Annotated in this window: 38 protein-coding genes and 3 pseudogenes; 22 read left to right on the forward strand and 19 right to left on the reverse strand. The window is 72.1% G+C overall.

Features of this window, described 5'->3' with window-relative positions:
* Positions 1-131: 131 nt before the first annotated feature.
* The 5 genes from ABZU99_RS29420 to ABZU99_RS29440 all read right to left on the reverse strand — a co-directional run bounded on the left by ABZU99_RS29420 (position 132) and on the right by ABZU99_RS29440 (position 4,453).
* The gene (locus tag ABZU99_RS29420; RefSeq protein ID WP_355949473.1) at positions 132-734 is read right to left on the reverse strand and encodes a TetR/AcrR family transcriptional regulator; all 603 of its coding nucleotides are present in this window, start codon (positions 732-734) and stop codon (positions 132-134) included.
* A gap of 8 nt (positions 735-742) precedes the next feature.
* Positions 743-2,386 carry an AMP-binding protein gene (locus ABZU99_RS29425; RefSeq protein WP_356047652.1) on the reverse strand — a complete coding sequence of 548 codons (1,644 nt, stop codon included), beginning with the start codon at positions 2,384-2,386 and terminating at the stop codon, positions 743-745.
* Positions 2,387-2,437: 51 nt separating this feature from the next.
* Positions 2,438-3,220: an SDR family oxidoreductase gene (locus tag ABZU99_RS29430; RefSeq protein ID WP_356047654.1), complete on the reverse strand. Its 783-nt coding sequence runs from the start codon at positions 3,218-3,220 to the stop codon at positions 2,438-2,440.
* 155 nt (positions 3,221-3,375) lie between these two features.
* Entirely contained in the window at positions 3,376-3,786 is a 411-nt protein-coding gene (locus ABZU99_RS29435; RefSeq protein ID WP_356047656.1) for a hypothetical protein, read from the reverse strand.
* A 34-nt stretch (positions 3,787-3,820) separates the two neighbouring features.
* Positions 3,821-4,453: an MBL fold metallo-hydrolase gene (locus tag ABZU99_RS29440; RefSeq protein ID WP_356047658.1), complete on the reverse strand. Its 633-nt coding sequence runs from the start codon at positions 4,451-4,453 to the stop codon at positions 3,821-3,823.
* Between the two features lie 334 nt (positions 4,454-4,787).
* Here ABZU99_RS29440 and ABZU99_RS29445 point away from each other — a divergent pair.
* A pseudogene (locus ABZU99_RS29445) lies at positions 4,788-5,069 on the forward strand (DUF2267 domain-containing protein); the annotation flags it as partial.
* 164 nt (positions 5,070-5,233) lie between these two features.
* On the opposite strand, the pseudogene ABZU99_RS29450 reads toward ABZU99_RS29445, so the two are convergent.
* A pseudogene (locus tag ABZU99_RS29450) lies at positions 5,234-5,400 on the reverse strand (IS5/IS1182 family transposase); the annotation flags it as partial.
* A gap of 7 nt (positions 5,401-5,407) precedes the next feature.
* Between ABZU99_RS29450 and ABZU99_RS29455 the strand changes: the two are divergent.
* Together ABZU99_RS29455 and ABZU99_RS29460 are read left to right on the forward strand one after the other, a co-directional pair.
* A pseudogene (locus tag ABZU99_RS29455) lies at positions 5,408-5,705 on the forward strand (hypothetical protein); the annotation flags it as partial.
* A gap of 256 nt (positions 5,706-5,961) precedes the next feature.
* Positions 5,962-7,251: a serine-threonine protein kinase gene (locus ABZU99_RS29460; RefSeq protein ID WP_356047660.1), complete on the forward strand. Its 1,290-nt coding sequence runs from the start codon at positions 5,962-5,964 to the stop codon at positions 7,249-7,251.
* Between the two features lie 89 nt (positions 7,252-7,340).
* Here ABZU99_RS29460 and ABZU99_RS29465 read toward each other — a convergent pair whose 3' ends face one another.
* Entirely contained in the window at positions 7,341-10,217 is a 2,877-nt protein-coding gene (locus ABZU99_RS29465) for a penicillin acylase family protein (protein WP_356047662.1), read from the reverse strand.
* A 187-nt stretch (positions 10,218-10,404) separates the two neighbouring features.
* Here ABZU99_RS29465 and ABZU99_RS29470 point away from each other — a divergent pair, with 187 nt between their 5' ends.
* Positions 10,405-11,016 (forward strand): hypothetical protein, encoded by a 612-nt coding sequence (locus ABZU99_RS29470; RefSeq protein WP_355954006.1) that lies wholly within the window; start codon positions 10,405-10,407, stop codon positions 11,014-11,016.
* Between the two features lie 240 nt (positions 11,017-11,256).
* Entirely contained in the window at positions 11,257-11,718 is a 462-nt protein-coding gene (locus ABZU99_RS29475; RefSeq protein ID WP_355954008.1) for a MaoC family dehydratase, read from the forward strand.
* A 29-nt stretch (positions 11,719-11,747) separates the two neighbouring features.
* Here the strand turns inward: ABZU99_RS29475 and ABZU99_RS29480 are convergent, their stop codons facing one another.
* Together ABZU99_RS29480 and ABZU99_RS29485 are read right to left on the reverse strand one after the other, a co-directional pair.
* On the reverse strand, positions 11,748-12,377 hold the full coding sequence (locus ABZU99_RS29480; RefSeq protein ID WP_355954010.1) for a TetR/AcrR family transcriptional regulator: 630 nt from the start codon (positions 12,375-12,377) through the stop codon (positions 11,748-11,750).
* A gap of 69 nt (positions 12,378-12,446) precedes the next feature.
* Positions 12,447-13,598 carry an acyl-CoA dehydrogenase family protein gene (locus tag ABZU99_RS29485; protein WP_356047665.1) on the reverse strand — a complete coding sequence of 384 codons (1,152 nt, stop codon included), beginning with the start codon at positions 13,596-13,598 and terminating at the stop codon, positions 12,447-12,449.
* A gap of 66 nt (positions 13,599-13,664) precedes the next feature.
* Here ABZU99_RS29485 and ABZU99_RS29490 point away from each other — a divergent pair, with 66 nt between their 5' ends.
* Complete coding sequence (locus tag ABZU99_RS29490) at positions 13,665-14,309, forward strand: TetR/AcrR family transcriptional regulator C-terminal domain-containing protein (protein ID WP_356047667.1); 645 nt, start codon at positions 13,665-13,667, stop codon at positions 14,307-14,309.
* Between the two features lie 116 nt (positions 14,310-14,425).
* Here ABZU99_RS29490 and ABZU99_RS29495 read toward each other — a convergent pair whose 3' ends face one another.
* Positions 14,426-14,758 (reverse strand): hypothetical protein, encoded by a 333-nt coding sequence (locus ABZU99_RS29495; RefSeq protein WP_355954019.1) that lies wholly within the window; start codon positions 14,756-14,758, stop codon positions 14,426-14,428.
* 205 nt (positions 14,759-14,963) lie between these two features.
* On the reverse strand, positions 14,964-15,161 hold the full coding sequence (locus ABZU99_RS29500) for a hypothetical protein (protein ID WP_355954022.1): 198 nt from the start codon (positions 15,159-15,161) through the stop codon (positions 14,964-14,966).
* A 168-nt stretch (positions 15,162-15,329) separates the two neighbouring features.
* Between ABZU99_RS29500 and ABZU99_RS29505 the strand changes: the two genes are divergently transcribed.
* Together ABZU99_RS29505 and ABZU99_RS29510 are read left to right on the forward strand one after the other, a co-directional pair.
* Entirely contained in the window at positions 15,330-17,354 is a 2,025-nt protein-coding gene (locus tag ABZU99_RS29505; RefSeq protein WP_356047669.1) for a transposase, read from the forward strand.
* Positions 17,355-17,363: 9 nt separating this feature from the next.
* On the forward strand, positions 17,364-17,888 hold the full coding sequence (locus ABZU99_RS29510; RefSeq protein ID WP_355954026.1) for a DUF402 domain-containing protein: 525 nt from the start codon (positions 17,364-17,366) through the stop codon (positions 17,886-17,888).
* A 6-nt stretch (positions 17,889-17,894) separates the two neighbouring features.
* On the opposite strand, the gene ABZU99_RS29515 is transcribed toward ABZU99_RS29510, so the two are convergent.
* The 6 genes from ABZU99_RS29515 to ABZU99_RS29540 form a co-directional block, all read right to left on the reverse strand.
* Entirely contained in the window at positions 17,895-18,977 is a 1,083-nt protein-coding gene (locus ABZU99_RS29515) for a Zn-dependent alcohol dehydrogenase (RefSeq protein ID WP_355954028.1), read from the reverse strand.
* A gap of 145 nt (positions 18,978-19,122) precedes the next feature.
* The gene (locus tag ABZU99_RS29520) at positions 19,123-20,541 is read right to left on the reverse strand and encodes an aldehyde dehydrogenase family protein (RefSeq protein ID WP_356047777.1); all 1,419 of its coding nucleotides are present in this window, start codon (positions 20,539-20,541) and stop codon (positions 19,123-19,125) included.
* Positions 20,528-21,847, reverse strand: coding sequence for an MFS transporter (locus tag ABZU99_RS29525; RefSeq protein ID WP_355954034.1), 1,320 nt, complete (start codon positions 21,845-21,847; stop codon positions 20,528-20,530). Before ABZU99_RS29525 ends, ABZU99_RS29520 begins: the two co-directional genes overlap by 14 nt.
* Positions 21,848-21,850: 3 nt before the next feature.
* Complete coding sequence (locus tag ABZU99_RS29530) at positions 21,851-23,275, reverse strand: citrate:proton symporter (protein WP_356047672.1); 1,425 nt, start codon at positions 23,273-23,275, stop codon at positions 21,851-21,853.
* 122 nt (positions 23,276-23,397) lie between these two features.
* Positions 23,398-25,665, reverse strand: a complete 2,268-nt coding sequence (locus ABZU99_RS29535) for a molybdopterin oxidoreductase family protein (RefSeq protein WP_356047674.1) — start codon at positions 25,663-25,665, stop codon at positions 23,398-23,400.
* A gap of 125 nt (positions 25,666-25,790) precedes the next feature.
* Positions 25,791-26,432, reverse strand: a complete 642-nt coding sequence (locus ABZU99_RS29540) for a TetR/AcrR family transcriptional regulator (RefSeq protein ID WP_355954043.1) — start codon at positions 26,430-26,432, stop codon at positions 25,791-25,793.
* Between the two features lie 65 nt (positions 26,433-26,497).
* On the opposite strand from ABZU99_RS29540, the gene hmgA reads away from it, so the two are divergent.
* From hmgA to ABZU99_RS29555, 3 genes are all read left to right on the forward strand, one after another.
* Positions 26,498-27,835, forward strand: coding sequence for a homogentisate 1,2-dioxygenase (gene hmgA / locus ABZU99_RS29545; protein ID WP_355954046.1), 1,338 nt, complete (start codon positions 26,498-26,500; stop codon positions 27,833-27,835).
* A 27-nt stretch (positions 27,836-27,862) separates the two neighbouring features.
* Entirely contained in the window at positions 27,863-28,612 is a 750-nt protein-coding gene (locus ABZU99_RS29550; RefSeq protein WP_356047676.1) for a GntR family transcriptional regulator, read from the forward strand.
* A 521-nt stretch (positions 28,613-29,133) separates the two neighbouring features.
* Entirely contained in the window at positions 29,134-30,345 is a 1,212-nt protein-coding gene (locus tag ABZU99_RS29555; protein ID WP_356047779.1) for a type ISP restriction/modification enzyme, read from the forward strand.
* A gap of 112 nt (positions 30,346-30,457) precedes the next feature.
* On the opposite strand, the gene ABZU99_RS29560 is transcribed toward ABZU99_RS29555, so the two are convergent.
* Positions 30,458-30,721 carry a hypothetical protein gene (locus tag ABZU99_RS29560; protein WP_355954056.1) on the reverse strand — a complete coding sequence of 88 codons (264 nt, stop codon included), beginning with the start codon at positions 30,719-30,721 and terminating at the stop codon, positions 30,458-30,460.
* Positions 30,722-30,943: 222 nt separating this feature from the next.
* On the opposite strand from ABZU99_RS29560, the gene ABZU99_RS29565 reads away from it, so the two are divergent.
* From ABZU99_RS29565 to ABZU99_RS29580, 4 genes are all read left to right on the forward strand, one after another.
* The gene (locus tag ABZU99_RS29565) at positions 30,944-32,464 is read left to right on the forward strand and encodes a DUF4331 domain-containing protein (protein WP_356047678.1); all 1,521 of its coding nucleotides are present in this window, start codon (positions 30,944-30,946) and stop codon (positions 32,462-32,464) included.
* A 209-nt stretch (positions 32,465-32,673) separates the two neighbouring features.
* Entirely contained in the window at positions 32,674-34,026 is a 1,353-nt protein-coding gene (locus ABZU99_RS29570) for a hypothetical protein (RefSeq protein WP_355954062.1), read from the forward strand.
* Between the two features lie 41 nt (positions 34,027-34,067).
* Complete coding sequence (locus ABZU99_RS29575) at positions 34,068-35,720, forward strand: sulfite exporter TauE/SafE family protein (RefSeq protein WP_356228058.1); 1,653 nt, start codon at positions 34,068-34,070, stop codon at positions 35,718-35,720.
* 54 nt (positions 35,721-35,774) lie between these two features.
* Complete coding sequence (locus ABZU99_RS29580; protein ID WP_356047682.1) at positions 35,775-35,999, forward strand: hypothetical protein; 225 nt, start codon at positions 35,775-35,777, stop codon at positions 35,997-35,999.
* 136 nt (positions 36,000-36,135) lie between these two features.
* Here the strand turns inward: ABZU99_RS29580 and ABZU99_RS29585 are convergent, their stop codons facing one another.
* Positions 36,136-36,942, reverse strand: a complete 807-nt coding sequence (locus ABZU99_RS29585) for an SGNH/GDSL hydrolase family protein (RefSeq protein WP_355954067.1) — start codon at positions 36,940-36,942, stop codon at positions 36,136-36,138.
* Between the two features lie 366 nt (positions 36,943-37,308).
* On the opposite strand from ABZU99_RS29585, the gene ABZU99_RS29590 reads away from it, so the two are divergent.
* From ABZU99_RS29590 to ABZU99_RS29620, 7 genes are all read left to right on the forward strand, one after another.
* The gene (locus ABZU99_RS29590) at positions 37,309-37,731 is read left to right on the forward strand and encodes a hypothetical protein (protein WP_356047684.1); all 423 of its coding nucleotides are present in this window, start codon (positions 37,309-37,311) and stop codon (positions 37,729-37,731) included.
* A 4-nt stretch (positions 37,732-37,735) separates the two neighbouring features.
* On the forward strand, positions 37,736-38,830 hold the full coding sequence (locus tag ABZU99_RS29595) for a GNAT family N-acetyltransferase (RefSeq protein WP_356047686.1): 1,095 nt from the start codon (positions 37,736-37,738) through the stop codon (positions 38,828-38,830).
* Between the two features lie 361 nt (positions 38,831-39,191).
* Complete coding sequence (locus ABZU99_RS29600; protein WP_356047688.1) at positions 39,192-40,004, forward strand: glycosyltransferase family 2 protein; 813 nt, start codon at positions 39,192-39,194, stop codon at positions 40,002-40,004.
* The gene (locus tag ABZU99_RS29605) at positions 40,001-41,065 is read left to right on the forward strand and encodes a glycosyltransferase family 2 protein (RefSeq protein ID WP_356047690.1); all 1,065 of its coding nucleotides are present in this window, start codon (positions 40,001-40,003) and stop codon (positions 41,063-41,065) included. Before ABZU99_RS29600 ends, ABZU99_RS29605 begins: the two co-directional genes overlap by 4 nt.
* Positions 41,062-41,298, forward strand: coding sequence for a hypothetical protein (locus ABZU99_RS29610; protein ID WP_355954079.1), 237 nt, complete (start codon positions 41,062-41,064; stop codon positions 41,296-41,298). Before ABZU99_RS29605 ends, ABZU99_RS29610 begins: the two co-directional genes overlap by 4 nt.
* The gene (locus tag ABZU99_RS29615) at positions 41,295-42,095 is read left to right on the forward strand and encodes a polysaccharide deacetylase family protein (RefSeq protein WP_356047692.1); all 801 of its coding nucleotides are present in this window, start codon (positions 41,295-41,297) and stop codon (positions 42,093-42,095) included. Before ABZU99_RS29610 ends, ABZU99_RS29615 begins: the two co-directional genes overlap by 4 nt.
* A gap of 112 nt (positions 42,096-42,207) precedes the next feature.
* Positions 42,208-44,485, forward strand: a 2,278-nt coding sequence (locus tag ABZU99_RS29620; protein ID WP_356228060.1) for a polysaccharide biosynthesis C-terminal domain-containing protein, incomplete at its 3' end; no start/stop codon positions are given.

Genomic DNA, 44,485 nt, shown 5'->3' on the forward strand with positions numbered 1-44,485 from the left:
GTGGAGCCGGGGGGGGGTGGGGGCCGAATAAGTACCTGTGCTGAGGGCGGGGGGGGGGGGCTCTTGCCCCCACCCGCCGTCGGCCCGAGACGCCCTCCGCCCGTGTCCTCAATCGCCGGACGGGCTGAAGCTCACGGCCGCAAGGCTCGCAGCAGCAGGTCGGCCAGGTGGTCGGCCACCTGCTGGGGGGTCAGGGGGCCGCCGGGGCGGTACCAGGTGCCCAGGTGGTGGACGGAGCCGAAGTGGTAGTCGACCACCAGGTCGGCCGGGGTGTCCGCCCTGAACACCCCGGCCCGCTGGCCCTCCTCGACGAGCGCGCGGAACCGCTCGTGGTAGCGGCGGCGCTCGGCGCGTACCTGCTTGTGCTTCTCCGGGCTGAGCTGGTGCATGGACCGGAAGAAGATGGTGGCGTCGTCGAGGTTCTCGATCGTGGTGACGACGACATCGGCCGCCGCGTCGCGCAGCCGCCGCTCCACCGGGGCGTCGGCGTCCGCGACGGCGTCGAGCCGCGCCTGCTGGAGCCTCAGCAGGCGGCCGTAGATCTCATGGAGCAGATCGTCCTTGGAGCCGAAGTAGTGGTAGAGCGCGCCCTTGGTGACGCCCGCCGCCTCGACGATCTCCTGCACGGACGTCCGGTCGAATCCACGCTCCGCGAAGAGGCGGGTCGCAGCGGCCAGGAGCCGCTGTGGCACCGGTTGTCCGTCGCCGTCCGTCGCTTTGGCCATGGTCGCCACCGTTCTCTCTATCCTCGCAGTTCCCGTCGGAGGATCTTGCCACTCGTCGTCTTCGGCAGCTCGGGCAGGATCTCCACCTCGCGGGGGTACTTGTACGCGGCGAGCCGCTCCGCGCAGTACGCGGACAGCTCCTCCGACGTGGCCTCCGCCCCCGGTCGCAGGCTGATGTACGCCTTGACCGTCTCGCCGCGGTAGGCGTCGGGTTTGCCGACGACGGCCGCCTCACGAACGGCCGGGTGAGTGTAGAGCACGTCTTCGACCTCACGCGGCCACACCTTGAACCCCGAGGCGTTGATCATGTCCTTCTTGCGGTCGACCACATAGAGCCAGCCGCCCTCGTCCATGAAGCCGATGTCACCGGTGCGCAGTTCTCCGTCGGGGAGGGCGGCGGCGGTGGCCTCGGGGCGCCGCCAGTAACCGGGGACGACCATCGGGCCGCTCACGACGATCTCGCCCGCCTCGCCGAACGGCACCTCCCTGCCCTCCTCGTCCACGATGCGGACGACCGTGTCCGCGCCGGGGACGCCGACGGCGAGAGTGCCGGACGCCGGGTCGACGGGGGCCCGGACGCCGGGCGGGACGCTGGCGCACGGGGCGGTGCACTCGGTGAGTCCATAGCCGTTGTGCAGATACGGGCCCAGCGCCGACTGGAACCGCTCGACCAGCGCGGGCGGCAGCGGGGCGCCGCCGGAGGAGATGATCCGGAAGGACGAGAAGTGGTCGCGGGTCGCCTTGGGGTGGGCCATCAGCGCCATGAAGGCGGTGGAGGGGCCGACGGTGTAGGCGGGGCGGTGCTCGGCGAAGGCGTCCAGGACGACACCGGTCTCGAAGCGGTAGGCGAGGGCCAGGGTCCCGGCGCCCGCGATACACGCGGCCAGTTCGCAGACCATGCCGGTGATGTGGAACAGCGGCGCCAGCGCGAAGATCGTCGTGCCTGCCGGCAGCTCATGGAGCAGGTGCTGCCGCTCGGCGTTGTAGGAGATGTTGCCGTGGGTGTTGGTGGCGCCCTTGGGGGTGCCACTGGTCCCGGACGTGTAGCTGATCAGCGCGATGTCGTCGGCGCCCGGCTCGGGGACGGCGGGCGGGCGGGCTCCGGCGCGGGCGACCGCGACCAGATCGGCGGTGTCCTCGGGTACGGGGACGGGCCCCTCGCGCAGCACCCGCTCATCGTCGCGGGTCTGGAAGTCGCGGGCGTCGGCGGTGAGCGCGATGCGCACGGGGGACGCGGCGGCCGTCTCGCGGACGTACTCCTCCCAGGCGCGGCGGGAGCACACGACGGCTCTCACCTCGGCGTCGCCCAGGATGTGCCCGAGTTCCCCGCCCTTGTACATAGGGTTGACCGGCACGACGGTGCCGCCCGCCTTCCAGGCGCCGATCAGCGCGAGGACGAAGTGCGGGGTGTTCTGCAGCATGATCGCGAGCCGGTCGCCGGGCCGGAAGCCGCGCTCGGCGAGATGGCCGGCTATGCCGTCGGTGAGCTCATCGGCCTCCCGGTAGGTCAGCCGTCCGTCGAAGTAGGCGATCGCCGGGTGGTCCGGGGAGGTCCGCACGGCGTCCCGGAAGGCGTGCAGCACGCTCGTCCGCGGGGTGATCGGCGCGCGCTGTGCCTCGGTGAGCTGAGCGAGCCATGGCTTGTCCTGATACGACGTCATGCGGAGCGGCCCCTGTTCTTCGGTGAGGGTGGAGAGGTGCGGGGGGGCGGGTCAGTCGGTTGCCGTGGAGAGCGCGCCTTGCTCTTCGAGCGTGCGCTGCACCTCGTTCATACCACTGAGCCAGCGGTCGGTGTCCTTGGCCCGGCTGGCGTAGTAGCGGCCGACCTCGGGGTGCGGGAGGATCAGGAAGCGCTCCTCGGCGATGCCCTCGAACAGCGCGTCGGCGACCTGCTCGGGTTCGATCGCGGTGGGGGCGAGGACCACTTCCCCGGTGGCGCCGCTGGCCGTCAGCATGTCGGTGCGCACGCCCTGCGGGCAGATGGCGTGCACGCTGATGCCGCGGTGGCGGTAGGTGGCCGAGAGCCATTCGGCGAAGGCGAGAGCGGCGTGCTTGGAGACGCTGTAGGGGGCCGAGCCCAGCATGGTGAGCAGTCCGGCGGCGGACACGGTGGAGACGAATCGGCCGCTGCCGCGCTCCAGCCACTCGGGCAGCAGCTCACGGGACGCCCGGACGTGGGCCATCACATTGACGTCCCATGCCTCGGCCCACAGCCGCTCGTCGGCCTCGGGCCCGCCGCCGTGGCCGACCCCGGCGTTGGCGCAGAAGACGTCGATGGTGCCGCCGAGCGCCTCGCGGGCCTCGGGCACGATGCCGGAGGCGTCGCCGGGGACGGAGGTCCCGCCGATCTCGTCGGCGACGGACTTCGCCTTGGCGGCGTCGAGGTCGTTCACCACGACCTGCGCGCCCTCGGCGGCGAAGCGGCGGGCCAGGGCTGCGCCGATGCCGCCGCCCGCTCCGGTGACGACGACACGCGCTCCACGCACGGTACCCACGATCGGACGCTCCTCGGGATCGACGGCTCTGCCGCGCACACCGCACCGTGCTGCCCCGCACCGCGCCGTGTCGCAGCGGCAGACTAACCAGTCGGTATGTGGAAACGGAAGAGGGACGCCCGCTGACCAGCCGATGACCGATGCCGACCGATGCCCTACCGCCCCGGCTCGCCCTTGCGCATCACCCGGCGCCATCGGGCGTTCTCCCCCGCCAGCGCGTTCCACACCACATTCAGCGGATGGGCGGCGTCCAGGGCGGCGCGCTCCCCATCCCGTACGAACACCCCGACCAGCACCTCCAGCTCCGGCCCGATGTCATCGGTCAGCTCCAGCGTCCGCAGCCCGGCGCTGGTCTGGAGCCGGCCGTCGGCCACCGCGTCGCCGATGTGCTGGGTGACGAACACGCAGCCGCGCACCACCCCGGAGGAGAGCAGTTCGAGTCCGTACTGCACGGTGTCGATCTCGGCCGCGATATGCAGCTCCTGGCGGAAACGGCTGCCGAACCAGCCGCGCAGAAAGCCCGGTATGAGGCCGTCGGCCTCGGATTGGAAAGGGCTCAGTGGCACCCTGGCCGTCTTCGGCTTTCTGGGCCTCTCGCTCTCACGTGATGCGGCGGAGCCAGTCCTCCACCCGCTCGCCCACCTCGCCGACCGTGGTGACGTCGCCATGCCCCGGGCACACCACCGTCTCGGGGGGCAGGGTGACGAGGCGCTCGCGGATCGAGTGGGTCATCGCCTGGAAGTCGGAGTCCTCCGGCCCGATGGCTCCAGGGCCGCGCGAGAGCAGCATGTCCCCGGTGAAGACGCTGCGCAGCGCCGGATCGTACAGACTTACGGATCCCGGCGTGTGTCCCGGAGTGTGACGCACCGTCAGAACAGTTCCGGCGACATCGATCACCCGGCCGTCGACGAGTTCCTCGTCGGGGACACGGCTGGGAAAGCTGCGGCGCCACAGCTCCAGGTCGTCCGGGTGCAGCATGATCGGAGCCCCGGTGCGGTCGGACAGAGCCACCGCTGCGTCGACGTGTCCGCTGTGTGCGTGGGTGCACGCGATCGCCACCACGCGGCGGTCGCCGAGCGCCGTGGCGATGACGTCCGGCTCGTGTGCGGCGTCGACCACCAGCGCCTGCTCGTCGTCACCGACGATCCACACGTTGTTCTCCATCGGCGTGGTGTCCGCGTCCGGCCCGGCCACGACGCCGGTCGTCACCACGCACTCGACCCGGGCGGTCACGACATCACCGCCGGGAGTGCTCGGCCGCGGGCAGTCACCCGCGTTCTGGGGTCCTTTGTTTGCCGCTGCATGGAACAGCCCCTTTCCGGATGAGGCCCTCTACCCCCCAGTGGACCCCGCCGGGCATGCGGCAGCAACCGGCAGGTCATCCCTCACTGGGGCGTATACGCTGACCTGCAGGAACTCATGGCCACTCCGCGACACGGCGGGATCGATGCCGGCCCTGCCCAGTGGCCGAGGCGACAGGTATGGGTTTGACTGGATCTGTTGGTGATCACGCCGACGGACGGCCTGACGACGACTGGGGCAGGGTCGCATCGAGTACGACGCATTCCTGGCGAAGGCAGCCGAGCGGGCGGGCGTCTCCCTCGACGTTGCGGAGACCCTTACACGCGCCACCTTTGAGGTGCTCGCCGACCGGATCAGCGGCGGAGAGGCCCAGGACCTCGCGGAGCCGCTGCCGGAACCGCTGAAGAGCTGGCTGCGCACGGACGAGGAGATCGCGAAGGGCTACGGGGCCGACTCGTTCGTGCGGCGTGTGGCCGACCGCGCGGACGTGCCCCGCGAACTCGCGGAGGCCGGGATCCGCGCGGTCCTGGCCACCCTGAGGGAAGCGGTCGGCGACCAGGGGTTCCGCACGCGACCGCCCAACTGCCCAGGGAGTACGACGTCCTGCTCTCCAAACCCGCGGGCCCGGCCGGCGCCAGGTAGCGACCGTCTCGCGAGCCGCGTCGTTGCCGCGATCGGTTGTCAGCGACTGTCGACGGCAAGGCTTTTCCATCATCGGCCTGAGCTGGTCAGATGCAGAGTGAGGACGGCCTGGACACGGCAGTGACCCGGGTGGACGAGCACCGGAACTTGCGGAGGAGTCGCCAGGACTTCAGGGTGACCATGGCCTCCTCGACGAGTGCACGGATCTACGCATGGGACCGGTCCACCTGCTGACCGGGCTCTGACCGCGCAGTGGCCGTCGGCGAGGCCGACGGACCGCGCGCCGGGCTGGCGGCGCTCGCGACGCTGAACGACTCACCGCCCCCGCCACACCGCCGTGGCGGCGTACCCGCACGAGCGCGACGGCGACCTGGCGACGGCGGCACGGCTGTACGCCGAGGCGGCCCAAAAGGCGTGCGGAGCTGGTCCATCGTGGTGTCCAGCAGCGCCGTGGGGTACTGCCACCGATCGCTTAAGGGCATGGGGGGCATTGCCTTTCGCTGGGAGTATTCCGCGCCGCGACGACGATTCGGCAGCATAGTGCAGCGTCTTCGGCAGAACTGATCCAGAACCGTCCCGGAACGGTCCCGAAACGCGATCAGGAACTGATCTTCGGAACAGCGGCGATATCCTCGCGATGATTTCCGGGAATTCGTTCCGCCCGGCCGCATTCGGGGTAAGGCGAACGGCTGGCGGATTGATCGACGCCGACCGTACGCGTGTCGTATGGCCGGCGGAGCGGCCGATTGGGACAATGCCCGCACATCGGGCCACCCGAGGGGAACAGCTTGACGGGGATGAGCGTAGGACCGTACTGGGAGTTGGGATTCGACGCCGACGGGGACGTCGACACCCGGCAGCGTGACCGGCTGCTGGAAGGAACCGCCCGGCAGGGCATCACCGATCTGGTGGTGTTCTCGCACGGCTGGAACAACACCCGTGCCATGGCCACCGGCCTCTATGACCGCTTTTTCGCGCCCTTCCCCGGCCTGCTGGGCACGGCGCCGGACAGGCGGCTCGGCTATGTGGGGGTGATCTGGCCCTCGATGCGGTTCGCCGACGAGACCCTCGCGGGCCTTACCCGGGAGCCGGCGCCCGGCGACGGGCCGGGACTCGACGCGGAGACCCGCCGCGCGCTGGACGCCGTCTTCCCCGGGCGCGGGCAGCTGGTGGCACGCCTCACCGAGCTGCTGGCCGAGCGGCCCGAGCGGCCCGCGGCCCTGGACGAGTTCGGTGTGCTGGTGCGCGGTCTGGTACGCGCCCCCGAGGGGCCCGGCGCGGCCCGGTACGCGGCCGACATGGACGGGGACGGCGAGCCCGCGATGCTCGTGGACCACACCGCCGCCGTCTGCGAGCGGTTCGCCGGCGCGCTCGCCGAGGCACGGAAGACGGCCGGCGTACGCTGCGCACTCTTCAACGGCGGGCCCGGCGGGCTGTGGGACGGGGCGCGAGAACTCCTGCGCCACGCCACGTACTACGCCATGAAGCGCAGGGCCGGAACGGTCGGGCGGGACGGCCTCGGACCAGTGCTGGGCGCCCTGGCCGCCACCCGCCCCGCCCCGCGGCTCCACCTGGTCGGCCACAGCTTCGGCGGCCGGCTGGTGTCGTACGCTCTGGGCGGGCTCCCGGGGGAGACCACCGTCGCATCCGTGACGCTGCTTCAGGGCGCCTTCTCGCACTATGCGTTCGCCGAGCGGCTGCCGCACGCCACCGACCGCGGCGGTGCGCTGCGCGGTCACCGCAGCCGGGTCAGCGGGCCGCTGGTGTGCTGCCACTCGCGCCATGACACCGCGCTCGGCGTGTTCTACCCGGTCGCCTCCCAGCTGGCCGGGGACGATGCCTCACTGCTGCCGGGCAGCGACACCCGCTGGGGGGCGATGGGCCACACCGGCATCCAGGCGGTGGAGGGCATGAGGCGGCTGGATCTGGCCACGGCGCTGGGCGATCCGTTCCCGGCCGACGGCTGTGTGAGCGTCGATGTGTCGGACGTCGTGCGGGAGGGCCCTCCGGGCATCGGCGGGCACAGCGACATCTGTCATGAGGAGCTGGCGCGGGTGGTGCTGCGCGCGGGCCGGATCACGAGGTAGGGGCGGGCCCCACCCTCGATCGGGGGCGGGGGCCGCACGCGGCGGGCCCCGCCCCAGCGGTCTCGGCGGTCCCGGCGGTCCCGGCGGCCTCAGCGGTGCGCCGGGAACTCCACGACCTGCTGATAGGTGGGCCGGTTCTGCCAGCTGATCTTGTCGTGGGTCAGCCCGCCGACCGGCCGGTGGACGATGGCGTCCGCACACCACTGGTCGCCCGCCGCGCAGCTGTCGTCGCCGGGGTAGACCTCGGCCGCCGTCTTGACCACGGCCTTCCGCAGGCTCGTCAGCAGGGCCTCACGGCAGGCGGCGAGTTCGCCGCCGCCACAGTACCGCTTGGCGAGCGAGCCCTTGACGTCCTCGCCCAGGACGCTGCGCAGATCCTTGTCGACGTAGGACCACCAGCCGTACTGGAAGGACGATCCGGCGTGCGAGCCGGTGGGCCCGTGCCCGGCCGAGGGCGCCTCGTCGACCCCCAGATTGGCGCGCAGCGCGTCGTAGAGGCCGTCGCCCAGCCCGGGCTTGAACTCGGCCTCCACCAGGAGCGGCCACCAGGCGTCCATGATCCGTACGGCGTCCGGATGCCCATAGGTGTGCGAGCCTGGGCTGGTCTCACGGCGCTGTGCGCCCGCCGACCGCCAGACCTCCAGCTGCCCCACCGCGGTCGCGAGCTTCGGGTCGTCGATGGGCGCCGACCGCACCACCTTCAGCAGCTCGGGCAGGACGTCCTCGCCGCGCAGATCGGTGAGAGCGGCCTCGGCCATGGCCCGGGTGAGCGCGGCACGGGTGACACCGCCCTTGTCGACCAGGGCGCGCACCCGGTCGTCGAGGAGGTTGCCGCGGTGCACCGAGCCGTTGCCGAAGCCGGCCGCGCTGTAGTCCTTGGCCAGCTTGTTGTTCCAGCTGATGTAGTAGTCCTGGTCGATGGACTGGGGGTGTTCGGCGGGCGGCGTGTAGGCGGCGGTGTTGGCCGTCGGGTCGAAGTCCCGCCACTCGTACGCCGCCTCGCCCCTGACCGGCAGGGTGGCGTCCACGTCCGCGGCGCGCGCCGGGTTCAGCCCGCTGTTGTAGTAGGCGGTCTGGCGGGAGTCGGCGTAGAACCAGTTGAAGGTGTAGTTGATGTGCTGCACCGCGCCCTGGAAGGACTTCGCGTCCCGTACGTAGCCCGGGTCGTTGAGCATCTGGAAGCCGATGATCGAGTCGGCCTCATGGCGGTAGGTGGCGCGCAGCGAGGTGTAGGCGACGGGTTTGCCGCCGACGGTCGCGCGGTGTGTCACCAGTCCGTACCTGGTGCGGTAGACCTGCATCCGGTACGAGCCCGCGGCGGTGGAGTCGGCGACGGTGGGCTTCCACGCGTTGCGCCGCTCCAGCTTGTCCATGGCCACGCAGTCGCCGTGGAAGCGGTAGTACGTGGCGTCCTTGCCGGGCGTGCCGCCGTCCGGGGAGCACAACTCGACCGCGTAGGTGTCGGTGATGTCCTGGGCGGAGGTGGTGGCGCTCCACGCGTAGTCCTGGCCGCGCCCGAGCTGGACGTACATCCCCACGCCCGCGAAGGCGGCACCGCGTGCGCTGATCCCGGGGCCCTGGAGCTCCTGGAGCATCAGCAGCTGGGGCGCGAAGTAGCCGGTCTGCGGGCCGAAGACGGCGACCGGGTGGCCGCCGGCGGTGTACTTGCCGGAGACGACGAGCGCGTTGGACATGCCCTTCTTGCGGCTGAACAGATCGCGGGGCAGCACCCCGTGGTCGTAGATGCCGCGCAGCTTCTCGAGGGAGCCGGGCGCCTTGACCGCGGTGCGCGCCTTCGTCGCGGCGCCGCCCCGGCGGTCGTGGACGAGCTGTTCGGGGGTGACCGAGCCGGGGTCGGGCATGGCCACTCCCTTGGGCACAGCGGGCTTGTCCGCGTACGGGAAGCTGCCCTCGCGCACGGTCAGCACCGCCTCCGGGTCGTTGCGCTCCCGGAAGGACTCCCACACCTTGGTGCCCTCGGCGAGGCCGTACTTCTGCTGGGCGGCGAGCAGCGAGAGCGCGCTCTCCACCTCACCGCCTCCGCCGTTGCCGAAGAGGGCTCCGACGACGGAGGCGAGGGCTATCAGATCGGTGAGCTCGAAGGGCTGGATCTCCCCGGCGTTGGTGATGGCGTCGATGTGCCCGGTGAGCACGTACTCGCCGGGGAAGTAGCGGCCGTGCTTCGCCTTCTTCGCATAGGCGTTGATGCCGTCGACATACGCCTGGGCGTCGGCCAGCGCCTGCCGGCCGCGCTCGCCGCCGTGGGAGAGGATGAAGTCGATCTGTCCCTGGTAGTCCTGCTCGGCGTACGGCGCCTGCCGGAAGAAGTCCTGCTCCAGGCCCTGGTTGGCGGCGGCGCCGCCGGCGAAGGGGGTCAGCTCGCCGCGTCCGACGTGGCGGAAGAGGTCCATCAGCCACAGCCGGTCCTGGGCGGCGGCATATCCGGCGCCGAACTCGGTGCCCTCACGGGTGGTGCCCTGGATGTGCGGCACACCGGTCTTCTTGTCGCGGGTGATGGTGACGTCGTCACGCGGCTTGGTCACGGAGGCCACCTGGTCGGTGGGCACTCCGAAGGAGGAGTCGTTGAAGAAGCCGGCGAGCTTGTCGTCGGTGAGGGTCGGATAGCCCCCGGCCAGGTTGCTGTACGGGCCGAGTTGGTCGGTGCTGTGCTCGGGGTGGGTGCCGAACGCCCGGTTGCCGAGGATCTCGACCAGCGTCGCGTTGCCGTTCGCGCCGGGCGGGAGGACGTCGGCGCACTGGCCCCGGCAGTAGTCGGTGGCGGCCGCGGCGGCGGGCTCCGCGCGGGCCGGCTGCGGAAGCGGCGCCACGAGCGCCGCGCCGAGCCCCAGCACGGCGGCCGCGGCGATCACGGTGCCGGTGAGGGTGCGGTTTCTGACGGGCCTGATGGGGTTACGGGATCCGATGGGGTCGCGGGTCCTGGTGGGCTTGGCGATTCGTGGTCGCATATCAGCTCCTGGCGGTAGCCGTCGTGACGGAGGTTACCGACGGTTCAACCACCCCGGAAGATGAGTGGGCGTCACCTTATTTGATTGGCCTATCCGCGAACTTCCTGGGAATCCGATGGATCCGGATCGCAGTGCGTTACGTCCATTTGACAACGAGTCGGGTCCGCACTCGCGGAGGTGGTATGAAGTGGCCGGTTTCAGAGCACTGGCACGAGAGGTACGCAATCCACGCAGACACGTCACCGCCCGGCGCACCTCGCTGCGCAAATGTCTCGAACGGTTCGCGCCGTACGGGCACCGGGCGACCTGGCATCATCTGTGCACCCGGAGCGGGATCATTCCGGAGGACCGTAAACCCGAGCCCCTGCGGCTGATCGCGGCGCTGGAGGAGCTCGAGGAGGCCCGCACCCTGTGGCTCGCGTACGAGGCGGACTTCGCCGCCCGGCGCAGGCAGGAGAAACTCCTCGGGATCCGCCAGCCGAGCGCCGTCGACGACTGGCATCTGCACACCTGGGGCGGGTGCGACATCATGCCCTGCGAGAGCCCCTCGGCTCACCCCGACGGCCGGCTGGCCGATGTACTGCGCCGGCTGATCGTGGCGATGGAGTCGGGGCCGGGGTCGGCCTGCCCCATCTGCGCGCAGGAGCGTCTGGTCTGGCGCGGGGACCTGGACCGCTATCCGGCGGCCGGTCCCGTCTGCGGGGACTGCGGCATCGTGGTACCGGTGCCGCTCCTGACCACCGAAGCCCTGGCAGCGTCCAGGCGCGCCCGGTTCGAGAGGCGGTACGCGGCCGCGTGACCCCGGCCGCCGCGGCCCAGGGCGGCAAGCGCGTCCTGGGCGGCGGCAGCCGCCACGCCCGCGGGTGCCTCGCTCTCTCCGGCGCCCCGCTTGCCCCCGGCCGCGCACGCGCGACGGCCGCGCCGCCAGGGCGGGAAGCCGGGCGGCGGCTCGCCGCGGCCGGCGCCACGCGTTGACAGCGGCGAGCCTTCCCCCGCATGCTGAGCAAGCGCTTAGTGAGTGGTTGCCCAGGAGGCATGCATGGCAGAGCCCAGGATCTTCACCTCGCCCGACGAACTGCGGTCCGCGGTCGGCGAGGAACTCGGCCCCAGCGACTGGCTGGAGATCGACCAGAAGCGGATCGATCTGTTCGCCGACGCCACCGGCGACCATCAGTGGATCCATGTGGACCCCGAGAAGGCGGCCGCCGGCCCCTTCGGCACGACGATCGCCCATGGCTATCTGACGCTGTCCCTGCTGCCCTCGTTCACCCCGCAGCTGCTGCGGGTCGAGGGGGTACGGATGGCCATCAACTACGGCCTGAACAAGGTGCGTTTCCCCTCCCCCGTCCCGGTCGGCTCCCGACTGCGGGCCTCGGGCCGGATCATCGAGGTCGCCGAGGTCAAGGACGGCGTGCAGATGACGCTCGGAGTGACCCTGGAGCGGGAGGACGGCAGCAAGCCGGCGTGCGTGGCGGAGTCCGTCGTGCGCTTCTACCCCTGACGGGCCCGCAGGGCGGGGCGGGGTGCGCGTCAGGGGCGCCCCGCCCCGACCATCCGCAGCACCAGTCCGGCGTAGAGCTCGCCGACCTCGTCGGGGGTGCTGCGGCCCTCGACGTTGAACCAGCGGGCGACGTCGATGCACAGGGACAGCACGGCGACCGTGGCGCCGCGGACGTCCGGGACGTCGAAGTCGCCGGTCTGCACCCCGTCCTCGATGATCGAGCGCACCGCGCCGTCGGTCGCCCTGCGGATGGCGATGACCTCGGCGTGGTGCTCCTCGGCGAGCGCGCCGAGCTCGTACTGGACCACGCGCGCGGTCATATGGTGCTCGGCGTGCCAGCGGACGAAGGAGCGGACGGCGTCGGCGAGCCGCTCGACGGGGGTGCCGCCGCTGTCCCGCGCCCGCTCCAGGATGTCCAGGGCGCGCCGGTGTCCGACGTTGCTGATCTGGTAGAGCAGCTCTTCCTTGGTCTTGTAGTGGATGTAGAGCGCGGCGGGGCTCATCCCGGCGCGGCCCGCGATGTCCCGGGTGGTAGTGGCGTGGTAGCCGCGCTCCGCGAAGGCGTGCACCGCGGCGGTCACCAACCGCCGGGCCGCGTCCGGGGTGATGTCGCGCCACACCTCGGCCTTGCCCTCGGTATTCTTCGGCTCCGCGTCCATGGCGCACACCCTACACGGAGAGTGAGCAAGCGCTTAGCCCCTGTCCGGGTGCCGCGGCCCGGAAGGGGTTCAGAAGGCCGCGACTCCGGTCAGCGCCCGGCCAATGAGCAGCTTCTGGATCTGGCTGGTGCCTTCGTACAGGGTCATCACGCGGGCGTCGCGCAGCAGTTTGCCGACCGGGTACTCATCGATGTAGCCGTATCCACCGAAGACCTGGATCGCGTTGTTGGCGCAGCGCACCGCCGCCTCGCTCGCGTAGAGCTTGGCGACGGAGGACTCGGTGGCGAAGGGCAGGCCGCGGTCGATGTGGTCGGCCACCCGCCAGGTGAGGAGCCGCGCCGCGTCCACGTCCACCGCGATGTCGGATATCAGCTCCTGGACCAGCTGATGGTGGGCGATGGTGCGGCCGAACTGCTCGCGTTCCCCCGCGTACGCGACCGCCGCGTCCAGGGCCGCCTGGGCGATGCCGACGCACCCGGCCGCGACCGACATCCGCCCCTTGGCCAGGGCCGACATGGCGACCGAGAATCCCTTGCCCTCGGGGCCGACCATGGCGGAGGCGGGCACCCGCACCCCGTCCAGGGTCAGCTCGGCGGTGGCCTGGCCGCGCAGCCCGAGCTTGCCGTGGATCTCGCGGCGGGTCAGGCCCGGCTCGTCGGCGGGGACGAGGAAGGCGCTGACGCCCCGGTGGCCCTCGTCCGGGCCGGTGCGGGCGAAGAGCAGCACCACGTCGGCCCAGGTGCCGTTGGTGATGAAGGTCTTGGCGCCGCTGATCACATAGCTGTCGCCGTCCCGTACCGCGCGCGTGGTCAGCCGCGCGGCGTCGGAGCCGGTGCCGGGTTCGGTGAGCCCGAAGCAGCCCACCGCCTCGCCCGAGCACAGTCTCGGCAGCCACTCCCGCTTCTGCTCCTCGCTTCCCCACGCGGCCACCGACTTGGCGACCAGGCCGAGCGAGACGGAGACGATGCCGCGCACCGAGGAGTCGCCGCGGCCCAGCTCCTCGGTGACCAGGACATACGCGAGGTGGTCGCCGCCGCTGCCGCCGTACTCCTCGGGGACGGTCAGCCCCAGGAAGCCGAGCGCGCCGAGCTTGCGGACGATGTCCTGGTCCACTCGCTCCGCGCGGTCCCACTCGGCGGCGTACGGGGTGACCTCGCGGTCGACGAAGTCCCTGGCGAGCCGCCGCACCGCGATCTGCTCCTTGGTGAGCGCGAGATCCATGGGGCACCTTCCCTGTGAGAGTTACCGGCTTAACTACCGCTGCTAGTTTTATAGTGGAGCTCTACTATGTGCTGCATGGCACGCCCCCGCAAGCCCCTGCTCAGCCGCGAGCGCATCGTCACAACCGCCCTCGCGCTGGTGGACGCCGAAGGGCTCGCGGCGCTCTCCACCCGGCGCCTGGCCGCCGAGCTCGGGGTCAGCGGGCCGTCGCTCTACAACCACTTCACGACCAAGGACGAGATCCTGGACGCGGTCGCGGACACGGTCATCGCCCAGGTCGACATCTCGATGTTCGACGACGGCGAGGACTGGCGGACGGCGCTGCTGGAGTGGGGCCGTTCCTACCGCGCGGCGCTCGCCGCCCATCCACACATCGTGCCGTTCCTCGCCCAGGGGCCCGGCCGCCGCCCGGCTGGGCTACGGATGGCCGACGCGGTCTTCGGCGGCATGGTCAAGGCGGGCTGGCCGCCCACCTACGCCACCCGCATCGGCGCCCTGATGCGCTACTTCGTGGCCGGCTCGGCGCTCGGCTCCTTCGCGCGCGGCTTCGTCGACGACCCGGGCGCCTACGACCCCGCCGACTATCCGCATCTGGGCCAGGCGCATCTGCTCGCGGAGCACCAGGAGCGGGTGGACGAGGGCGCCTTCGAGACGGGGCTGCGGGCGCTGGTGGACGGGCTGGCCCTGTGGCACCCGGAAACGGCCAGGTGACGGCGGTGGGCGACAGTTAGGCCCGGTCCGGGCCTAAGAGATATCCCGTAGTGCCAGGTCAGACGTGCTTTCCTGTGGGCAGTTGCGGGTCTGTGGTCAGACGTTGATCTCCAGTTTCAGGTTGTGCAGGGCGGCGATGCCGGCGACGGCGTGGTTGATCCCTTCTCTCTTGCGGCGGCAGTGGCGGAGGACCTGGTGGCTTTGAGGTGCGCGATGGCGTGTTCGGCGACGGCGCGGCGCTTGCGGAACTGCCGGTAGGCCCGGTCCTTGATGATCTTCCGGTCAGGCCCGCGCCGGGGCGAGCGGATCCGCGTGATTCCTTGATAACCACTGTCGCCGGACAGGCGGGGGTGATCGGGCAAGGTCTTGCCGACGGTCTCCCGGAAGACCACCACATCGTTGCGGTTGCCCGGCCAGGTGTCTGCCGACCGCGACGATGCGGCGATCACGGGCCCGGCAGACGTGCACATGCACACTGCGTCGACAGTTCTTCGTCTTCTGCTGGTCGTGCACCGGAATGAGGGTGTCGTCCGCCAGGCACAGCTCCCGCCGGTTGGTGGGCGGCGGGCCGAGCAGGCCGGCGAGGTGCGGCGCGAGGTCGACGGTGACCCGGTGCACGGTGGAGTCCGTGGTGGCGAACAGCCCGGCCAACGGCTACATGGTGAGGTTCGTGCGGTAGCTCAGGACGACCCGCAGCACCCGGTCGCCGAAGGCAAGTGACCAGGGCCAGCCGCACCCGCTGTCCGGGCGGCGTCGCCACAAACGGGTGATCAGGGCGTGCAGCTGCGGCCCGGACAGCCCCGTCCACGCCTTCACATGAGCTGAACGGCAGGTGGCGAGACGAAGTTCCATACAACTGGCCGTGACCCGAACAGACTTCATGACGTTATGCCTGACGCTGGTCGGGAGAGAGGGAAGGGGGAGAGTGTGGTGAGTCGGTCATCGGCTGCGCCTGGGTCGGGGCGGCGGTTTCGGGGGCCGAACCGGGGTGAGGTGTGGCGGCGGGCGAAGGATGCGCCGGTGTCGGTGATCCGGCTGCCGCTGGTTGTTGGCGATGCGGCTGACCGCCGTCGGGTGGAGCAGTTGTTTTCGGCGATGTGGCAGGTCAAACGCGCCCTGCAACGTGATGCGCGGGATGTGGTGGATGCCTACTGGGCCGGTGAGGTGCGGCGTGAGAGGGACGTGAGGGCATGGCGGGCGGAGCTGGGCCTATCCCGCACCGGGCTGGAGCACCGCGCGTATCAGCATGTGGAACACTCACGCTGGCTGAGCGATCACGTCTCCAAGGCGCTGGCGATGCATCAGGCCGATGAGGTGTGGGCCGGGGTGGCCCGGCACCTGCACCCGGACGCGTCGGGGCGGCGGGCCGGACGCCCCAGGACCGGGACTTGGTGGGAGTACACCCGCATCCCGGGCCGGGCCCGTTCGCACACCACCGAGCGTAAGTGGGAGACCTTCCGCCTGCACGGCACCCTCGCCGGACACCTGGACACCTTCCGGCACCCCGCGCTGCCGCCATCGGTCACCACCCCCGCCCAGGCCGCCCGGCTCCCGCCGGGCATGCGGGTGCTGGCCCAGCCGCGCCGCATGCCCACCCTCGCCCGGCCCACGGGAGGCATCCCCACCGGGACCACCGATGCCCGGGGGCGCCCGCGCGGCAGGGCGGCGACCTGGTTCGACCACACCGGGCCGCTGACCGTCGTCTTTGCCGGAGGGCCCACCGGACGCGGGGACATCGTCCTACCGGTACGGCTGCCACAGGGCGCCGGACGCTGGCCCTATCTGCTGCACTACCTGAACGACCCGAGCCGGTGGCACAAGATCGACTTGGTGCGGCGGCGGGATCCGGCCGCCCCCGGCGGCTGGTCCTACGAGGCCCATCTGATGGTCCTGGCCCCCGGTTACGCTTCCACCGCCACCCGTACCCGGCGCCGGCAGGCCGCCGCCTGGCAGCGTATCGGCGGGGTGGACGGCAACGTCTCCAACCTCACCGTCGTCTCCCTCCCCATCACCGGTGACGAAGGTGACGGGCCCATACGATCCTCCCGGATCACCCTGAGCGAGCAGGAGCAGCAGGCCCTGGCCGCAGCGCGCAAGAAGGCTCGGGGGCGCCAGCGCGCCTTTGACCGCTCGCGGCGCGCCACCAACCCCCAGCAGTACCAGCGCTCCCGCCGCCAGCAGGCCCGCGACGAACGCCGGCTAACGGCAGGCCTGCCCCCCAAGACCGTCGCCGTCCCGGCCGGATCCCGGCGCACCACCGCGAGCGGAAAGCCGCAACAGGCCTACCGCCGCGACACCGTCAGCATCAGCTACCGGAATCTGCGGGCCCGCCACAGTGCCTCGGCCGCGAGCGCGGCCGAGGCTTCCCAGCACCGCGCGAAGAAGATCGCCGCCGCTCTGGTCGACGCCCACGGGCCGAACCTGACCATCGAGGACTGTGACATCCGCACCTGGTTCCGCCTGTGGGGCCGTGCCTGCTCAGCCACCACCCCCGGACGGCTGATCACCGCACTCGCCGCCGAGTGCACGGCCACCGGCGGACGACTCCTGCGCGCCTCGACCTTCACCACCGCCCTGTCCCAGCACTGCCTGTGCGGCCGACACGTACCCAAGTCCCTGCGCCAGCGCACCCATCACTGTGATCCGGCCGAAGGCGGCTGCGGGCTGAAAGGCGACCGCGACCTGGTCTCCGCCGCCCTGGCCGCCTTCACCACCCTCACCGACCCCGACGACCCCACAACCGCCCGCCTGGACCACACCCGCTCCCGCACCGCCCAGATCCTCTTCACCCAAGGGCTGCAAGACGCCCTGACCGAGTCAACCGCACCGAAGTCCGCACCCTCGGGCCGGACCCACGCGGCAGCCGAACCCCGCCGGAACACCCTTCCCCAGCAACGGACGGCCTCTGCTCGGCGAAATGCCGGACCCTGCACCGTGGCAACCCCGGATGAGACCCGACCCGCACCCAAGCGGCCCAAGGCCCACGCCGGAACGACACGACCGCACACCGGCCGCCCCCGCACACACGTACGGGATAAGTCTTAGGATCGCCCCATGTCACAGCTCGTATCGGTCAACTACCGCAAGTATGACGGCACTTTGCACTGGAATCAGCGCATGCGCAGGCTCGGCGAGGACGAACACGGCGTCTGGCTGGGCCTGCCCGGCGGCACCGTCATGCGCAAGGGTTACGGCCCCATGGTCCCCATCGCATGCGCGCATGTGCTCCTCTTCCCGCGCGAGGCATGGTGGACCGCGGCCTTCAACGCCCCGCCGCGCGCGACCGAGATCTACTGCGATATCACCACACCGCCCGAGTGGGTCTCGCCGTACGAGGTCACCATGGTGGACCTCGATCTCGACGTCATACGCAGGCGGACGGACGGCTCGACGCGGATGGTCGACCAGGACGAGTTCGCCGAGCACCAGGTGCGGTACGGATACCCGGCGGAGGTCGTCACGGAGGCCGAGGCGGCGGGGCGATGGCTGCTGAAGGCGGTGGGCGACGGGGCCGAGCCGTTCGGGGACGCCTACGGCCGCTGGCTGAGCATGGTGGACGGTAACGGCGAGCGGCCGTAGAGCGCCCTAGAACACCACCAGGGCCCGTCCGCCCTTCCCCTGGAGCATCGCGTCGAACGCCGCCGGGATGCCGTCCAGGCCGATGCGCTCGGTCACCATGGCCGACAGATCGAGCCGCCCCGCCCGGATGTGGTCGGCGAGCACGGGGAGATCGCGGGCCGGGTCGCTGTTGCCGTAGACGCAGCCGGAGAGCGTACGCCCGAAGTAGAACAGCTCCAGCGCCGAGAACGAGACCTGCTGCTCCTTGCCGCCGATCCCTACGACCGTCGTCCGGCCCCCGCGCCGGGTGGCGGACCACGCCGTACGGATGGTGTCGGCACGGCCGACGCACTCGATGGCCACGTCCGCGCCGTGGCCGCCGGTGAGGGCGCGGATCCGCTTGGCCGTCTCCTCGTCGGCCGTCACGAACTCGGTGGCACCGGCCGCACGGGCCAGCTCCTCCTTCGCCGGGGAGACATCCACCGCGACAATCGTCCCCGCACCCGCGATCCGGGCCGCCTGCAGCACGGCCAGCCCCACCCCGCCGACGCCGAACACGGCGACCGACTCGCCCTGCCGGACCCGCGCGCTGTGGTGCACCGCGCCGTACCCCGTGAGCACCGCGCAGCCCAGCAGGGCGGCCTCGGTGAGCGGCACCCCCTCGGGCAGCGGCAGCAGGGCGTGCGCCGGTACGACGGTCTCCTCGGCGAAGGCGGCCGTGCCGAGCCCGGGGTAGAGCTCACTGCCGTCGGAGCGGAGCCGCGCGTAGGGGGCGGTGGCGGCGATTCCGGCGTTGGCACACAGCCAGGGCTCCGCCAGCCCGCAGAAGTGGCAGTCGTCGCAGGAGGGCGCCCAGTTGAGCACGACGGCGTCCCCCGGCGCGACCCCCGTCACCCCCTCGCCCACCGCCGTCACCGTGCCGGACCCCTCGTGCCCGAGGACGGCGGGGGCGGGCTGGCGCAGCGTGCCGTTGGAGAGCGACAGATCCGAATGGCACACCCCGGCGGCCGCGAGGCGCACCCGCACCTGCCCGGGGCCGGGGTCGGGCAGATCGATGTCGGCGAGCCGGAGCGCGGTGCCGATGGCGGGGAGGACGGCGGCGCGGGTCATGGGCGGTGTCTCCTCGGGTTGGCGGATGAAGGCATTGTCGCGGCCGGGGGCGGGCACGGTGCGGCCCGCCCGAGACCCGGGGGCAGGCACGGTGCGGCCCGCCCGAGACCCGGGGGCAGGCACGGTGCGGCCCGGCCGAGGGGCATCAGAACTGGAGCGACTTCGTCTGGAGGTACTCCACCAGACCGTGCGCCCCCAACTCCCGTCCCACTCCCGACTGCTTGTAGCCGCCGAAGGGGGCCAGCGGGTTGAACCGCCCGCCGTTGATGTCGACCTGTCCCGTCTCCATCCGGCGGGCGAAGGCGACGGCCGTCGCGTCGTCCTCGGCCCACACCGCGCCCGCCAGCCCGTAGACGGTGCCGTTGGCGATACGGAGCGCGTCGTCCTCGTCCTGGTAGCGCATGAGGCAGATGACCGGGCCGAAGATCTCCTCCTGGGCGATGGCCATCTCGGGGGTGACGTCGGCGAAGACGGTCGGGGCGATGTAGTAGCCGGTTTCCCGGCCCTCGGGCGCCTGGGGGCCGCCGGCGACGAGGCGGGCGCCTTCCGCCACTCCGCGTTCGATATAGCCGCGCACCCGGTCGCGCTGGGTGGCGTTGACGACGGGCCCCAGGCGGGCGCCCTCGTCGTGGGGGTCGCCCGGGACGTACTTCTTCGCCGCGGCCCCCGCGAGGGCCACGGCCTCCTCGTAGCGGTCGGCGTCGATGAGCATGCGGGTCCAGGCGCTGCACGTCTGGCCGGAGTTGGCGAAGACGTTGGCGACGCCCATCTTGACGGCCTTGGTCAGATCGGCGCCCGGCAGAATGACGTTGGCGGACTTGCCGCCGAGTTCGAGGGCGACCCGCTTGACGGCCGCGCCCGCGACCGCGCCGATCCGCTTGCCGACGGCCGTGGAGCCGGTGAAGGAGACGAGGTCGACGTCCTCGTGTGCGGCCAGGGCCTGGCCGGCGACCGGGCCGAGGCCGGTGACGAGGTTGAACACCCCGGCCGGGAGGCCCGCCGTGTGCACCGCCTCCGCGAAGAGCTGGGCGACCAGCGGGGTGTCCTCGGCGGGCTTGAGGACGACCGTGCAGCCGGCCGCGAGCGCGGGGGCCACCTTGGCGACGAGCTGGTGGAGGGGGTAGTTCCAGGGTGTGATGGCGCCGACGACGCCCACCGGCTCCTGGAACACCGTCGAGGTGCCGACCTTCTCCTCGAAGGCGTACGAGCCCGCGAGCTCGGCGTACGATCCGGCGACCGTGATCGGCACGTCGGCGTGGACGGCGCGGGAGAAGGCGAGCGGCGCGCCGAGTTCGGCGGTGACGGTTTCGGCGATCTCCTCGCGCCGGGTGGCGAGCGCGTCGCGCAGCGCCGCCAGCCGGGCGGCGCGTTCGGCGGGCGGGACGGCGGCCCAGCCGGGGAAGGCGGCGCGGGCGGCGCGTACGGCGGCGTCCACGTCCTCGGCGGTACCGGCCGGTACGGCGCCGATGACCTGTTCGTCGGCCGGGTTCACGACCTCGATGGTGTCGGAGCCGGCGGACGGCCGCCACGCTCCGTCGATGTACATCCCGTCATGGGCCTTCATCGCACCCTCCCGCATCGGCACGTTCCTGGGTCTTCCTGCCGGCCTGGACTTTCCTGTCGGGAAACAAACTAGCGTCGGTAGTTTTCCGGGAACAGAGGGCACCGGGCGTGCCCTCCGTCACCTCACCGCGTACCGCTGTCGCCGCCGAGCCGAGGAGCAGCCCGCCCAGCATGATGAACGGGGCGGCCGTGCCCGCGAGCCCGGCGAGCACACCGGCGGAGGCGGGCGCGGCGACCTGACCGAGCCGGTTGCCGGTCAGCCGCAGCGCCAGGGCGGTACTGCGCGCCCCCTCGGGCGCGGCCTGCACGACCGTGGTCATCGACAAGGGCTGACCGACGCCGAGGCAGAAGCCGAGCCCGGCCAGCAGCGCCCCGAGCGCCCAGGCGGGCACGGGCAGGGCGATGCCCGCGCACAGCAGCGCGGCGCCCAGACAGCTGACGGCCATCAGCACGGTGCGGCCCAGCAGCCGGATCATCGGGGTCATGACGAGCCGGCAGGCGACGGTGGCGGCGGCGCGCAGGCTGAGCAGCAGTCCGACGACCGAGGGCGAGATGCCGCGCTGTTCACCGACGACCGGCAGGTACGCGGTGAGGATGTCGGTGGCGGAGAGCACGGAGAGGCTGATGAAGATGCCGGACGCGACGCCGCGGGTGGTCAGGATTCCGCGCACCGGCACCCGCGGCGAGGGCGTCTTCCCGGCGGGCGCGGCGGCCCGCCCGGCCGTCCGGTGCTCGATGCGCCACAGCGCGGTGAACGAGAAGGCCGCGCCGGCGGCGGAGACGAAGAGCGCGGCGGCGCTGGTGCGCCCCAGCGCGCCATCGTGCCCGGAGACCACCAGACCGGCGGCGATCGGCCCGATGAACTGGCCGAGCGAGGCGCCGATGGTGAAGTGGCCGAAGTTGCGGTCCTGGTCGGCCGGGGCGCTCTGGCGGGCCACGAGGGACTGGGCGCCGATGACGAATGACAGATGGCCGAGCCCCATCACCCCGCTCCACGCGGCCATTTCGGGCAGCGTTCCGGCCGAGCCGCTGAGCGCGCATCCGGTGGCGATGAGCGCGACGCCGATGGGCAGCAGCGGGGCGCACCGTCCATGGTCCGTGCGGCGCCCCAGCGGTACGGCGGCGAACAGCGGCAGCAGGGCGTAGATTCCGGCGATCACCCCTACCGCGCGGGCGTCGGCGCCGAGCGCGAGAGCCCGGTAGGAGACGGCGGGCCGGGCCATGCTCACCGCCCCCTGCGCGAAGGAGAAGGCGATGACCAGGCGCAGCAGCCAGCCCCTACCGGGCTGTGGGCTCGTGGTCTCCACGGGTCAGATGATGCCGAACGCGAGTCCCGCGGCCAGCACCACCAGCGAGGTGAGCGCCGCCCACTTCACCGTGAACCGGGTGTGGTCGCCGAATTCCACCTTCGCCATGCCGACGAGGACGTAGACGGCGGGGACCAGCGGGCTGGACATGTGCAGGGCCTGTCCGACGAGCGAGGCGCGGGCGATCTCCAGCGCGGAGACCTCGTGGGCCGCCCCGGCCTCGGCGAGGATCGGCACGATGCCGAAGTAGAAGCCGTCGTTGGACATGAAGTAGGTGAGCGGGATGGACAGCACACCGGTGACGACGGCCATGTGCGGGCCCATGCCGTCGGGGACACCGTCCACGAGCCAGCGGGCCATGTGCTCGACCATGCCGGTGCCGGTGAGGACGCCGGTGAAGACGGCCGCGGCGAAGACCATGCCGGAGACGTTGACGACGTTCTCGGCATGGGCGGCGACGCGGGCCTTCTGGTCGGCCATGTGCGGGAAGTTGACGGTGAGCGCGATAGCGGCGCCGAGCAGGAAGAGCACCGGGATCGGCAGCGTCTCCATGATCATCAGGGTGAGCAGGACGACGGTCAGGGCCGCGTTGAACCAGTAGAGCCTGGGCCGCAGGGTGGGCCGGTTCGGGTGGAGGCCCTTGAATTCCTCGTCGTCGCCGTCCGGACCGTCGGCGACGTCCGTCGCCGGGCCGCCGGTCACCGCGCCCTTGGAGCCCTTGGCGCCCTTACCGTCCTTGCCGCCCTTGGCCCCGGAACCGGCGCCGACCAGCACCTGCTCGGGCTCGCCCGCGGTGACCTCCTCGAGCGCCAGCACGCCCAGACGCTTGCGCTCGCGCAGCCCGAGGCCGTAGGCGAGGGCGAAGACGAAGACCAGGCCGACCGCGAGGGCCGGGATCATCGGCACGAAGATGTCGCTCGCGTCGACCTTGAGCGCGGCGGCGGCGCGGGCGGTCGGGCCGCCCCAGGGCAGGGTGTTCATCACGCCGTTGGCCATGGCCGCGACGCCGGTCATCACCACGAGGCTCATCTTCAGCCGCCGGTAGAGCGGCACCATCGCCGAGACGGTGATCATGAAGGTGGTGGAGCCGTCGCCGTCGAGCGAGACGACCGCCGCGAGCACGGCGGTGCCGACGACCACCCGCATCGGGTCCGCCTTGCAGAACCTCAGGATGAGCCGGACGATCGGATCGAAGAGGCCGACGTCGATCATCACCCCGAAGTAGATGATGGCGAACATCAGCATGGCGGCCGTGGGCGCGAGGTCGCCGACGCCGTCGAGGACATAGTCCCCGAGGTGGGCGCCCTTCCCGACGAGCACGCAGAACAGCGCCGGGATGAGCACCAGGGCACCCATCGGGGACATCTTCTTCATCATGATCAACACCAGGAATGTCGCGATCATGACGAATCCGAGGATGGTCAGCATGGTTTGGCTACCTCACGTTCGCCTTCGAACTCCCCCAGATATGGCGGTCGAGGTGACGTTAGGTGGCGCGACTTTTGGTTAACAAGGTCTTGACGCGTGAGCAATAAGCGCAAAACCCCAGGTCAATCAGGTTGGGTGACGGTGAGCTCAAGGGCGGCGGGTGCACACGCGCTCACCCGCACCGGGAGCCCGTTGAGCACGGCCGTCCCCGACAGCGGATCGAGCCGCGCGCCGTCGATGAGCTGATTGACGTTGACCCCCGGATCGGCCTCGGCCACGGACAGCCGGATACCGGGACGGCTATGACCCCAGCCGTGTGGAAGGCTCACCACCCCGGTCCGTACCGCGTCCGTGACCTCGACCGGCACCTCCACTTCCCCGCCGTCGCCCGTGACGCGGGCCAGGCCACCGTCGGTCAGGCCCAGCCGGGCGGCGTCCTCGGGGTGCACCTGGAGCGTGCAGCGGTTGCTTCCGCCCATCAGCGCCGGGACGTTGTGCATCCAGCTGTTGTTGGAGCGCAGATGGCGGCGGCCGACGAGCACGAGCCCCGCGGGCCGGTCGGCCAGTGCCCGCCGCAGCCGGCCGACGTCGGCGGCGATGGGCTCCGGGCACAGCTCCACCGTGCCGCTGCGGGTCCTCAGCAGACCGGGGATGCGCGGGCTGAGGGGTCCGAGGTCGATGCCGTGCGGATGGGCGAGCACCTTCTCCAGGCTCAGCCCGTCGGGGTCGGCGCCGAATCCGTCGCCGTACGGGCCGAGCCGCAGCATCATGTCCAGCCGCCGCTCGGCGCCGGTCAGCCCGGTCAGCAGCCCGGCCAGCTCGGCGCCCTTCCGCCCGTACACCGGCGAGCCCGGATCGGCGACCTCCTTGCCGAGGGTCATGTCGATCGCCATCGCGTCCACCACCGACGGATCGGCCGCTCCCTGGCCGCTGACGCACAGCACCAGCCGCGCCAGGATGTCGGCCTCGCTCATCCGGTCGGCGTCGAGCGGGACGGCGGGACGGGTGTAGCGGACCTGGTTGCGGACGGCGAGGCTGTTGAAGGCGTAGTCGAAGTGCGGGCTCTGGCTGGGCGGGGGCGGCGGCAGCACGACATGGGCGTGGCGGGAGGTCTCGTTGAGATACGGATCCACGCTGACCATGAAGTCGAGCCCGGCCAGCGCCGCGTCGAGGCGGTCGCCGTCCGGCGCGGACAGCACGGGGTTGCCCGCGATGGCCAGCACCGCCCGGATCCGCCCCTCCCCCGGCGTCTCGATCTCCTCCGCGAGCGCGACCGCGGGCAGTTCGCCCTTGGCCTCGGGATGCCCGCTGACCCTGGAGTGCCAGCGGCCCAGCGCGAACCCCTTCCCGGGGCGCGCCGGGCTCTCCCGCCGGCCCGTCGCGGGCAGCGGGAACATCGCGCCGCCGGGCCGGTCCAGCTGCCCGATGAGCGCGTTGACCACATCGACCAGCCAGCTGGTGAGGGTGCCGAACTCGACGGTGGTGGAGCCGATCCGGCCGTAGACGACGCCTCGTTCCGCCGCGGCCAGCTCCCGGGCGAGGGTACGGATCTCCTCGGCCGTCACATCGCACGCCCCGGCCACCGCCTCGGGCGGGAAGCCGTCGGCCAGCCGCCGGACCTCCTCCACCCCGCTGAGATGCTCCGCGAGCGGGCCCAGCGCCACCAGGTCCTCCGCGAACAGCACCTGCACCATGGCGAAGAGCAGCAGGGCGTCGGTGCCGGGCCGGATCGCCACATGGCGGTCGGCCAGCTTCGCCGTACGGGTGCGCCGCGGATCGACCACCACCAGCCGGCCGCCGCGCCGCCGCAGCGCCCGCAGCCGGCCCGGGAAGTCGGGGGCGGTGCACAGGCTGCCGTTGGAGTCCAGCGGGTTGGCGCCCAGCATCAGCAGATGGTCCGTACGGTCCAGGTCGGGCACCGGTATCGCGTTCGCGTCGCCGTACAGCAGACCGCTGGAGACATGCTTGGGCATCTGGTCGAGGGTGCTGGCGGTGAAGACATTGCGGGTGCCCAGCGCGCCGAGCAGCAGGGGCGGATAGAGCCCGCCGGCCACGGTGTGCACAGTGGGGTTGCCGAGCACGACCCCCACGGCCTGCGGTCCGTGCTCCCGCAGCAGCGGCCCGAGCCCCGCCTCGACGGCCGCGAACGCCTCGTCCCAGCCGGCCTCCTCAAGCCGCCCGTCACGGCGTACGAGCGGTCGCCGCAGCCGGTCGGGGTCCGCGTCGAGCTCGCCGAACGACGCGCCCTTGGGGCAGATGAAGCCGCGGCTGAAGACGTCCTCACGATCGCCCCGCGCCGCGGTCACCCGGCCCTCCTCGACGGTTAGGGTCAGCCCACACGTGGCCTCGCACAGCGGGCAGATACGCAGGGCGGTACGGGCAGCACTCACGGGTCCCTCCCGGGGACGACGGGGACGACGACGGCGGCAGCGTGACGCGGCGGGGACCCCTCACCATACCGACCGGTAGGCACGTTGGGGAGGTGCCGACGGGAACTCCCGCCGGGCTTCTCGCGTCAGTCCAGCACCCGGGCCAGATACGCCCGCAGCAGCTCCTTCGTCTCCGCCACGATCGCCGGATCGCCCGCCGGGTCCACCCGGAACGCCAGCCGCAGCAGCGCGTCCGCCGCCTCGACCGCGAGCAGGAAGGCGACCCGCAGCCGCTCGTCGGCCTCGGTGCCGCCGTCGATTCCGAGGCGGTCGGCGAGCAGGGCCCGCAGCCGGTCGGCCACCAGGTGGTTGGGCTTGTCGGGCACTCCGGTCGCCGGGACCGGCATGCCGAACTCGATGAGCGCGAACCCGGGGGCCCCGCGCTTCATCGCCAGATATTCGTCGACCACGACGTCCATGGCCTCCCGCCAGCCGGCGTCCGGGCCGGACTCGGCGAGCCGCCGGGTGATGCGTGCGGCGTACTCGTCGAGATTGCGGTGGGCCAGGGCCTCGGCCATCGCTCTCTTGTTGGAGAAGAATCGGTAGACCGAGCCGATGGGGACCTGGGCGCGCTCGGCCACCGCGCGGGTGCTCAGTTGTTCATAGCTGATCTCGTCGAGCAGCTCGGCGCAGGCGTCGAGGATCCGGCCGAGGCGTTCGGCGCTGCGGCGCTGGACCGGATGGCGGCGGAGGGGCGGTATGGGCACGCCACCATCCTGCCCGATCATTGACGCACCCCGTCTTCGATTCCTATCGTCTGACATAGGAATGAAGAAGCGGCAGGAGGCGTGCGATGGGCGACGGCGCGGGGATCGAGCAAGCTCGGAAGACGGCCGAAAGACTGGCCTACGCCTCCGGGTTCGGCAATGAGCACACCAGCGAGGCCGTTCCGGGCGCGCTCCCCATTGGCCGCAACTCCCCGCAGCGCGCCCCGCTCGGGCTGTACGCGGAGCAGCTGAGCGGCACCGCCTTCACCGAGCCGCGCGCCCACAACCGCCGCTCCTGGCTCTACCGCATCCGCCCCTCCGCCGCGCATCCGCCGTTCGTCCGCATCGACAACGGCGCGGTGCGCGGGGCGCCGTTCACCGAGACCGTGCCGGACCCCAACCGGCTGCGCTGGGACCCGCTGCCGGAGCCCGACGCCGGCACCGACTTCCTGTCCGGTCTGTGGACGCTCGGCGGCAACGGGGACGCCACCCAGCGCGCCGGCATGGCCATCCATCTCTACGCCGCCAACGCGCCCATGACCGACCGGGTGTTCAGCGACGCGGACGGTGAGCTGCTGATCGTCCCCGAGCGGGGCGGGCTGCTGCTGCGCACCGAGTTCGGGCTGCTGCGCGCCGAGCCGGGCCATGTGGCGCTCATCCCCCGCGGAGTACGGTTCCGCGTCGAGCTGCTCGACCCCCTCGCACGCGGCTATGTCTGCGAGAACTACGGCCGGCCCTTCGTCCTCCCCGACCTCGGCCCGATCGGCGCCAACGGGCTCGCCAACCCCCGTGACTTCCTCGCGCCCGTCGCCGCGTACGAGGACGTGGAGCGCCCCGTGGAGGTGGTCAACAAGTTCTGCGGCAATCTGTGGTCCGCGACCTATGACCACTCCCCGCTGGACGTCGTCGCCTGGCACGGCAACCACGTCCCGTACGTGTACGACCTGCGCCGTTTCAATGTGCTCGGCACCATCAGCTACGACCACCCCGACCCCTCCATCTTCACGGTGCTCACCTCGCCCTCCGACACCCCGGGGCTCGCGGGCGTCGACTTCGTGGTCTTCGCCCCGCGCTGGCTGGTCGGCGAGGACACCTTCCGGCCGCCGTACTTCCACCGCAATGTGATGAGCGAGTACATGGGGCTCATCGAGGGCGCGTACGACGCGAAGACCGGCGGCAAGGGCGGCTTTGTGCCCGGTGGTGGCTCACTGCACAACATGATGTCCGCGCACGGCCCCGACCAGGAGACGTTCGAGCGAGCCAGCTCCGCCGAGCTGACGCCGCGCAAGGTGGACGACGGGCTGGCCTTCATGTTCGAGACGCGCTGGCCGGTCACTGCCACCCGGCAGGCGCTGGAGGCCGACCACCTCCAGGGGCGGTACGACGACGTATGGCAGGGTCTGCAGCGCCACTTCCGTCCGTAACGCCCGCTGTGACCGGAGACCCGTGTCGTGACGACCTTCGCCCCCGACTCGCTCGCCCTCAACCGCAAGCTGCCGCTGTGGTATCAGGTCTCGCAGTCGCTGCGCGCCTCGATACTCGGCCGAGGCCCGCACGACCCGCTGCGGCTGCCGACCGAGGACCGGCTCGCCGAGCACTACGGCGTCAGCGTCCTCACCATGCGGCAGGCGCTCAAGGAGCTGGAGTCGGAGGGGCTGATCAGCCGCCACCGGCGGCGCGGCACCTTCATCGAGCCGAGCGCGCGGCGCGGCTCCCCGGTACGGCTGCTGGGGTCGGTGGACGCCATCGTGGCCCAGCAGTCCGGGGAGCGGACGACCGTGCTCGACCACGGCCGGGCGCCGGTGCCGACCGAGCTGGCGGAGCACTTTCCCGGGCTCGACGAGGCGGCCGCCTACCGCAGGCTGCGCAGCGACGGCCACAGCGGCGAGCCCACCAACTGGGCGGAGAACCTCGTCCGTCCCGAGCTGGCCGACCGCATCGACGTCGCCGACCTCGCGCGCTGGCCGATGACGAAGGTGCTGCGGGACGCGGTGGGGGTCCGGATCAGCCGGATCACCGACACGGTCGAGGCGCGCCTCGCGGACCCGGAGACGGCCCGCCTCCTCCAGGTCCCGCTGCTCAGCCCGATCCTGCACTACACGGGCGTGACATACGACGAGAGCGGCCGGGTGGTGGACGTGGCCCGCATCAACTACCGGGGCGACCGCTTCTCCTTCACGGTGACCCTCGACGCGGAGTGACTGCCGTCCGGTTCTCGGCGTGGGATACGTGGTTGGCGGGCCGGGGCTTGTTGCCGCCCGCGGCGCCACGGGGGCCGAGCCCGGTGCCCGGATGACGGCCCGCACGGCCGCGGGACCGAGCCCGGCACCCGGATGACAGCCCGCACGGCCGCGGGACCGAGCCCGGCACCCGGATGACAGCCCGCACGGCCACGGGACCGCACCCGGCACCCGGATGACAGCCCGCACGGCCACGGGACCGCACCCGGCACCCGGATGACAGCCCGCACGGCCCCGGGACCGAGCCCGGTGCCCGGATGACGGCCCGCACGGCCGCGGCGCGGGGCCGCACTCGGCGACGCGCCCTGATCCATGACCAGCTGGGCCGTACGGGGACGCCCGTCCCGGGCCGGGGTTTCGTCGCCGGGTGCGGCCCGGTGGCCACTCCGTCACCAGCCGCCACAGCGCCGGCGGCGGCTCGGCGGCGGCCGGGGCCCGGTGGGGGCCGCACTCTCCCGGCGACCGGGGTGGCGATGGATACCATGCCCGGCGTGGGAGAACGCGAGGCACCGCTGCTGGGGGACCTGATGCCGTGGTCCGTGGGGCCGCTGCGGCTCGGGCGGGCGTGGGTCATGGGGCCGGACGCCGCGTCGCTGGCCGCGCGCTGGGAGCGGCTGGTCGGGGCCGAGGACGAGGCCGGGCGCGCGGCGCTGTTCCGGCCGAGCCGCGCCCGTACGCTGCACACCTCCGTACCGCAGCTGCCCGGCCAGGCCACCTCCACCGCGCGGCTTGCGCGTGCGGGCGGGCCGTGCCCCGCGCCGGTGCGGGTGACGCACGGGCCGTTCGACCAGCAGTGGCTGATACCGGACCACCGGTTGATCGACACCGCCCGCCCGGAGCTGTGGCGGGTGGCGGACGACCGGCAGATCCATGTCGTCGAGGCGGCCGGGCCGGACCCCGATCCGGTGCTCACCTTCTCCGCGCTGCTGCCCGACGGCCACTCCCCGGCCGGCCGTCCGGGCCGTATCCGTCCGCTCTACCGCCGCCCCGGCGGGCAGGAGCCCAATCTCGCGCCCGGTCTGCTGGACCACCTCTCCACGCGGCTGGCCCGCCCCGTAACCGCCGGGGACTTTCTCGCCTGGACCGCCGCCGTGGCAGGGACGCACCCCTGCGCCGTGCCCCTCACCACCGACACCGAGGCGTGGGAAACAGGCGTGGCGCTGGGCCGCCGGGTGCTGTGGCTGCATACGCGCGGGGCGCATCGTGGTGAGCGCCCGCGTATGCCGGGCGGCCGGCGCCCCTACGTGCGCGCCTCGCTCCCGGCGCGCGGGCTGCCGGACTCCCCCCTCCGCTATGACCCGGACGAGTCCGCCCTGCTCCTCGGCGAGGGCCGGATCTCCCCCGTACCGCGGGCCGCGTGGGAGTTCCACGCGGGCGGGGCGCGGGTGCTGGAGACATGGTTCGAAGGGCGTACGGCCCGAGGCGAGCCCGGCACGCTTGAGGCGATCGGCCCGGCGGGCTGGCCGTCCGCGTGGACATCGGAGCTGCTGGAGCTGATCACCGTGCTGGCGCTGCTCGCCGAGCTCCGCCCGGAGCGGCGGGCGCTCACCGACCGGCTGGCGGACGGGCCCGGCATCGACGTGGCGGAGCTGCGTGCGGTGGGGGTGCTGCCGGTGCCGGGCGCGGCCCGGCGCCCGGCGTCGGTGCTGGACCATCATGAGGAGGGCCCGGAGGGGCAGTTCGCCCTGCTGTGACGCCTGTTACGTCAGCGGGGCCGCCCACAGCACGGAGACAACCGGCTGGAGCTGGCCGGTTGTGCCCGTGTGCGCCCGGGATGCGGACGGCACCTCGTACGGGCCGGTCGGATCAGCCGTGGTTGCCGAACAGCGAGCGACGCAACCGGCGCAGCGGCGCGAACAGCGACACCCGCGCGCCCCGACTGTTCTTCGCGCGCGTGTGATCCCGCGCGGTCAGCTCCTGCATCAGCACCGTCGCGCCCTCGGCCTCCCGCTGGGGGACGGCAGGGCCGCCCATCACCGCGAGATGGCGCTCGAGACGCGCGCTGGACGCACCGCTCCGGCAGTTGATGGCAGGCACTCGTGGCCTGCTGCGTACTGTTATCTGCTCCATGACACTCCCCACCCGTACGAGGGCACCCGCCCCGGGCAGACTAACCCTACCTCCCCGAGCGGGCACCCACGTATCCCAGGTTACCGATTCACCACCGCGTCAAGGGTGTTGACGGCACCTGTCATCCGCGGACAAATTCCGGAACCGACCAAGCCATCGTCCCGTCGGCCCCGAATAGCTGCTTGAAGGAATGCTCCGACAAGCGTGCGAAGGACCGACAGGATGACCGCAATCACCAGGAGCTTGGCCGCGCTGGTCAGCTGCGCACTGGCCGCGGGCGGGCTCACGGCCGCCGGTGTGGCCGTGTTGCAGCCGCAGACGGCGCAAGCGTCCTCCCACCGCGAGGCGCCGCTGATCTCCGGTCAGCCGCAGTACGACACGACGGACGTCTACGCGTTCGTCAGCCCCGACAAGCCGGACACGACCACCATGGTCGTCAACATGCTGCCGATGGAAGACCCGGCGGGCGGGCCGAACTTCTTCAAGTTCGCCAACGACGCCCGCTACGACCTCCACGTCGACAACGACGGTGACGGCCAAGGCGATCTGCTCTTCCGGTGGACCTTCAAGGACCACCTGAAGAACGGGGACACGTTCCTCTACAACACCGGCCCGGTCACCTCGCTGGATGACCCGGACCTGAACTTCACCCAGACCTATGATCTCGAAGTCATCAAGCTGAAGCACCAGAAGGCCGTCGCCAGGGCCATGCTCGGCCACAACCTCCCGGTCGCCCCGTCGAATGTCGGCAAGGCGTCGATGCCGAAGTACCAGACGCTCCGCGACCAGGCGGTGCAGAAGATTGGGTACAGCGGCGGCTCGACCGCCTTCGCCGGCCAGGCCGACGATCCGTTCTTCCTCGATCTGCGGGTCTTCGACCTGCTCTACGGCGGCGACATGTCCGAGGTCGGGCAGGACAGCCTCAAGGGCTACAACGTCCAGTCCATGGCTCTCCAGGTGCCGACGTCGGCGCTGACCCAGTCCAAGGAGCAGCCGGTCATCGGGCTGTGGTCCACCACCCACCGCAGGACCGCGAACGGCGACTGGGCGCAGGTCTCCCGGCTCGGCAGTCCGCTGGTCAACGAGGTGGTCATTCCGCGTAAGGACAAGGACAAGTTCAACGCCTCCTCGCCGTGGGACGACGCGCAGTTCCTGAAGTTCGTCCAGGACCCCGAACTCCCCAAGCTGGTCGAGCAGATCTACAAGATCAAGGCACCGGCCACCCCGCGCGACGATCTGGTCCAGGCCTTCCTGACCGGTGTGCCCAAGCTCAACCAGCCGCCGAATGTCAAGCCCTCCGAACAGCTCCGCCTCAACACCTCCATTCCGCCGACCGCCAGTCCGAAGCGGCTGGGCGTGCTGGACGGAGACAACGCCGGATTCCCCAACGGCCGGCGGCTGACCGACGACGTCCTCGACATCGCGCTGCAGGCCATGGAGGGCGAGCTGCTCGGCAAGAAGAACGACCTGGGCGACGCGGTGGACGCGAACGACCAGAAGTTCGGCGGCTCCTTCCCGTATGTCGCGAATCCCAACTCCGGTTCGGACGCCACCGCCACCGCGAAGAGCGCCGGTCAGTCGCTGCTGAACGGCGGTTCGGGCGTCGGCTCCGGCTCCTCCGAGGACAACATGCTGCTCGCCGGGTCCGCGGCGGCCGGTGGCGGGGCCGTGCTGCTGCTGGGCCTCGGGTTGCTGTGGATGCGGTCACGCCGGCCGGCCCGCGTCCGCGTGCGTCGGCACTGACGCTCGGGTGCGATCGGCTCCCGCGCCCGGGCGCGCCCCGCGCCTCCGGCCCGGGGCCCGGGCGCAGCCCCACACCATCGGGCGCGCCCGGCCCCGGACGCGGGCCCCGGCCCCGGACGCGGGTCCGCCGACTCCCGTGCGGCGGCCGCGTCCGCCCCCTGTCCCCCCTCACTTCCGTAATCCTGATGTGTCGAAAGGCAGCTGTCGCCATGGCTCTACGGCCACCCCTCCCCCACACGGCCCGGACCGCGGCCGTGGTGTTCACGCTCGCGGTGGGGCTGACCGCCGCCTCGATCATGATCGACGCGTCGGACGGGTCCGGCGGCCACCAGGACACCGCCCGTGACGCGCGGCCCGCCGCCGCGCGGCTCGAGCAATTCACCGCCGACGGCCTCGGCCGGCAGATCAGCACCATGCAACGGCATCTGCGCGCCGAACCGAAGGACGCGACGGGCTGGGCCGGTCTCGGCTCGGCCTATGTCGAACAGGCCCGCGCCACGGGCGACCCCACCCGCTATCCGCAGGCGCAGAAGGCCTTCGCCCGCTCCCTGTCCGTCCAGCCGCGCGACAACGACACGGCGCTCGCCGGGCGCGCCTCGCTCGCCGCCGCCCGCCACGACTTCCGGGGCGCGCTGCGCGACGCCGACAAGGCCCTGAGGGTGAACTCCTACAGCCAGGGGGCGCTGGCGGTCCGCGTCGACGCCCTGGTCGAACTCGGCCGCTACAAGGACGCGTACACCGCCGCCCGGAAGGCCGACGCGCTCCGCCCCGGCATCCCCGTCTTCACCCGCCTCGCCTACGTCATGGAACTGCGCGGTGACCCGGCCGGGGCGCGCCGGGTGTTGCTGCGCGCCAAGGCCTCCGCGACCTCGCCCAGCGATATCGCCTATGTCTCCACGGCGCTCGGACAACTCGCCTGGGGCCAGGGCGAGTACGGCGCCGCCCGCGCCGCCTACGCCAACGCCCTGCGGGCCGTCCCCGGCTACCTCCCGGCCCTGGAGGGCCGCGGCCGTACCGCCGCCGCGACCGGCCGCCTCGGCACGGGCATCCGGGATCTGGAGGAGGTCGTACGGCGCTACCCGCTGCCCGCGGAGCTCTCGGCGCTGGGCGAGGCGTACGAGGCGCGGGGCGACCGCGCCAAGGCACGCCAGCAGTACGCCGTGGTCGACACGTGGATCACGCTCGCCCGGGCCAACGGCGTGGCCACCGACCTCGACAGCGCGCTGGTCGCGGCCGACCACGGCGACGCCAAGGAGGCGCTGAAGGCGGCCCGCGCCGAGTGGGACCGCCGCGAGACCGTGCACACCGCGGACGCCCTGGCCTGGGCCCTGCACCGCAACGGTGACGACAAGAAGGCCCTCACCTACGCCAAGCGCGCCGCCGCGCCGGGCTACCGCAACGCGGCGTTCCTCTACCACCGGGGCGTCCTCGAGAAGTCCCTCGGCGACACCGCGTCCGCCCGCCGCCACCTCAAGGCGGCGCTCGACCTCAACCCGGGATTCTCGCCGACGGGCGCGCGGGACGCGAAGGCGGCGCTGAAGGCGCTCGGAGGTGAGCGGTGACCTGGCGCCCCATGAAACGGCTGACCCGGCGTGCGCGCCGGATGGCCGCCGCCGCGGGCGTACTGGCGGGGGCCGTGGGCCTCGTGGTCCTGCCCGCCGGCACCGCCGACGCGCATCCGCTCGGGAACTTCACCGTCAACCGCTACGACGGGCTGGTCGTCGCCCCCGGTGCGCTGCGGGTCGACCATGTGGAGGACCTCGCCGAGATCCCGGCCGCCCAGGCCAAGCCGCAGATCGACCGGGACGGTGACGACACACTCTCCCAGCGGGAGCTGGCGGCGTGGGCACAGCGGCGCTGCGCGAGCGCGGCACGCGGGGCGCGGCTGGCCGTCAGGGGGCGCGAGGTGCCCGTACGCGCCGGGCGTGCCGAGGCGCTCAACCGGCCCGGTCAGGCGGACCTGCCGACGCTCCGCGTCGAGTGTCGGCTGACGGCCGCGCTGCCGCGCGGCGAGCGGGCGACGGTCGCCTACCGGCCGCAGGACATCGGGGGCGGACCCGGATGGCGGGAGCTGACCGCCCAGGGCGACCGGATGACCCTCACCGACTCCGATGTGCCCCAGGACTCCGTCTCACGGCGGCTGACCGGGTACCCCAAGGGCCAGCTCGACTCGCCCTCGGATCAGCGGTCGGCCACGCTGCGCGTCAAGCCCGGCGGGCCCGCGCTCGCCGCGTCGGCGGCCGAGCGGGAGGAGCCCACGGGTTCGGGGGTGCTGCCACGCGGCGCGGACCGCTGGACCCAGGCGCTCACCTCGATGGTGGCGCGCCATGACATCACCTTCGGCTTCGCCCTGACCGCCTTCGCCACCGCCGTACTGCTCGGCGCGATGCACGCGCTGGCCCCCGGCCACGGCAAGACGATGATGGCGGCCGCCGCGACGGCGGGCGGGCGCAGCGCGCTGCGCGATGTGCTGTTGCTCGGCGCGTCGGTGACGGTCACTCATACGCTGGGGGTGTTCGCGCTCGGGCTGCTGGTCACGGCGGGCTCGGCCGCCGCCCCTTCGGTGATCTCGTGGCTGGGCATCGCCAGCGGGGTGCTGGTCTCGCTGGCCGGGGCGGGGCTGCTCCGCAAGGCGCTGCGCCACCGTCGCCACGTCCAGCGCCGGCGCCTGCACCAGCACCACCACGACCACTCCAGTGACCACGACCACGAGCGTGCCCATCACCACGACCACGACCGCGAGCATGCCCATCACCACGACCACGACCGCGAGCATGCCCATCACCACGACCACGACCACGAGCATGCCCATCACCACGGCCAGGAGCACGACCACACCCATGACCACGGGAATGTGCTCACCCATGACCACGGGGACGGGCATACGCACAGCCATGAGATCCGGCCCACTCTCCGCGGCACGCTGCTGCTCGGCTTCGCCGGGGGCATGGTCCCCAGCCCCTCCGCCGTCATCGTGCTCGTCGGCGCCGCCGCCCTCGGGCAGGCGTGGTTCGGCTTTCTGCTGGTGCTGGCGTACGGCCTGGGGCTGGCGTGCACCCTCACGCTGGCCGGGTTCACGGTGGTGCGGCTGGGCGTGCGGGTCACCGAGCGGCTGACCGCCCGCAGGCAGCGGGAGGGCCGCGTCAACCGGCTGCTGGGCCTGGTGCACCGGGCCTCGCCCATCGGCACCGCCGCCATCGTCCTCGCACTGGGCTGCGGATTGGTGCTCAGGGGGGCGGCGACAACACTCGGTTGAGGTACATTCAGGGCCCGCCGATGAGCCGCGCCTCCCCATCGGCCCCGGCGCGCGATGGCCGTGGTGGTGGCCGGGGCGCTGCTGGCCGTACTGGCGCTGGGCGGGGTGACCTGGACGCTGCTGAACGACGACGGCTCGGGCGGCAAGGGCGCCACCACGAGCGGTGGGCGCCCCGACGACGATTCCGGCAAGGCCGGTGGCACGACCTCGCGTTCGACGGGGTACGTCCCGGACCGTGCACCACACCGAACTGACGTACCGTGCGGGCGGCGCCCATGAGGACTGGAACGCCGTGGAGACCAGGGCCCCCAAGGCCGTGACCTCCGCACGGGTCTCCCGCACCACGGCGTGCGAGGAGGCCCCGACGGACGGGGCCTCCTCTTCGGCCGGTTCAGCCAGTGGTGACGCGGAGCGATCAGGCGGCTGAGGTGAAGACCGGGAGGTAACCGCCGGACTGACCGGCGGCGTTGGGGTGGTAGGACTCGTCGATGGGGAAGGTGACGCTGTTCAGCCAGGCGCTGCCGGAGCAGAGCTCATGTCCGGTGAAGCGCGGGATGACATCGCCGAAGCCGAAGCCGTGGTCGGCCGCGCGCTTGGAGATGACCGAGTTGAGGAAGTCGGCGGCGTTGTTGATGGCGGAGCGCTCCGCCTCGGTCAGGCCCAGGATGCAGGAGCCGTTGAGCTTGTAGAACCGCGGGTAGCCGAGGACGACGACATGGGCGGACGGCGCCTTGGCGCTGATGGCGTTGTAGACCTGGTCGAGCTTGCCCGGCAGGGTGTTCTGGGCGTAGGTGCGGGCGTTGGCGATCGCGTTGAGGCAGGCGCTCTCGCCGGGGAGCACGCAGGTGGTCATGACATCGCCGAATCCGGCGTCGTTGCCGCCGACGCTGATGGAGACGAGGCCGGTGCCGGAGTTGAGCGGACCTAGCTGATTGTTGAGGACATCGCCGGTCTTGGCGCCCGAGCATGCGGTGAAGTTGAAGCCGGAGGGGGCGTGGGACGCGGCCCAGAGCGCGGGATACGCCTTGGTGCTGCGCTTGCAGCTGCCGCTCGCACCGTCGTAGCTGCCCGCGCCGACGCCCGATGAGTAGGAGTCACCGAGCGCCACATAGGCGGGGCCTGCGCTGTTCCCGGTGGCATGGGCGGCGCCGGCCCCGGTGAGGGCGAGGACGGCACCTACGGCGAACGCACTGGCGCTCGCCGCGAGTCTGGACAGTTTCATTCGATCTCCCTAGCAGGAAGCCTGCTTGCCGATGTGAGGCGCGATCACCCGGGTCAGGGCAAACGCGTTCGAAACCGTCAGTCAGGCCGCCGGCCGGGTTGTTTCAGCGGCATGACGTGCATATGTCATGCCGTCGAAACCGGCGATCCATGCGCGTAGTTGGCAAAATTCTCGCGGTGGCCCCGAACGTCCCTGAACGGGTGAACCCGGCGCACACCCGGCGCACACGGCGCCATTCGCGTAGGCGAGCCGTCAACCATTCACTCTCATACGGCGCGTTCGCACACTTTCGCCGTCTTGACGTGGATCCGCCCACTGCGCGACATTGAAGCCCGGCATCCGGCGCTTCGGGGGGCAAAGTCGCCAATGCAGACGATCACTGACAAGAGACCGGCGGGCGCGGCGTTTCCGCTGGTGATCGCGGGGGCCGCCGCCGGCGCCGGAGGGGTCGGCGCCGCACTCGCGCTGGCCGACGTCGACTCGCCGCTGCGCGCGCCGTTCACGCTCTTCTTTCTCCTGGCTGCGCCCGCGTCGGCCATCGGCGCCACGCTGCGCGGCCTGGACCCGCTCGTCCGTCCGGTGCTCGCGGTGGCGGGCGCGCTGGCGCTCGATCTGCTGGTGGCGCAGGCCATGCTGGCGCTGCATCTGTGGTCGGTGCGCGGCGGGGTGGCCACGGTCACGGCGCTGAGCCTGCTGATCCTCCTATCCACGTTGACGGCCCGCCACGCAGGGCGTCGGGGCCGCGGTGTGACCAGGGAGCCGGGCCGTTCGACGAGAAGTCAGGAATGACGACGTGGACATCGGCGTATACCGCCCGGGCGAGCTGACGGCCGCGGACCGGGCGGCCTGGACGGCCATGCAGTCGCAGGCGCATCTGCTGGGGGCGCCGGAGCTGGCGAATCCCTTTCTGTCCCCGGAGTTCACCCTGGCCGTGGGCCGCTCCAGACGCGGGGTGCGGATCGCGGTGGTGCGCGAGGAGGGCGAGCCCATGGCCTTCTTCCCTTTTCAGCGGACCCGGCTCGGGGTGGGGCGGGCGATCGGTCTCGGCCTCTCGGACTCCCAGGGTCTCGTGCACCGGCCGGGGTTCCAGTGGGACGCGCGGGAGCTGCTGCAGGCATGCGGGCTCGCGGTCTGGGAGTTCGACCATCTGGTGGAGGGGCAGAAGCCGTTCGAGGTGGGGGCCCGGGGCTCCTTCCCCTCCCCCGTGATCGACGTGGATCAGGGCTATGAGGCGTATCTGGCCCGGCTGCGCGCGCGGTCACCGAAGTTCACCCGCACCACGCTCGCCAAGGAGCGCAAGCTGGGCCGGGAGATCGGGGAGGTGCGCTATGTCCACGACGAGCGCGACCCGGCCGTGCTGCGCACGCTGATCGGCTGGAAGTCCGCGCAGTACCGCAGGACCGGGCGCAGCGACCGCTTCGCCCATCCGTGGATCATCCGGCTGGTGCAGCAGCTCTTCCACACCCGCGGGCCGTCCTTCGAGGGACTGCTGTCGGTGCTGTACGCGGACGGCCGGCCGGTCGCGGCCCATTTCGGGCTGATCTCCGAGCGCGTCCTCGCCTGCTGGTTTCCGGCGTACGACCCGGCATATGCCAAGTTCTCACCCGGCCTTGTGCTGCATCTGCGCATGGCGGAAAGCGCCGCCGCACAGGGGGTGGCCTATCTCGATCTCGGGCGGGGCGAAAAGGAGTACAAGGACTCCCTGAAAACGCGCGATCTCAGCGTGTCGGAGGGGTGGGTGACGCGCCGCCACCCGGTGGCGCTCGGACATCGGGCGCGGCGCGCCCCGGTGCGGGCGCTGCGCAATACGGTGCTTTCCCGGCCGGAGCTCTTCGGGCCGGCCGATCGGCTGCTCAAGCGCATGGGCTCCATCCGGGAAAAGACTTGACGAACAAATAAGCTAAGGGGGTGCCACCGTCAGCGTCTTGCCATAGAGTTCCCACGGTTAATACCGTCGTACTTCCACCCGCATCGGATCACCACGCAAGGCGGCTCTAGGGGAGGGCTTCAAACGTCGCGATGGTCTCCGGGGCGGGAAACGCGGTAGGGGGGTGCCGCGTCCGGCTGTCCTGATCCATGGGCATGGCCGCGTCGCGGGCCGCGAGGCCAGTAACACCAAGCCAGCTTGCCCGACCTTGTTCGACAGTCGATGCCGTCACAGGCGGGTGAGAACCCCCCTTTCGAACCGGACACACCAAGGGACCGCCCGTGGGGCGGACGGTCCACCGGACGAGAGGGAAAACAGACTCATGAGCTCCTTTGTGCGCGCGGCCGCGTCGGATATCGTTCCGCCGGCCGAACCGCACCAATACCGACCGGTGTCCTCTCATCTCGCGATCGCGCCACCGGTGAGCGTCGTGATTCCGGCGATGAACGAGGCCGAGAATCTTCCGTACGTTTTCAAAACCCTTCCCGACTGGATCCATGAAGTGGTCCTGGTCGACGGCAATTCCACCGACGATACGGTCCGGGTGGCCCGGGAGCTGAGGCCCGATGTGAAAGTCGTGCCGCAGTCCGGCAAGGGCAAAGGGGATGCCCTCATCACCGGATTCGCCGCCTGCACCGGTGACATCGTGGTGATGGTCGACGCCGACGGATCGGCCGATGGAGCCGAGATCGTCAGCTATGTCTCGGCGCTGGTCTCGGGCGCCGACTTCGCCAAGGGGTCGCGGTTCGCCAACGGCGGCGGCACGGACGACATGACGCCGATCCGCAAGCTCGGCAACCGCGCGCTCACCTCGCTCGTCAACCACAAGTTCGGCGCCCGCTACACCGATCTGTGCTACGGCTACAACGCCTTCTGGCGCCGCTGCCTCGATGAGATCGCGCTGGACTGCGCGGGGTTCGAGGTGGAGACCCTGATGAACATCCGGGTGGTCAAGGCGGGGCTGCGGGTCCAGGAGATCCCCAGCCATGAGTACGAGCGCATCCACGGCGCCAGCAATCTGCGGGCCGTTCGCGACGGGCTGCGGGTGCTCAAGGTGATCCTGCGCGAGCGCGGCGCCAAGCGGCCGCGCCGCCCGGCGATGGCGCCGGCGGCGGTCCGGGGGGAGGCGTCTTGACGGTTCGGCCCACCGCGGTGCGGATCTCCGTGGTGATCTGCGCCTACACCGAGGACCGCTGGGACGACATCCTCGCCGCGGTGGCCTCGGTGCGCGACCAGTCGCTGCCCGCCCACGAAACGCTCCTGGTGGTGGACCACAACCCGCGGCTGCTGCGGCGGCTCGCGGACCACTACCGGGGCGATGGGGCGGCGGCCACGGACGCGGGTCAGGGGGTGCGGGTGCTCGCCAACGCGGGCCCCCGCGGCCTGTCCGCCGGCCGTAACACCGGTGTCGCGGCGGCCGGTGGTGAGGTGATCGCCTTTCTCGACGACGACGCGGTCGCCGAGCGGGACTGGCTGCGCCACTTCGCCGCCGGATACGCGGATCCACGCGTCATGGCGGTCGGCGGGCGCACGGTCCCGGTGTGGGCCTCGCGCCGCCGGCCGGCCTGGTTCCCGGAGGAGTTCGACTGGGTGGTGGGGTGTACGTACCGGGGGCTGCCGCCCGGCCGGGTGCGGGTGCGCAATGTGCTGGGGGGCAACGCCTCGTTCCGCAGGGAGGCGTTCGAGGTCACCGGCGGTTTCGCCAGCGGGATCGGCCGGGACGGCGACAAGCGGCCGCTGGGCTGCGAGGAGACCGAACTGTGCATCCGGCTGACCCGGGCCCGGCCGGACGCGGTACTGCTGATCGACGATCGCGCGGTGATCCACCACAAGGTGCCGGCCGCACGGGAGCGGTTCGCCTACTTCCGGTCGCGCGCGTACGCCGAGGGCCTCTCCAAGGCCCTCGTCGCCCGCAGCGTGGGAGCCCAGGCGGGCCTTGCGACCGAGCGCCGCTACACCACCCGGGTCCTGCCCGCGGGCGTCGCCCGCGGGCTGCGGGACGCGCTGCTCGGCCGGGCGGGCGGAGCCGGCCGCGCGGCCGCGATCGTGGCGGGCGTGGCAGCCGCGACCGGCGGCTACGCGGTGGGCACCGCACGGACCCGCCGCGGCACCGGCCCCCGCTTCTCGATCGCCACGATCCCGCGGCAGGCGGTGCCGGACGGGGTCCCCGACCGCGGACAGGAGGGGGCCGCATGACCGGGGTACTGGTGGCATGGGGGCCGCGGCGGGCAAGGGCCGTCGCCGCCCCCGCGAGCGGGGTGACCGGCCGCTCACCGGCCGGGGCGAGCGCGCCGCCCTCGCCCACCCCGGCGGCCGCCTGTGTGGGCGGCCGGGCGCCGGGCCGCCCGCGCGGCCCGGCCCGGCGCGGCCCGGCCCGGTACGCCGACGGCGGGCGGCCGCGAGACGTGACGGCTGGGGACGCCCCATGACCACCGGGGCGGTGCCGATACTGATGTACCACGCGGTGTCCCACGCACCTACGCGGGCCACCCACGGGCTCTCCGTCCCACCGGGCGCGTTCGCCGAACAGATGGAGCTGCTCGGGGCGCGCGGCTTCACCCCGGTGACCTGCGGCCGGCTGGCCCAGGCCTGGCGCGGCGGCCCGGCGCTGCCGCCCAGGCCGGTGCTGATCACCTTCGACGACGGCTACGAGGGCGTACACCGCTACGCCCTTCCCGCCCTGACCCGGCACGGCTTCACGGCCACACTGTTCGCCACCACGGGCTGGCTGCGGGGCCCCTACGAGACGGACGGCGCGCTGGATCTGATGCTCGACTGGGGCCAGGTACGCGAGCTGGCCGAGTCCGGGGTGGAGATCGGCGGGCACAGTCACACCCACCCCCAGCTCGACCAGCTCACCGACGCGCGGCTCTGGTTCGAGGTGGCGCGCTGCCGGGAGATCCTCACCGGCGAGCTCGGCCGGCCGCCGGTGTCCTTCGCCTACCCGTACGGCTACTCCAGCCGCCGGGTGCGCCGCGTGGTGCGCTCGGCCGGGTTCGGGGTGTCCCTCGCGGTGGGCAACGCACTGGCGGCGCGGCGCCAGGGGCCGTACGCGCTGCGCCGGGTGACGGTGCGGCGCACCACCCGGATCGAGGAGTTCGAGCGGCTGGTCTCCGGCCGGGCCATCGGCCGCGACTTCGTCCAGGACCGGGCCCTCACCAAGGGATACGCCCTGGTCCGCAGATCACGTCAGATCTCACATCAGGTTCTACGGAAGGTGCACTGAGCCCGTGTCCGACACGACCACCCGGGCCGAGGAGCGGACGGCCGCCGCCGAGCGGCCGTCCGCCGGCCGGAGCGGCGAGCGCAACCAGCTGTTCCGCAACGCCTACGCGCTGATGTTCAACACGGGCATCTCCGCGGTCCTCGGCCTCGGCTTCTGGCTGGCCGCGGCCCGCTACTACTCGGAGGACGCGGTGGGCCAGGGCTCGGCGGCCATCGCCGCGATGAAGCTCCTCGCGGGGCTCACCGCGGTCACGCTGACCGGTGCGCTGGCCCGCTTCATCCCGGTCGCGGGGCGTACGACCGGGCGGCTGGTCTCCGTCACGTACGCGGGCAGCTCGGTGGTCGTCGCGCTCGCCGCGGTGGTCTTTCTGCTCACCCTGAACACCTGGGGGCCCTCGTACCGCTTTCTGCACGGTCCGGTCAACGGCCTCGGCTTCATCGTCGCCGTCGTCGCCTGGTCGCTGCTGACCCTGCAGGACGGGGTGTTGACCGGGCTGCGCAGCGCGCTCTGGGTGCCGGTGGGGAACACGGGGTTCTCGGCGGCCAAGTTGCTGCTGCTCATCGCGCTCGCCGCAGCGATACCCACCGCCGGGGTGTTCGTGTCCTGGGTCGCCTCGATCGCGGTGTCCGTGCTGCCGCTGGGCTGGCTGGTCTTCCGCCGGCTCGTCCCCCGGCATGTCAGGACGACGGAGGGGACGGCGCGGCCCGCGACCTACCGGGAGATGGGCCGCTTCCTCGCCGGGGACTACACCGGGTCGCTCTTCTCCCTGGCCGTGGTCTACGCCGTGCCGGTCATCGTCGCCTCGCAGGTCAGCGCCGCCGACAACGCGTACTTCTACATCACCACCACGATCGGCGGCACCGTCAATCTGCTCGCCATCAACATGGGCGCGTCGCTGACCGTCGAGGGCTCGCACGACCCGGCCCGGCTCGCCGAGAACTGCCGGGCGGCGCTGAGCCGGATGGCCCGCATCATGATCCCCGTCTGTCTGGTCCTGTTCGTCCTGGCACCGCGGATCCTCGGGGTCTTCGGGGACAGCTACGCGGACGCGGCCGCGCCACTGCTTCGCTGGTTCGCGGTGGGCGCGGCGCTGCGGGTGGTCATCGAGGTGTACTTCGCGGTGCTGCGGGCGCAGAGCCGCACCTCTGGGCTGGCGCTGCTCCAGGGCCTGTTGTGTGTGCTGGTGCTGGGTCTGACGTTGCTGCTGCTGCCGCGGATGGGTCTGACGGGGGCGGGGGTCGCGGAGATCTCCAGTCTGTCGGTGATCGCCTCCATCGCGGCGGTGAAGCTTTACCGAGTGGTGCGGGTGAAGCCCGCGGCGGCGGCCGGGCGGACTTCTGCCGAGCCGTCGGCTGCGGCCGCGGCTCCGGCCGCGTCACTGCCGGAGCCGCAACCGGAGCCCCGCACCGCGCCCGATGGCGACCTCGCGGATCTCGCGGTCGGCGGGGACCGGCGGGAGCGCCGTGAACGCCCGCGGCGCGGTGAGTACGACTCCCGCTACGGCACCCGCTGGGCGCTGCGCGCCGCACTCGACGCGGACACGCTGGCGCTCGGCGTCCGCATGGACTTCGACCACCCGGAACGCCGCCCCGACAAGCGGTACGGCCCACCGGGTGCGGAGGCGGGCGCCGCCGCGCCCGGCGCGGACCGCGCCCAGGTGAAACGCGAGGCCGGTGCGGGCGGTTGGCGGCCGGGGGGCGCGTCGCGCCCCGGGCCCGTCCACCCGGCCCCGGCCGACGCGGGGACGCGGCCCGACACCACCGGGGCGGCCAGTACGCGTGCGGAAGCCAACAGGGCCACCGGTCCCACTGACGAGGCATCCGACACGGACCGGGACACGGCTCCCATGCCCCGCAGGTCGGCTCTCCCGTCGTGGCTCGCCGGCCCGGCCGACGCGGCGTCGAGGGAGGCCGCACGGGACCTGGCCCCGGATGACGAGCCCATCGGCACGACCGTCTCCGGCCCCGGCGGGGCCGAGGACCACCGCCACGCTCTCACCTCCGAGCCCAGCGCACCGGCTGACGCGAGGTCGGCAGGCACAGGAAGGGACCCAGGTCCGGACGACGAACCCACCCACGCGGCAGAGTGCGCCCGACCCACGGACCACCAGCCCACCCCCAAACCAGACCCCACCCCACCAACTGACACGACGTCGGCAGGCACAGGAAGGGACCCAGGTCCGGACGACGAACCCACAAACGCCGCCGGACGCACCCGACCCACAGACCACCAGCCCACCCCCAAACCAGACCCCACCCCACCAACTGACACGACGTCGGCAGGCACAGGAAGGGCCCCAGGTCCGGACGACGAACCCACAAACGCCGCCGGACGCACCCGACCCACAGACCACCAGCCCACCCCCAAACCAGACCCCACCCCACCAACTG

Origin of the sequence: Streptomyces sp. NPDC005266, assembly GCF_040607655.1 — a bacterium.
Lineage (GTDB): Bacteria > Actinomycetota > Actinomycetes > Streptomycetales > Streptomycetaceae > Streptomyces.

Bases quoted from the DNA above. Each gene is read 5' to 3' on its own strand.
- ABZU99_RS29500 (WP_355954022.1), bottom strand. From the start codon at position 15,161: ATGGAACTTCGTCTCGCCACCTGCCGTTCAGCTCATGTGAAGGCGTGG.
- ABZU99_RS29460 (WP_356047660.1), top strand. From the start codon at position 5,962: ATGAGCGTAGGACCGTACTGGGAGTTGGGATTCGACGCCGACGGGGAC.
- ABZU99_RS29540 (WP_355954043.1), bottom strand. From the start codon at position 26,432: ATGATCGGGCAGGATGGTGGCGTGCCCATACCGCCCCTCCGCCGCCAT.
- ABZU99_RS29520 (WP_356047777.1), bottom strand. From the start codon at position 20,541: ATGAAGGCCCATGACGGGATGTACATCGACGGAGCGTGGCGGCCGTCC.
- ABZU99_RS29480 (WP_355954010.1), bottom strand. From the start codon at position 12,377: ATGGACGCGGAGCCGAAGAATACCGAGGGCAAGGCCGAGGTGTGGCGC.
- ABZU99_RS29585 (WP_355954067.1), bottom strand. From the start codon at position 36,942: ATGAAACTGTCCAGACTCGCGGCGAGCGCCAGTGCGTTCGCCGTAGGT.
- ABZU99_RS29560 (WP_355954056.1), bottom strand. From the start codon at position 30,721: ATGGAGCAGATAACAGTACGCAGCAGGCCACGAGTGCCTGCCATCAAC.
- ABZU99_RS29510 (WP_355954026.1), top strand. From the start codon at position 17,364: ATGTCACAGCTCGTATCGGTCAACTACCGCAAGTATGACGGCACTTTG.
- ABZU99_RS29565 (WP_356047678.1), top strand. From the start codon at position 30,944: ATGACCGCAATCACCAGGAGCTTGGCCGCGCTGGTCAGCTGCGCACTG.
- ABZU99_RS29610 (WP_355954079.1), top strand. From the start codon at position 41,062: ATGACCGGGGTACTGGTGGCATGGGGGCCGCGGCGGGCAAGGGCCGTC.
- hmgA (WP_355954046.1), top strand. From the start codon at position 26,498: ATGGGCGACGGCGCGGGGATCGAGCAAGCTCGGAAGACGGCCGAAAGA.
- ABZU99_RS29485 (WP_356047665.1), bottom strand. From the start codon at position 13,598: ATGGATCTCGCGCTCACCAAGGAGCAGATCGCGGTGCGGCGGCTCGCC.
- ABZU99_RS29570 (WP_355954062.1), top strand. From the start codon at position 32,674: ATGGCTCTACGGCCACCCCTCCCCCACACGGCCCGGACCGCGGCCGTG.
- ABZU99_RS29600 (WP_356047688.1), top strand. From the start codon at position 39,192: ATGAGCTCCTTTGTGCGCGCGGCCGCGTCGGATATCGTTCCGCCGGCC.
- ABZU99_RS29555 (WP_356047779.1), top strand. From the start codon at position 29,134: ATGCCCGGCGTGGGAGAACGCGAGGCACCGCTGCTGGGGGACCTGATG.
- ABZU99_RS29575 (WP_356228058.1), top strand. From the start codon at position 34,068: ATGGCCGCCGCCGCGGGCGTACTGGCGGGGGCCGTGGGCCTCGTGGTC.
- ABZU99_RS29530 (WP_356047672.1), bottom strand. From the start codon at position 23,275: ATGCTGACCATCCTCGGATTCGTCATGATCGCGACATTCCTGGTGTTG.
- ABZU99_RS29475 (WP_355954008.1), top strand. From the start codon at position 11,257: ATGGCAGAGCCCAGGATCTTCACCTCGCCCGACGAACTGCGGTCCGCG.
- ABZU99_RS29490 (WP_356047667.1), top strand. From the start codon at position 13,665: ATGTGCTGCATGGCACGCCCCCGCAAGCCCCTGCTCAGCCGCGAGCGC.
- ABZU99_RS29580 (WP_356047682.1), top strand. From the start codon at position 35,775: ATGGCCGTGGTGGTGGCCGGGGCGCTGCTGGCCGTACTGGCGCTGGGC.
- ABZU99_RS29615 (WP_356047692.1), top strand. From the start codon at position 41,295: ATGACCACCGGGGCGGTGCCGATACTGATGTACCACGCGGTGTCCCAC.
- ABZU99_RS29515 (WP_355954028.1), bottom strand. From the start codon at position 18,977: ATGACCCGCGCCGCCGTCCTCCCCGCCATCGGCACCGCGCTCCGGCTC.
- ABZU99_RS29425 (WP_356047652.1), bottom strand. From the start codon at position 2,386: ATGACGTCGTATCAGGACAAGCCATGGCTCGCTCAGCTCACCGAGGCA.
- ABZU99_RS29465 (WP_356047662.1), bottom strand. From the start codon at position 10,217: ATGCGACCACGAATCGCCAAGCCCACCAGGACCCGCGACCCCATCGGA.
- ABZU99_RS29590 (WP_356047684.1), top strand. From the start codon at position 37,309: ATGCAGACGATCACTGACAAGAGACCGGCGGGCGCGGCGTTTCCGCTG.